57 protein-coding genes and 1 tRNA gene (1 of these 58 running past the window's edge) are annotated in these 57,671 nt (G+C 51.1%); 26 read left to right on the top strand and 32 right to left on the bottom strand.

Annotation, left to right across the window (positions count from 1 at the left end):
- Positions 1-295 carry the 3' end of an endonuclease III gene (gene nth / locus V0288_RS16085; RefSeq protein ID WP_422661995.1) on the top strand. The gene continues 380 nt to the left of window position 1, outside the view, so the window shows 295 of its 675 coding nt (coding positions 381-675); its start codon lies beyond the left edge, outside the window; the stop codon is at positions 293-295.
- A gap of 106 nt (positions 296-401) precedes the next feature.
- Here nth and V0288_RS16080 read toward each other — a convergent pair whose 3' ends face one another.
- The 5 genes from V0288_RS16080 to V0288_RS16060 all read right to left on the bottom strand — a co-directional run bounded on the left by V0288_RS16080 (position 402) and on the right by V0288_RS16060 (position 7,141).
- Positions 402-1,040, bottom strand: a complete 639-nt coding sequence (locus V0288_RS16080) for a HupE/UreJ family protein (protein ID WP_332866153.1) — start codon at positions 1,038-1,040, stop codon at positions 402-404.
- A gap of 41 nt (positions 1,041-1,081) precedes the next feature.
- Entirely contained in the window at positions 1,082-2,740 is a 1,659-nt protein-coding gene (locus V0288_RS16075) for a DUF2079 domain-containing protein (RefSeq protein ID WP_332866152.1), read from the bottom strand.
- A 65-nt stretch (positions 2,741-2,805) separates the two neighbouring features.
- On the bottom strand, positions 2,806-3,726 hold the full coding sequence (locus V0288_RS16070; protein WP_332866151.1) for a class I SAM-dependent methyltransferase: 921 nt from the start codon (positions 3,724-3,726) through the stop codon (positions 2,806-2,808).
- A 41-nt stretch (positions 3,727-3,767) separates the two neighbouring features.
- The gene (gene gcvP, locus V0288_RS16065; RefSeq protein WP_332866150.1) at positions 3,768-6,713 is read right to left on the bottom strand and encodes an aminomethyl-transferring glycine dehydrogenase; all 2,946 of its coding nucleotides are present in this window, start codon (positions 6,711-6,713) and stop codon (positions 3,768-3,770) included.
- Between the two features lie 227 nt (positions 6,714-6,940).
- Positions 6,941-7,141: a dermokine domain-containing protein gene (locus tag V0288_RS16060; protein ID WP_332866149.1), complete on the bottom strand. Its 201-nt coding sequence runs from the start codon at positions 7,139-7,141 to the stop codon at positions 6,941-6,943.
- A gap of 382 nt (positions 7,142-7,523) precedes the next feature.
- Between V0288_RS16060 and V0288_RS16055 the strand changes: the two genes are divergently transcribed.
- The gene (locus V0288_RS16055) at positions 7,524-7,862 is read left to right on the top strand and encodes an STAS domain-containing protein (RefSeq protein WP_332866148.1); all 339 of its coding nucleotides are present in this window, start codon (positions 7,524-7,526) and stop codon (positions 7,860-7,862) included.
- A gap of 81 nt (positions 7,863-7,943) precedes the next feature.
- Complete coding sequence (locus tag V0288_RS16050) at positions 7,944-10,529, top strand: TIGR03960 family B12-binding radical SAM protein (protein WP_332866147.1); 2,586 nt, start codon at positions 7,944-7,946, stop codon at positions 10,527-10,529.
- Positions 10,530-10,779: 250 nt separating this feature from the next.
- Here the strand turns inward: V0288_RS16050 and V0288_RS16045 are convergent.
- Positions 10,780-10,851 (bottom strand) — tRNA-Val (locus V0288_RS16045).
- Between the two features lie 231 nt (positions 10,852-11,082).
- Here V0288_RS16045 and V0288_RS16040 point away from each other — a divergent pair.
- The 5 genes from V0288_RS16040 to V0288_RS16020 all read left to right on the top strand — a co-directional run bounded on the left by V0288_RS16040 (position 11,083) and on the right by V0288_RS16020 (position 15,956).
- Positions 11,083-12,909, top strand: a complete 1,827-nt coding sequence (locus V0288_RS16040; protein ID WP_332866146.1) for a sensor histidine kinase — start codon at positions 11,083-11,085, stop codon at positions 12,907-12,909.
- A 463-nt stretch (positions 12,910-13,372) separates the two neighbouring features.
- Positions 13,373-13,804: a response regulator gene (locus tag V0288_RS16035; protein WP_332866145.1), complete on the top strand. Its 432-nt coding sequence runs from the start codon at positions 13,373-13,375 to the stop codon at positions 13,802-13,804.
- Between the two features lie 6 nt (positions 13,805-13,810).
- On the top strand, positions 13,811-14,926 hold the full coding sequence (locus V0288_RS16030; RefSeq protein WP_332866144.1) for a hybrid sensor histidine kinase/response regulator: 1,116 nt from the start codon (positions 13,811-13,813) through the stop codon (positions 14,924-14,926).
- Positions 14,927-14,977: 51 nt separating this feature from the next.
- Positions 14,978-15,442, top strand: a complete 465-nt coding sequence (locus V0288_RS16025) for a hypothetical protein (protein ID WP_332866143.1) — start codon at positions 14,978-14,980, stop codon at positions 15,440-15,442.
- Positions 15,443-15,467: 25 nt separating this feature from the next.
- The gene (locus tag V0288_RS16020; RefSeq protein ID WP_332866142.1) at positions 15,468-15,956 is read left to right on the top strand and encodes a hypothetical protein; all 489 of its coding nucleotides are present in this window, start codon (positions 15,468-15,470) and stop codon (positions 15,954-15,956) included.
- Between the two features lie 206 nt (positions 15,957-16,162).
- Here the strand turns inward: V0288_RS16020 and V0288_RS16015 are convergent, their stop codons facing one another.
- A complete protein-coding gene (locus V0288_RS16015) occupies positions 16,163-17,818 on the bottom strand; it encodes an alpha-amylase family glycosyl hydrolase (protein ID WP_332866141.1) in 1,656 nt (551 codons plus the stop codon).
- Between the two features lie 219 nt (positions 17,819-18,037).
- On the opposite strand from V0288_RS16015, the gene V0288_RS16010 reads away from it, so the two are divergent.
- The 6 genes from V0288_RS16010 (at position 18,038) to V0288_RS15985 (ending at position 20,669) form a co-directional block, all read left to right on the top strand.
- A complete protein-coding gene (locus tag V0288_RS16010; RefSeq protein ID WP_332866140.1) occupies positions 18,038-18,229 on the top strand; it encodes a CsbD family protein in 192 nt (63 codons plus the stop codon).
- A gap of 180 nt (positions 18,230-18,409) precedes the next feature.
- On the top strand, positions 18,410-18,763 hold the full coding sequence (locus V0288_RS16005; RefSeq protein ID WP_332866139.1) for a hypothetical protein: 354 nt from the start codon (positions 18,410-18,412) through the stop codon (positions 18,761-18,763).
- Positions 18,764-18,883: 120 nt separating this feature from the next.
- A complete protein-coding gene (locus tag V0288_RS16000; protein ID WP_332866138.1) occupies positions 18,884-19,306 on the top strand; it encodes a hypothetical protein in 423 nt (140 codons plus the stop codon).
- Between the two features lie 34 nt (positions 19,307-19,340).
- Entirely contained in the window at positions 19,341-19,685 is a 345-nt protein-coding gene (locus tag V0288_RS15995; RefSeq protein ID WP_332866137.1) for a low temperature-induced protein, read from the top strand.
- Positions 19,686-19,904: 219 nt separating this feature from the next.
- The gene (gene psb35 / locus V0288_RS15990; RefSeq protein ID WP_332866136.1) at positions 19,905-20,111 is read left to right on the top strand and encodes a photosystem II assembly protein Psb35; all 207 of its coding nucleotides are present in this window, start codon (positions 19,905-19,907) and stop codon (positions 20,109-20,111) included.
- Between the two features lie 36 nt (positions 20,112-20,147).
- A complete protein-coding gene (locus V0288_RS15985) occupies positions 20,148-20,669 on the top strand; it encodes a DUF2231 domain-containing protein (RefSeq protein WP_332866135.1) in 522 nt (173 codons plus the stop codon).
- Positions 20,670-20,737: 68 nt separating this feature from the next.
- On the opposite strand, the gene thiS is transcribed toward V0288_RS15985, so the two are convergent.
- From thiS to V0288_RS15970, 3 genes are all read right to left on the bottom strand, one after another.
- Complete coding sequence (gene thiS, locus V0288_RS15980) at positions 20,738-20,947, bottom strand: sulfur carrier protein ThiS (protein WP_332866134.1); 210 nt, start codon at positions 20,945-20,947, stop codon at positions 20,738-20,740.
- 214 nt (positions 20,948-21,161) lie between these two features.
- Entirely contained in the window at positions 21,162-22,211 is a 1,050-nt protein-coding gene (locus tag V0288_RS15975; protein ID WP_332866133.1) for a thiamine phosphate synthase, read from the bottom strand.
- Positions 22,212-22,665: 454 nt separating this feature from the next.
- Entirely contained in the window at positions 22,666-24,081 is a 1,416-nt protein-coding gene (locus V0288_RS15970) for a transglutaminase domain-containing protein (protein WP_332866132.1), read from the bottom strand.
- A gap of 240 nt (positions 24,082-24,321) precedes the next feature.
- Between V0288_RS15970 and V0288_RS15965 the strand changes: the two genes are divergently transcribed.
- On the top strand, positions 24,322-25,089 hold the full coding sequence (locus tag V0288_RS15965) for a hypothetical protein (protein WP_332866131.1): 768 nt from the start codon (positions 24,322-24,324) through the stop codon (positions 25,087-25,089).
- A gap of 224 nt (positions 25,090-25,313) precedes the next feature.
- Here V0288_RS15965 and V0288_RS15960 read toward each other — a convergent pair whose 3' ends face one another.
- Together V0288_RS15960 and V0288_RS15955 are read right to left on the bottom strand one after the other, a co-directional pair.
- Entirely contained in the window at positions 25,314-26,156 is an 843-nt protein-coding gene (locus V0288_RS15960; RefSeq protein ID WP_332866130.1) for a hypothetical protein, read from the bottom strand.
- Between the two features lie 93 nt (positions 26,157-26,249).
- Positions 26,250-27,374: a TIGR03032 family protein gene (locus V0288_RS15955; RefSeq protein ID WP_332866129.1), complete on the bottom strand. Its 1,125-nt coding sequence runs from the start codon at positions 27,372-27,374 to the stop codon at positions 26,250-26,252.
- A gap of 12 nt (positions 27,375-27,386) precedes the next feature.
- Here V0288_RS15955 and V0288_RS15950 point away from each other — a divergent pair, with 12 nt between their 5' ends.
- A complete protein-coding gene (locus V0288_RS15950) occupies positions 27,387-27,524 on the top strand; it encodes a hypothetical protein (protein WP_332866128.1) in 138 nt (45 codons plus the stop codon).
- 109 nt (positions 27,525-27,633) lie between these two features.
- Complete coding sequence (locus tag V0288_RS15945; protein ID WP_332866126.1) at positions 27,634-29,178, top strand: choice-of-anchor Q domain-containing protein; 1,545 nt, start codon at positions 27,634-27,636, stop codon at positions 29,176-29,178.
- Between the two features lie 104 nt (positions 29,179-29,282).
- Here V0288_RS15945 and V0288_RS15940 read toward each other — a convergent pair whose 3' ends face one another.
- Positions 29,283-29,945 carry a Uma2 family endonuclease gene (locus V0288_RS15940; protein WP_332866125.1) on the bottom strand — a complete coding sequence of 221 codons (663 nt, stop codon included), beginning with the start codon at positions 29,943-29,945 and terminating at the stop codon, positions 29,283-29,285.
- A gap of 519 nt (positions 29,946-30,464) precedes the next feature.
- Between V0288_RS15940 and V0288_RS15935 the strand changes: the two genes are divergently transcribed.
- Positions 30,465-31,145: a PHP domain-containing protein gene (locus V0288_RS15935; protein WP_332866123.1), complete on the top strand. Its 681-nt coding sequence runs from the start codon at positions 30,465-30,467 to the stop codon at positions 31,143-31,145.
- A gap of 1 nt (position 31,146) precedes the next feature.
- Here the strand turns inward: V0288_RS15935 and V0288_RS15930 are convergent, their stop codons facing one another.
- Positions 31,147-31,434, bottom strand: a complete 288-nt coding sequence (locus V0288_RS15930) for a Nif11-like leader peptide family RiPP precursor (RefSeq protein WP_332866122.1) — start codon at positions 31,432-31,434, stop codon at positions 31,147-31,149.
- Positions 31,435-31,522: 88 nt separating this feature from the next.
- Positions 31,523-31,720 (bottom strand): hypothetical protein, encoded by a 198-nt coding sequence (locus V0288_RS15925; protein ID WP_332866121.1) that lies wholly within the window; start codon positions 31,718-31,720, stop codon positions 31,523-31,525.
- Positions 31,721-31,818: 98 nt separating this feature from the next.
- Between V0288_RS15925 and V0288_RS15920 the strand changes: the two genes are divergently transcribed.
- Both V0288_RS15920 and V0288_RS15915 read left to right on the top strand, forming a co-directional pair.
- Positions 31,819-32,007 (top strand): hypothetical protein, encoded by a 189-nt coding sequence (locus V0288_RS15920; RefSeq protein WP_332866120.1) that lies wholly within the window; start codon positions 31,819-31,821, stop codon positions 32,005-32,007.
- Positions 32,008-32,179: 172 nt separating this feature from the next.
- Positions 32,180-32,932 (top strand): DUF3891 family protein, encoded by a 753-nt coding sequence (locus V0288_RS15915; RefSeq protein WP_332866119.1) that lies wholly within the window; start codon positions 32,180-32,182, stop codon positions 32,930-32,932.
- A 61-nt stretch (positions 32,933-32,993) separates the two neighbouring features.
- On the opposite strand, the gene recA is transcribed toward V0288_RS15915, so the two are convergent.
- Both recA and V0288_RS15905 read right to left on the bottom strand, forming a co-directional pair.
- A complete protein-coding gene (recA, locus tag V0288_RS15910; RefSeq protein ID WP_332866118.1) occupies positions 32,994-34,058 on the bottom strand; it encodes a recombinase RecA in 1,065 nt (354 codons plus the stop codon).
- 114 nt (positions 34,059-34,172) lie between these two features.
- Positions 34,173-35,126, bottom strand: coding sequence for an aldo/keto reductase (locus V0288_RS15905; protein WP_332866117.1), 954 nt, complete (start codon positions 35,124-35,126; stop codon positions 34,173-34,175).
- A gap of 63 nt (positions 35,127-35,189) precedes the next feature.
- Here V0288_RS15905 and V0288_RS15900 point away from each other — a divergent pair, with 63 nt between their 5' ends.
- Together V0288_RS15900 and ftsH3 are read left to right on the top strand one after the other, a co-directional pair.
- Positions 35,190-35,363, top strand: coding sequence for a hypothetical protein (locus V0288_RS15900; RefSeq protein WP_332866116.1), 174 nt, complete (start codon positions 35,190-35,192; stop codon positions 35,361-35,363).
- Positions 35,364-35,459: 96 nt separating this feature from the next.
- Entirely contained in the window at positions 35,460-37,313 is a 1,854-nt protein-coding gene (ftsH3, locus tag V0288_RS15895) for an ATP-dependent zinc metalloprotease FtsH3 (protein ID WP_332866115.1), read from the top strand.
- 709 nt (positions 37,314-38,022) lie between these two features.
- Here the strand turns inward: ftsH3 and V0288_RS15890 are convergent.
- The 7 genes from V0288_RS15890 to V0288_RS15860 all read right to left on the bottom strand — a co-directional run bounded on the left by V0288_RS15890 (position 38,023) and on the right by V0288_RS15860 (position 43,336).
- The gene (locus V0288_RS15890) at positions 38,023-38,469 is read right to left on the bottom strand and encodes a transposase (protein ID WP_332866157.1); all 447 of its coding nucleotides are present in this window, start codon (positions 38,467-38,469) and stop codon (positions 38,023-38,025) included.
- Between the two features lie 23 nt (positions 38,470-38,492).
- Entirely contained in the window at positions 38,493-38,663 is a 171-nt protein-coding gene (locus V0288_RS15885) for a hypothetical protein (RefSeq protein ID WP_332866114.1), read from the bottom strand.
- Positions 38,660-38,983: a hypothetical protein gene (locus tag V0288_RS15880; RefSeq protein WP_332866113.1), complete on the bottom strand. Its 324-nt coding sequence runs from the start codon at positions 38,981-38,983 to the stop codon at positions 38,660-38,662. The genes V0288_RS15885 and V0288_RS15880 overlap by 4 nt, the downstream gene beginning before the upstream one ends.
- A 248-nt stretch (positions 38,984-39,231) precedes the next feature.
- Positions 39,232-40,125, bottom strand: coding sequence for a methylenetetrahydrofolate reductase (locus V0288_RS15875; protein ID WP_332866112.1), 894 nt, complete (start codon positions 40,123-40,125; stop codon positions 39,232-39,234).
- A 131-nt stretch (positions 40,126-40,256) separates the two neighbouring features.
- Positions 40,257-41,267, bottom strand: a complete 1,011-nt coding sequence (trpS, locus tag V0288_RS15870; protein ID WP_332866111.1) for a tryptophan--tRNA ligase — start codon at positions 41,265-41,267, stop codon at positions 40,257-40,259.
- Between the two features lie 84 nt (positions 41,268-41,351).
- Positions 41,352-42,689 (bottom strand): dolichyl-phosphate-mannose--protein mannosyltransferase, encoded by a 1,338-nt coding sequence (locus V0288_RS15865; RefSeq protein WP_422661994.1) that lies wholly within the window; start codon positions 42,687-42,689, stop codon positions 41,352-41,354.
- 11 nt (positions 42,690-42,700) lie between these two features.
- The gene (locus V0288_RS15860; protein WP_332866109.1) at positions 42,701-43,336 is read right to left on the bottom strand and encodes a Uma2 family endonuclease; all 636 of its coding nucleotides are present in this window, start codon (positions 43,334-43,336) and stop codon (positions 42,701-42,703) included.
- A 237-nt stretch (positions 43,337-43,573) separates the two neighbouring features.
- Between V0288_RS15860 and V0288_RS15855 the strand changes: the two genes are divergently transcribed.
- Positions 43,574-44,515 (top strand): serine hydrolase, encoded by a 942-nt coding sequence (locus V0288_RS15855; protein ID WP_332866108.1) that lies wholly within the window; start codon positions 43,574-43,576, stop codon positions 44,513-44,515.
- Between the two features lie 26 nt (positions 44,516-44,541).
- Here V0288_RS15855 and V0288_RS15850 read toward each other — a convergent pair whose 3' ends face one another.
- The 7 genes from V0288_RS15850 to V0288_RS15820 form a co-directional block, all read right to left on the bottom strand.
- The gene (locus tag V0288_RS15850; RefSeq protein WP_332866107.1) at positions 44,542-45,606 is read right to left on the bottom strand and encodes a glycosyltransferase family 4 protein; all 1,065 of its coding nucleotides are present in this window, start codon (positions 45,604-45,606) and stop codon (positions 44,542-44,544) included.
- Positions 45,607-45,616: 10 nt separating this feature from the next.
- Positions 45,617-46,753: a glycosyltransferase family 4 protein gene (locus V0288_RS15845; protein ID WP_332866106.1), complete on the bottom strand. Its 1,137-nt coding sequence runs from the start codon at positions 46,751-46,753 to the stop codon at positions 45,617-45,619.
- Entirely contained in the window at positions 46,734-47,618 is an 885-nt protein-coding gene (locus V0288_RS15840) for a glycosyltransferase (protein WP_422661992.1), read from the bottom strand. Before V0288_RS15840 ends, V0288_RS15845 begins: the two co-directional genes overlap by 20 nt.
- 103 nt (positions 47,619-47,721) lie before the next feature.
- Positions 47,722-49,344 carry a hypothetical protein gene (locus V0288_RS15835; protein WP_332866104.1) on the bottom strand — a complete coding sequence of 541 codons (1,623 nt, stop codon included), beginning with the start codon at positions 49,342-49,344 and terminating at the stop codon, positions 47,722-47,724.
- Positions 49,345-49,672: 328 nt separating this feature from the next.
- A complete protein-coding gene (locus V0288_RS15830; protein ID WP_422661993.1) occupies positions 49,673-51,274 on the bottom strand; it encodes a hypothetical protein in 1,602 nt (533 codons plus the stop codon).
- A 106-nt stretch (positions 51,275-51,380) separates the two neighbouring features.
- Positions 51,381-52,748 (bottom strand): ArnT family glycosyltransferase, encoded by a 1,368-nt coding sequence (locus V0288_RS15825; protein WP_332866102.1) that lies wholly within the window; start codon positions 52,746-52,748, stop codon positions 51,381-51,383.
- Between the two features lie 60 nt (positions 52,749-52,808).
- Positions 52,809-53,108 carry a hypothetical protein gene (locus V0288_RS15820; RefSeq protein ID WP_332866101.1) on the bottom strand — a complete coding sequence of 100 codons (300 nt, stop codon included), beginning with the start codon at positions 53,106-53,108 and terminating at the stop codon, positions 52,809-52,811.
- Positions 53,109-53,354: 246 nt separating this feature from the next.
- On the opposite strand from V0288_RS15820, the gene V0288_RS15815 reads away from it, so the two are divergent.
- From V0288_RS15815 to V0288_RS15805, 3 genes are all read left to right on the top strand, one after another.
- Entirely contained in the window at positions 53,355-54,794 is a 1,440-nt protein-coding gene (locus tag V0288_RS15815; protein WP_332866100.1) for a glycosyltransferase family protein, read from the top strand.
- 26 nt (positions 54,795-54,820) lie between these two features.
- Positions 54,821-56,407, top strand: coding sequence for a hypothetical protein (locus V0288_RS15810; protein WP_332866099.1), 1,587 nt, complete (start codon positions 54,821-54,823; stop codon positions 56,405-56,407).
- A gap of 144 nt (positions 56,408-56,551) precedes the next feature.
- Positions 56,552-57,526 (top strand): class I SAM-dependent methyltransferase, encoded by a 975-nt coding sequence (locus tag V0288_RS15805; protein WP_332866098.1) that lies wholly within the window; start codon positions 56,552-56,554, stop codon positions 57,524-57,526.
- On the opposite strand, the gene V0288_RS15800 is transcribed toward V0288_RS15805, so the two are convergent.
- Positions 57,490-57,671, bottom strand: a 182-nt coding sequence (locus tag V0288_RS15800; protein ID WP_332866096.1) for a hypothetical protein, incomplete at its 5' end; no start/stop codon positions are given. The two genes, V0288_RS15805 and V0288_RS15800, sit on opposite strands and share 37 nt — an antisense overlap.

Below are 57,671 nucleotides of genomic sequence, written 5' to 3'. Positions count from 1 at the left end.
AACCGCGAACGTGGTACTCGCTCACGCGTTCGGCATTATTCAAGGGGTGACGGTGGATACCCACGTCAAGCGTCTCAGTAACCGCCTCGGTTTAACGAAAAATTCCGATCCCGTCAAGATCGAGCGGGATCTGATGGCGTTATTTCCCCAGCCCGATTGGGAAAATCTCTCGATTAGCCTCATCTATCACGGTCGCGCCGTCTGTAAAGCCAGAAATCCCGATTGCGCTTCCTGTCAGTTGGCCCATCTCTGTCCGTCTATCGGCGGGGTCGATCGCCAAGAATCCACTACCTAGCCAAGCTTTACATCGATCGGGAAAAGATCGCGAACCCCGGAAAGATATCGACGCGGTAGCGTATATTCGGAACGAACGAAAATCTAATCGCGACGATACTTTCCGACTATTTAAGCCCGATCAGGAAGGCACCGCCGATCGCCACGATCCCCAGTCCTAATCCTTTCATCAGGGATACTTTTTCTTTGATGAGATTTCCGATCTGGAAAGCGCCGATGGCGATCGCCAGTTGAATCGTCGTGAATCCCAGTAAATACGCGCCTAACGTCACCGCGCGCGCGCCGACGATCGATTCCCCGTAAGCGTAGCCGTGAAAAACGCCCGCGATCATGGCGAGAGTTGCGAGGGCGATCGTGTAGAGGTGAGAGTTACCGGAAAATCTCGATTTCAGGGTTAACAGAATCCCGAAAACGATCACGGAAACCGCGACGATCGCCTCGGGGAAAATCAGGTTAATCGATTGTAAATGAATGCCCGTACCGATGAGTGTGGCGACGACGAAAGCGATCGGGATCGATAATCCCTGTTCCAATCCCACCGCGAGCAAACCACTCGCCACGACAAACGCGAAGTGATCGAACCCGATGATCGGGTGCGCTAATCCGGAGATAAATCCTTCTAAGAAATTATTCGGGGTTCGTCCCCCCAGCGCGTGGTGGGCGAGAGCGTTCGGGGCGATAGCGAGCGATAGAAGAGCGGCGATCGAGAGAGTTCGCGACCAACCAGAGCGGAAGACAATCTTCATGAAAACCTCGTAAACTGTTGAGCTTTTAAAAGCCTAGTCAATTATAGAGTAAATTTTCGCTTGATTTGGTTCCAATCCTCCAGGCGATCGGGCGGGGTGGATAGTCCTTTTTTCAGCAAAACCACCCCATCCTCGATCGATTGAATTCCGTATCGTTGTTCCGCGACGACTCGATCGATCAGTTCGATGAATTTTTGCAAAAGCTCTCGATCGGATTTAAAAGCCGGCGCGTACTCGTGTAAATGCCATAGATCCGCCAGAATATACTCCACGTCTACCACTTCCCCCCGATCGTCCCGCACCTGAAGGAACGGCATCCGCAAAGCTTGCCGACGGCTGGAAACGTGGGGAACGATATAGGTTGTCGCGGAGACACTGGCAGACGGCGGTACTTGTTGGATGATCGATCGAAGATGGCCGCTATGTTCCCACTGTCGGTTTAAAGACACATGAACCCACGGCCGGTAAGAGTCCGGTAGCGCGAAATAAAAGACCCGATGGGGATTGTGGAGAACCGCGATAATAATCGAGAGAATAATACACCCGATCCAGAATTTCCGAAGTCGGGGACGAAAAAGTTGTTGACGGTTCGACCACCACAAGATCGCGCCGTAGAAAAAGCCCGGAACCACCGTGATCGCGTAACGGATATGGATGGAAAGGGGAGTGTCCCCCTGTTGTAAAAAGAGTTGCAGTAAGGGAAAACCGGCGATCGTCCAAGACCAGGGAGCGATTAGGGGAACGAGCAGGAGCGGTAAAGCTTGTATTAATAAATAACCGATTTTGGTCAGAGTTTCGGTGAAAAATAACTGAACGAATAACTTCCCCGGATTGCCGAGAATGTTTCCCAAAATTTCCAGCGTCGAAGCTTCCTCCCCGCTGGCGAACTGGCCGAAACGCTCGATCATAAAACGTTGGGAAATATCCCGAGAAAACATCGGCATGAACACGTTCGTGGCCAGAATCACGTAACCGAAAGCGGCGAAACAGATCGCGATCCCGATTTTCGGATAGCGACGACTGGCGATTAGATACACCCCCACCCCGAATAAAACGATCCCCGCGTCCTGTCGCACCAACAGGATAAAGAGGGACATTACCGCCACCACCCACCACCAGCGCCGCTCGATCGCCAATAGTAATGTGAATAAAAATAGCGGAATTTGAAATAAATCGTGGAAATTAGAAAAAGTCGGCCCGATAACGGCGTTCGCTCCGTAGTAACCCGCGAGAAACATCAGGGCGATCGCCGGCCGTAAATATTGACGGGCTAATAAATATAGCACCAACCCCCCCGCGGTGATCACCGTGACGTGCAGTACCACTAGGGTCGCGGCCGATGGGGCGAGCGCGTAGAAAGGGAGCCACAGCAGTAAAATCGGGTCGAAATGCTGTCCCAAACGGTGATAGAAAACCGTGGGAATTTGCCCGTCGTGAACGACCGCGCCCGACAGCACCGAAGAGAGGGAACTTTGAAACGGTTTTCCCCCTAACGCGTTCCAGAGAATTTGATTGAAAATGCCCTGATCATAAGACGTGTAAAAAGTCAAGTACCGATGTAGGGAAAATACTAGGGCGATGATAAAGAAAGGCGCGGCTAGAGCGATCGCCCGTTTCCATTCTTCCCGAATTAGCTTGGAAATCGGTATTTCTCGACTATCAGCCCCCTGGCTTTCCCCGAGTTGGTGAGAATCCTTCATCGATCGAGTTTAACCCATCGCCGAGTGAGTGACATAATTCAGGGTGCGCCATCCCTACCGCGACATTAGCGAACCCGCGCCACGATCGCCCGGTGACGGGGACTGATCGGGGTGATCGTCGGCGACTCGAAACCGGCCTCGATTAGCGCCGTCTCGATGTCTAGCGTGAAATACTCGTCGAGATAGGGTTCCGTACTCTTGAGCAGGGTGAGGATGTACGGGGGCATTTTCCGATAGATTTCCGATCGGGGGTTCATATCCATCATCGCGAAAACCCCGTTCGATCGCAGTAAACGCCGGGCTTCCGCGAAAATTTCCCGCGACGCTTTCTGCGGCAGTTCGTGAAACATCAAGAACGACGACACCAGATCGAACGATCCCGCCGCTAATCCCGTATTTTCCGCCGCCGCGTGTTTCCAGGTGATTTTATCGCCCTTTTCCCGTCCCCGGTAGTTCGCGACCGCCAGATAGTAGGGCGAGAGGTCTACCCCCGTAATCTTCGCGTCCGGGTACGCTTCCTGTAGCGCGCGGCTACTCATGCCCACGCTACAGCCAAGATCGACAATATCGGTAAAATTCGCGGGGATCTGTTCTTTTAAAACTTTATGAAACTCTCGCCGTAGACGGGGATCGCCATCGCGTCCCGCGCCCGGCCAGATGGTCGAGTGAACCGCGTAGGCGGCGGACTCGACCTCGAAAGCCGGTAGCCAGTCGAGATTTCCTTTCTCGTAAGCGTGGAAGGAACAGACGTAATAATCGGGATACACCAGATCGCGAGCTTCTACCGCCCGTAATTCCTCCGTCCAATCCAGTTTTTCAAGCTGTTTCACCGTTTCCCGCCAGGGAACCCCCAATCTCTCGGCCCGATCGATCATCATCTTCCGCGCCCGATAGCGCGCGATGTCGAATAGGGGCTTGATCGAGAGAAGTCCGTTGACGAGACGGACGAGGGGATTAAAATCGGGGGAAACGGGGGTAACTGTCATGGCGAAGGGTTCGATCGAGTAAAAATCAGGTCAATCCCATTTTATCGATACGCGTCCATACCCTCGCAGGAACAAACGAGATTTCTGTCCCCGTAAGCGTTATCGATACGTCCCACCACCGGCCAGAATTTGAACTCTTTCAGCCACGGCGCGGGATAGGCCGCCGTCTCGCGGGAGTAGGGACGATCCCACTCGCTACAGAGAAGCGTTTCCGCGGTGTGGGGGGCGTTTTTCAAGGGATTGTTCCGCGGATCGATCGTACCCTGTTCGATCGCCTCCGCTTCCTTGTAGATCGCGATCATCGCCTCGCAGAAACGGTCTAACTCTTCTAGAGACTCGCTTTCCGTCGGTTCGACCATCATCGTCCCCGCGACCGGCCAGGAAACCGTCGGCGCGTGGAACCCGAAATCCATCAAGCGTTTCGCCACGTCCTCCACCTCGATCGCGGCCCGTTTTTTCAGGGGACGCAGATCGATAACGCACTCGTGGGCGACGGTTCCCGCGCTTCCTTTAAAAAGCACCGGATAATAGGGTTCCAGACGCGAGGCGATATAGTTCGCGTTCAAAATCGCCACTTTCGTCGCTTCCGTCAAGCCTTCCGCGCCCATCATGGCGATATACATCCAGGAAATCACCAGAATACTGGCACTTCCCCAAGGAGCCGCCGAAATTGCCCCGATCGAATCACTTTTCTTCCCGTTCCCCGTTTCCGGCGCTAACTGACGCGTCACCAGGGTAACATCCGGCAAAAACGGCACGAGATGCGCTTTCACGCCGATCGGCCCCATGCCCGGGCCGCCTCCCCCGTGGGGGATACAGAAGGTTTTATGTAAGTTCAAATGACAGACATCGGCCCCGAAATCCGCGGGACGGCATAAACCCACCTGCGCGTTCATGTTCGCGCCGTCCATATACACCTGTCCGCCTTTCTCGTGGATCAGATCGCAGATTTCGCGGATACCTTCCTCGAATACGCCGTGTGTCGAGGGATACGTCACCATCAAAGCGGCGAGATTATCCTTATATTGTTCGGCTTTGGCGGTTAAATCGGCGATATCGATATTTCCCTCTTTATCACAGTTCACGGCGACCACTTTCATCCCGCACATGACCGCGCTGGCGGGATTGGTTCCGTGGGCGGATTCGGGAATCAAACAGATATTCCGGTGACTTTCGCCACGGTTCTCGTGATATTTGCGGATCACCTGTAACCCCGCGTATTCCCCTTGCGAACCCGCGTTCGGCTGTAGGGAAACGCCGTCGAATCCGGTGATTTCCGCCAGCCAGTTTTCTAGCTGTTGGAAGAGCATCTGATAGCCTTCCGCTTGAGCGACGGGCGCGAAGGGATGCAGTTTGCCGAATTCGGGCCAGGTGACGGGGATCATCTCGGCGGTCGCGTTCAGTTTCATCGTGCAGGAACCGAGCGGGATCATCGAGGTGTTCAGCGCGAGATCTTTACTCTCTAGTTTATGCAGGTAGCGCAGTAATTCCGTTTCCGAGTGATAGCGGTTGAAAACGGGTTCGGTAAGGTAGGAAGTTGTCCGCGTTAGGGTTTCCGGTAACTCGATCGGCGTGTTTTCGAGCAATTCCGTCACGGAGAAGGGAAGTTCATCGGTTCCGGCGAAAATCTGCCAGAGATCGATCGCGTCCCGTAGGGTGGTCGTCTCGTCGAAACTAATCGCCACGCTATTTTCATCGAGATAGCGGAGGTTGATTTTCCGCTGACGCGCCGCTTCGAGAATACCTTTCACGCCGGTTTTGACCGTAACTTTCACGGTATCGAAACGGGGTTCCCCGCTCACCTCGAATCCGAGTTTTTTCAATCCCTCGGCTAGAATCGCCGTTAATTTCTGCACCCGGCGGGCGATTTTTTGAATGCCTTCCGGCCCGTGATAGACGGCGTACATGGACGCGATGACGGCGAGGAGGACTTGAGCGGTACAGATATTACTGGTGGCTTTATCCCGGCGGATGTGTTGTTCTCTCGTCTGTAGCGCGAGACGGAGCGCGGGTTTCCCGGAGGAGTCTTTCGATACGCCGACGATACGACCGGGGATACTGCGTTTATACGCGTCCTTGGTGGCGAAATACGCGGCGTGGGGGCCGCCGTATCCCATCGGCACCCCGAAACGCTGGGTACTACCGACGGCGATATCCGCCCCGAATTCGCCGGGGGGAGTCAATAGGGCGAGGCTTAAAATATCGGCGGCCACGGTGACGAGCGCGCCGGCCTCGTGGGCTTTGGCGATAAATTCCCGATAGTCGTAAATCGCGCCGTCGGTGGCGGGATATTGCAGTAACGCGCCGAAGATGGGGGTTTGGAAGTCAAAGAGACGGTGATCGCCGAGAATAATCTCTATCCCTAGGGGGATGGCGCGGGTTTTCACCACCTCGATCGTCTGGGGATGACAGGCGTTAGAAATAAAGAAGGCGTTGGCTTTCGTCTTGCAGAGGCCGTAGCTCATGCCCATCGCTTCCGCGGCCGCGGTTCCTTCATCGAGGAGGGAGGCGTTGGCGATTTCCAGACCAGTTAAGCCGGTGATTAAAGTTTGATAGTTGAGTAAAGCTTCTAGCCGTCCCTGGGCGATTTCGGCTTGATAGGGGGTGTAGGCGGTATACCAGCCCGGATTTTCGAGAATGTTGCGGAGAATGACCGGGGGCGTGATGCAGTCGTGGTAGCCGGTGCCGATAAACGAGCGGAATACTTGGTTTTTGGAGGCGATCGACTTTAATTGGGCGAGGGCGGCGTGTTCGCTCCGGGCGGCCGGCAGATCGAGGCTTTTCCCTAATCGGATACTCGCGGGAACGGTCCGATCGATCAACTCCTCCACACTAGAAAATCCCGTTACTTTCAGCATTCGCTCGATGTCCTTCCCGTCGGGCCCGAGATGACGGGTAACGAACGCGTCGGTCGAGTCGAGCGGGTCTTGAAAGTCGGAAGGGACAAAGGTTCGCGCCTTATCTGCCGTTGGTAAGCCGTTGATCATAGTCTTTAATATTTCGATCGCTACAAAAAAACACGCGGGTCATCACTACGGGTGATTTTAACGCGGTTTTAAACTTTTGTAATATTTCTTTTCAGAAAAAGCGGCGGGAGGTGGTTGACAGAAGGTGAGGGAGATGGGGAAATGACGGAGATCGAGAGTTCTTACTTTTCGCTATACAATCCAAGATTTCTAGGACTTCCCTATCCCCCTATCCCCCCATCCCCTCTCTAACGGGAACGACGGGGAACCAGACTGATTCTCCCCTCGTCCATCTCGCTCATTAACAATTCCAGAGCCTCGTAATCCACGTCGGAAACGTAGCCCATGCGAGTCAGCGCCTCGTTGATCCCGTTCTCGATCTCCGGGGTAAGCGCTCGATAGTATAGGGCTTTTTCGACAAAATGACGGATAGTGGGCTGGGTTTCCACGATATTTTCTTAAACCCCTTGACAAAAATTAATTTTTCGCTAAATTAGTTTTCGTATCCTACTTTACGGTTTTTGGTTCGCGGACGGCTAAAATGCTATGGTAACGTTGTGTTAAGCAACCGCCTCCTCTGTTTCCGATATCCCGTCTTGTCTCTCCCGAACCCTGTAGCCATCGGATCTTCGACCTTCGTACTAAAGCTTACCCCGAATCCAGCGTCGCTTTTAGCTGGAAAACCTTAAGAAAAGCTTAATCCTGTCGGGTAGAAAAAAGATTCTCGGGAGGGAGTTACAAAACCGAAAGTCCGGGACATAATATCCTACATTGATTTTCCCCTTAAAAAATTCTGATTAAAGTGTAGAGGAGCCATCCATGAGACATAGAATGTTAGATTCGCGTTTAGCCCTGTTCGAGCCTGCCGGTTATATTACCGCCGCGAACTCCCTGGATTTTCAAGAACAGTTAACCGAACTCGTAAATAAAGGCGAACACTCGATCTTTCTAGTGGATATGAGCGCGGTAGAGTTTCTCGATAGCGCCGGCTTGATGGTTCTCGTGACCGCTTTCCGTCTCGCGGGAAATCTAGGTAAATCGTTTAATATCTGCTCGATTCCCCCCTCGGTCAAAATTATCTTCGAGTTAACCCAACTCGATCGAGTTCTCTCGATTTACCGCGATCGCGAGGAATTTGAAGCCTCCTTACAGCCGAGCCTTGCCGCCTAGACCCGGATCGATCGATACTTCGATATAGTAGAACAGCACCGAGACATCGCGGGTGCCGGATCGCCAACGGAGGTATCGAACGTGACTATCGCTCTAGATCGACTTCTCACTCCCGAAATTTTTCGACCCGCTCGTTATCTAGGAAACGAGATGGGGGCTAAACATAAAGATTGGGAAAGCGCGATCGCGCGTTGGGTTTTGACCTATCCCGAAGTTTACGAGGTAGGGGCCTCGAATCTGGGGCATATCCTTCTCTATAACATTCTCAACGCCCAACCCCGTCAACTGTGCGATCGAACTTACCTACCCGCTCCCGATCTGGCCGCTAAATTACGAGAAACCGAAACCCCTTTATTCGCCTTAGAGTCGCGTCGCGCTCTGAGGGAGTTCGATATTTTGGGCTTTAGTCTCGGTTACGAGCTAGGAGCCACCAATATTTTAGAAATGCTCGATCTAGCGGGTATCCCTCTCACATGGCAAGAAAGAGAGTCGGGGGAATACCCGTTAATTTTCGCGGGGGGACAGACCGCCACCTCGAACCCGGAACCCTACGCGGACTTTTTCGACTTTATCGCGCTCGGGGACGGCGAGGAATTATTGCCGGAAATCGGTTTGGTTTTGGAAGAGGGAAAGGTCGCCGGGTTAGAGAAAGAGGCGTTATTGCTCGATCTGGCGCAAATTCCGGGGGTATACGTGCCGCGCTTTTATAGTCCCCGCGCCGATGGTTCGATCGCCCCGAATCGTCCCGATGTCCCCGAACAGATTCTCCGACGGGTGGCGACTCCCATTCCAGCGTACTCGATCGGCCTGGTTCCCTACGTGGAAACCGTTCACGATCGCTTGGTGATGGAGATTCGCCGCGGCTGTACCAGAGGGTGTCGTTTCTGTCAACCGGGGATGTTAACGCGTCCGGCGCGGGACGTGGAACCGGAAACGGTGATCGAATCTATTGAAAAGGGGATGCGGGCGACCGGATATAACGAATTTTCTTTACTCTCTCTCAGTTGCTCCGATTATCTCGCGTTGCCCTCGGTGGGTATGGAGATTAAAAATCGCCTCAAGAACGAAAATATCTCCCTCTCCCTGCCGAGTCAACGGGTCGATCGCTTCGATGAAAATATCGCCAATATCATCGGGGGAAACCGTCAATCCGGGTTAACCTTCGCGCCGGAAGCGGGAACCCAGCGTCTCCGGGACGTGATTAATAAAGGATTAACCAACGAGGAATTATTGCGGGGCATTAAAACCGCCGTCGAGCAGGGCTGGGATAAGGTCAAACTGTACTTTATGATCGGTCTGCCGGGGGAAACGGACGTGGACGTGATCGGTATCGCGGAAACGGTGCGCTGGTTGCGTCGCGAGTGCCGTCTACCGAAACGCAAACCGCTAGACTTTACCCTGACGATCTCCAATTTCACCCCGAAACCGCACACCCCGTTCCAGTGGCATTCCGTATCGACGGCGGAATTTACCCGGAAACAGGAGTTATTGAAAGCGGAGTTCCGCGGTATGCGGGGGGTGAAGGTCAATTATACCGACACGCGGATCTCGGCGATGGAGGATTTTATCGGTCGCGGCGATCGATCCCTGTCCCTTGTCGTCCGTCGCGCGTGGGAGTCCGGCGCGGGGATGGACGCGTGGTGGGACAATACGGAGACGGCGTTTCAAGCCTGGTCGAAAGCGATCGAGGAAACCGGTTTATCGTGGAAGTACCGGCAGATCGAGAACGGCGAGTGGAACGTTTTCGAGGGAACGGAAACGGATATTCTCGATCGACCCCTACCGTGGGATCACCTGAATACCGGTATCGATAAAGAATGGTTGAAAACCGACTTAAAACGGGCGTTAGAGGCGGCCACGGTTCCAGATTGCTCTTTTGAAGGTTGTTCCCATTGCGGGGTCTGTAGCGTCGATTTCGGGCATAACGTGGTGATTCCCGCGCCGCCGATCCCCGCGTTCGAGGGGCATTTTCAACCGGATCAGGAGCGAGCGCGACGGATTCGCGTGTGGTTCGGGAAACGGGGGGAAATGGCGTTAGTGAGCCATCTGGATCTGGTGCGGTTGTTCGATCGGATCGTCCGTCGCGCGGCGCTTCCGATTTCCTTTACCGGGGGATTCCATCCGGGGCCGCGGATCTCGATCGCCAACGCGTTATCCTTGGGGGCGACGAGTAGCGGCGAGATCGTCGATTTTGAATTAACTCGATCGATGGACGTGGAGGAGTTTAGAAGCCGTTTAACGGCACAATTCCCCGCGGATCTGCCGATTTACGACGTTCGCGAGATCCCGGTGAACGCGAACTCGGCCACGCGATTACTGGAGAAGGCGGAGTATTTTCTCACGGTAACGACGGAGGGGGAGAGAGCGATCGGGGAGTGGGAATCCTGGATCGAGGCGATTAACGCTTCCGAGGTGATGGAGTACGAGAAAACCACGAAATCGGGGAAAAAGGTGACGATTAATCTCCGCGAACAGTTATACGAGTTGAATCTAGAGGGATCTGAGTCGGATAACCGGTTTGTCCTGCGGTACGTGGGTAGTTGCCGCAACGACGGGACGCTGTTACAGCCGGATCATCTGGTGTATCTGTTGGAAAAAGTCTCGGGACGGGACATTCAATTACTTCACGTCCACCGGCAACGGATGTTTCTGGCGATCGAGGATTAGCGAGGGGACGGAATAAACCTACCGCTCGATCGATTTTTCGGCTCTCGCCGCGGCGACGTGGCGAGGGATCGAGTCTGTATCGCCGTTCATGCCACGGATAGACCCATTGGGGTGAATCCTTATGAGATGCTGTATCAAGGCTTGTCCTAAGACTTGACTAAAATTTCTTTAGGCAACTTTTAGGCGAGCATAGAAGAGGTCGATTCCGTGAACGAAACTCCGAAACCCTTACTATATATGCTTTTGAGGATGGGCAATACAGGATTTGAACCTGTGACCCCTTCCGTGTGAAGGAAGTGCGCTACCCCTGTGCTAATTGCCCGTGCCTATCTAGTATGCCATGAAACCGCCCCTAGTGAGCGATCGAGTATGGAAAATAGGAGACGCTGAAAACCCGATCGATCTGCCCACCCTAGAGAGGATAGACGGCTTTTTCGCCATCTATTAGCTCTTTTCGACCGATTCACTTTTCTAGCGTAATTATCCCGATCGAGAATTTCCCGTTCGAGCGACGGGCGGGTACAATGAACGATCCTCTCCCGCTTTCGGAGTCATGTCTACGTCCCTATCGTTCTGGAAATGGAATAGCCGATGGTCGAGATTGCCCGTACAGTATCGCGGGGCGATCGTGATCGCCATACCCGCGTTCTGTCTGGCGGGAACGTTGGGAGCGTGGGTCTGGTCCCTACAGGCGAAATTCGAGGCGCGAGCGAGAATCGATCGCTCCGAAAAAGTTCTCATGCAGAGCGAACAACTGCTGAAAACCCTGATCGACGCGGAAACGGGAATCCGCGGCTACGATCTGACGCGAAAAAAAAACTTTCTCGAACCCTATTATCAGGCGATCGGGACTTTACCGGACGCGCTCGCCCGTCTGGAAGAATCGGTCCGGGGAAACGAGGGACAAACACGGGAAATCGAGCTAATAAAACGGAAAATCGAGGGAGAGATCGCGATTCTCCGATCGAGACTGCGGGCGATCGAGGAAAACGCCATCGACGCGAGAAACCACCAACTCCTCGATCGGGGAAAAGAGCGGATGGATAGTATCCGTCGCTCGATCGCCGAACTTCAAGCGAGCGAGCGGGATGTACTGGAAATCCGACAACGGCATTCCCGGACGGTACAGGAGATCATCACCTCCCTACAATGGTTGACGGCCTGGGTGAGTGCGATCGCCTACCTGGGAGCGGTGTATCTCTTCAATCAACTCAATCGGGAACTTCAGGAACGGGAGAAACAGCTATCGGAGAGTACCACCCTGATCGACGCGATCACCACCAACGTCGTCGATGGGGTCGTCACCCTCGATCGGGCCGGCCGGATCGAGACCTTTAACCGCGCGGCCGCGAGAATGTTCGGCTACAAACCGTCGGAAGCGATCGGCGAGAATCTGGCGAAATTGCTAACCGAGCCGGTTCTATCGGGAAAAGAGCGGGAAGAACAGATCTGCTATCTCGGCGAGTACCTGTTACACCTCGATCGGGCCTGGCAGACCGTCGGCTACCATAAATCGGGAAAAGCCTTCCCGATCGAGATCTCCCTGAGCGATATCCGCCTCGATCGCCTGTCGATCGCCATCGTTCGCGACATTTCCGAGACGGAAGCGGCCAGAAATAAACTAGAAGAGCGCGCGCGAGAGTTAACCCGACTGAGTACCACCCTCACCGCGGTCAATATCGCGCTCGAAAAACAGAATCAGGAACTCGATAAATTCGCCTACGTCGTTTCCCACGATCTCAAGGCCCCCCTGCGGGCGATCGCCTCCCTCTCGGAGTGGATCGAGGAAGATCTCGGCGATCGACTGCCCGCGGAAAATCGCCGTCAGATGGATCTCCTCCGGGGACGGGTGAATCGTCTGGAAGCGTTAATTAACGGGCTGTTGGACTATTCGCGGCTGGGAAAAACCCCCACCGAGATCGAGATGATGGACGTGGAGCGATCGCTCCGGGAGATCGTCGGTTTCCTCAACGTTCCCGAAACCTTTACCGTGACGATCGTTCCCCCCATGCCGATCGGTCAAACCAAGAAAATCCCGCTCGAACAGGTTTTCCTACACCTGATCGACAACGCGATCAAACATCACGATCGGAGCGACGGCCACGTTCGGATCGCCGCGGTGGAACGGGAGCGATTCTATCTTTTCTCGGTGAGCGATGACGGGCCGGGCATCTCCGCGGCCTTTCACGAAAAAATTTTCGCCATCTTTCAAACCCTTCTCCCCCGCGATGTCAAAGAAAGTACCGGAATCGGTCTTTCCCTCGCCAAAAAAATCGTCGAACTAGAGGGGGGGAAAATCTGGGTGGACTCCCGCGAAGGAGAGGGAGCGACCTTTTATTTTACCTGGCCGAAAACCGTTTCGGGAATGTCCGCGACTTAGTTACCCTCCAATAGCGGATAACCGGGAACCAAACCCGAAAAACTCCGATCTAGTAATCCGGTCGCGGCGCGCCGTCCGATCGCTCCCGCGAAACAAGCCATTTAGAATACACGCGGACTTTGATTTTTTTTACATCTACCCTAAGATATGCACTATTGTTGAATAAACTTGTAACCGACGGTTGAAAGATATCCTCGAACCTATCCTTTATGATAGAAGGTGGGTAGATCGGCTCGATCCACGCCGAGATTCTCCGAATTCTATCGGAAATCCGCACCGTAAATTCAATCGATCGGTGAGCGCGAGAAAATCGGCGGATAGTTCGAGTGTATCTACGGGGATAATGAGGAAAACTTTCTCCGTTTTTAGACCGGGGGAACAACCGGATCGTCGCGGGGTATCCACTCTCGATCGGGATCGATTCCTCGGTTATCTAGAGATAACACCTATCTGCTAAGGCGAAATGGAGGAAAAAATTATTAACATCTTGTTAGTAGAGGATGATGAAGTTGATGTCATGAATGTTAAGCGAGCGTTTCGGAAAAATAACATCCTTAACCCGCTTCATGTCGCTTCTAACGGATTGGAAGCCCTTACCTTATTACGAGGGGTTGATGGCTCTCCCCCCGAACTATCCGCCCATCAACTTCTGATTCTCTTGGATTTGAATATGCCGAAAATGGGAGGACTCGAATTTTTACAGGAAATTCGTGCCGATAGCCATCTCAAGACGATTCCCGTGGTCATTTTGACGACATCGAACCAAGATCAAGATCGGATGGAAGCCTATCAACTGAATATATCGGGCTATATTCTCAAGCCCGTTACTTTCAGCAATTTTGTCGAGACAATGGCGACTTTAAATAAATACTGGACATTGTGCGAGATGCCCTAATTTACCATGCAAGAAAGATTAAAAATTCTGATCGTCGATGATGATGAAGTAGACCGCATGGCGGTTCGCCGCGCCTTGAAAACGGCCGGAGTGAAGATAGATATCTCGGAAGCGGAAAATTATCGGGAGGCGATCGATCTCCTCCTAGAGAAGGATTTCGATTGCGCCTTTATCGATTACCGCTTGCCCGATAAAGACGGTTTGGCTTTAGTTCGAGAAATCCGCGAACACGGGGTAAAAATCCCTTTAATCGTCTTGACCGGTCAGGGAGACGAACAGATCGCCGTCAATCTAATGCGGGCCGGCGCTTCCGATTATTTAAGTAAATCTCACGTCGATCCCCTGCGTCTCACGAAAGCCCTTCAAGATGCCCTGCGGGTCTATCAATCGCAGAGAGAAGTGGAGATCGCCAACGCGCAGAAAGAGGAATTGGCCCGACAGAGAGAGGATTTCGTATCGAGAATGACCCACGATTTACGAACTCCTTTAGTGGCGGCCAATCGAATGCTGGGACTATTTCAGGAAGGACTGTACGGCGAGATTCCCCAGGACATGAACAAGGCGATTCACGTCATTATCCGCAGTAATCAGAACCTGTTAGAAATGGTCAATAATCTTTTAGAGGTTTACTGTCACGAGTCGGGAGAGAAAACCTTAACGTTTAGCGGTGTCAATCTGTGGGAAATTATCGAGGAAGTGCGACAGGAACTCGCTCCCCTCGCGGAAGATAAAGGCATCGAGTTAAGTCTGAACGGATCGGAAACGGGACGCTTACAAGTGGTCGGCGATCGCTTGGAATTACGCCGGGTCTTTACGAACCTGATCGGGAACGCGATCAAGTTTACCGATTTCGGTTACGTGCGGGTGAATTGTCAACCGGCCACCGATAGCGATCCCATGATCACGATCGACATCGAGGATACCGGTTCGGGCATTCCCGAGGACGAACTCCCGCAATTATTCGAGCGTTTCCGTCACGGAAAACACCGTCGCTCGACCAGCGGTTTAGGACTCTATCTGTCCCGTCGCATTATCGACGCGCACCAGGGTTCGATCTCCGTTACCTCGGAAATCGACAAAGGGAGTGTTTTCCGTATCCGTCTCCCGGCCCGGAGCGCCTGAGTTCCCGTTCTTCCCGCTAGAATTGAAGCGTGTTCCCTCGTCGATCGCTCCATGCAACTAGAAGCGCAATTGCGAATTCTCGGCCGGTCAGCGGCCGAGAACGGCCTGTCCCCCGAAGTGATGCGTCAAGCGGTTAACCCGGTTCTGCTCGCTTTCGCCCGCACCCTCAAGCACCGGCAATATCATCTCCTGCAAAGTTCCCGCGGGGATTGGTTACTGACGACCCTCGCGCGCGCGGACGATCCGACCCGAGAAAAAACCGTGATTTACGCCTTCGCCACGAAAAAGGCGGCGATCGACTGGCAAACTCCCGCGCCCGACCCCCTACCGACTTTAGAAATCCCCGTTACCCATCTTCTCTTTCAATTACTCGCTCTCGACCGAGTAGACAGTATTATTTTTCTCGACAACCCCCGCGATCGCGACCGGGGACGGGAGATCCCCCGATCGGATTTACAAGCTACCATTCAGAAACAACTCCGGAAACTTCGATCGATCCCCCCGGATATCGCCTGAGTCCCCACACCCTACAGCGCGCGCTATGACCGATAAAACCGCTCTCAACTATCAAGACGTGTATCCCTGTCCCGTGTGTCGGCACGGAGAGATCGCGACATTACCGTTGATGGAAGCTTTCGCGTGTAATTTCTGCCAGCATATTTTTACCGCCAACCTCGAACAACAGGTGTTGAAGATGGCGGATAGTCAATTGGCTTTAAGCTGGTATTGGAACGGTCGCGACTGGAAGGGAGCGCGAGCGGAAAACGCGGAAATGGGCCGGGGATATCTGTTCGCGGGAATTTTGTTCGTACTTTTGCCGACCTCGATCGTTTCGGTGGCGGCCTATCTGTTTCCCCCGGTAGCCGGTAGTCCTCTCTCCTGGTTGCCTTTATTCTGGTCTATATTAACTTTTCTCGCCCATTTATTCTGTTTATTGTGGTTAATCTTGGAATATTATCAATTCCCGATTAATATTTACTTGAGAGCGATCCGCCGTCGTTTGCGGGGATCGATCGCCAGAGAACGCTAATTCGGGGGAGTCAGGAGTCAGGAGGCAGGATAATACCGGGCGATCCTAGTAAAATTTGGACAAAAAAGCGGCTATTCTTGTTATCTTGCTGATTTACGAGTTTTTCAATCGCGAGCGATGAATCGATCGAGAGGACTAACCCTCACTTCCGTCTTTCTCGTTGAAAAAAGATCCCGGATGGACGCGACACCCGGAATCTGGATTTTCTAGCCGACGAACACTTTCGCCTCGTACGCGCCTAAATCTGTCACTAATTCGCCTCCATTGACCTCCACGTCGTAATTTCCCGTCCACTCGTGCCACGTACCGTCCTCGGGGAAATCGGGAACCGTGTAACCCGCGAGATACGCGTCCGAGAAATTCGCCACCACCACCACTCGCGAACCCTCGTCATTCCACCGGATATAAGCGATCACCTTGCTATCCGGATTCTCGTGGAAAAACTCGAGATTACTCGTGTAGAGCGCGTGACTCGATTTCCGCAGGCGGATCAATCCCTTGTAATACTCGAATAAACCGCGATTGAGTTCACCGGCGAGCAGAGTCCAGTCAAGTTTAGACTCGTCCGGCGTTTTACGTTTATATTCGCCGAATTCCTCGCCCATCCAGAGCATGGGGATTCCCACCGCGGTCATCACCATCACCGCGCCGAGTTTACGACGACGGAACGCGTCCCCGTCGAAAATCCCCCGATCGCCCAATTCCGTCATCACGTGATTATGATCGTGATTGGTTAGATAATTGACGATATTCGTCGCCGCGTGAAATCCCTGACGCTTACCGTCGAGAGCATCTTTTAAACGCTCGGGATCGAACGTTTCCCCCGAGATATGTTCCAGAACGGTATGATAGAAACTCTCGTGCCAACAGGCATCCATCGGGCCGTCGAGATTGGTGATCGCGGGCGTTTCCGGAATATGCTCGGCGATATTGTAAAAAGGTTTGTTTCCCGCCGTTTTCTTGGTTTCCTCGACGATCCAGCCCATAAAATCGTAATTCGCGATCTGGCGCGCCGCATCGTAGCGAATCCCGTCGATATGGTATTCCTGAATCCAGAATCGTACCGTATCGCCGATAAATTTCCGCGCCGGATAAGTCTCTAGATTCTCGTCATAATGCTCGTAATTAAATTCGGGCCCCCAATTATTATCCGGATCGCGGGGAGAATGATGGTACCAATAATCGTGATCGATCCGCGTTAAGGGCGCGCCGGCTTCCGAATGATTGTACACCCCGTCGATAATTACCCGGATGCCCCGCGCGTGGCATTCATCGATCAGGTGTTTTAATTCATTCGTCTTACCGTAGCTAGTTTCGGTCGCGAAGAAATGACGGGGATTGTAACCCCAACTGTAATCACCGGGATACTCTTTCACCGGCAGGAGTTCGATCGCGTTGATGCCCAACTCGCAGAGGTAATCTAGCTTCTCGATAACGTGTTTGTATTTGCCGCGGGGATTTTTATCGTCCTCTCCCCCGGAAAAGTCGGCGACGTGCATCTCGTAAATTACTAACTCTCGATCGGACGGTAAGGGTTTATCGTCGTGCATCCAGACATAATCATCGACAATTTTCTCCCCGTCCTTAATTCGGACGATCGAATTCTCTTCCTCGTGTTTTCCATCTACATCGGTCGCGTAGGGATCGGTAAGATCTACCCATTGATCCGGCTCGAAAAACCAAGATTTAGATTGAACTCGGAATTTGTAAGCATAGGTGCCGTCTTCTAAGTCTACGGTGACTCGAAAATTTCCCCGATCGTCTTTTTCCATCGGAATCTCTTTCCAATCAGAAAAGCTACCGACCAAAGAAGCTTTTTCGTTATAAGGAGCGAATAAGGTAAATTCAATAGGGCTGGCCATAATAAAGACGGATTGAACATTTTTAGTTCTTCTTTTATAGCAGAGAATCTTTTGACGCTCCATCTAGCTGGAGAAATAATGGATGGGGTAGATCTTGGAAAGAGATCTGTCTATGTCGCGAGATATAGAAATCGAATCTATCCTCGCATAGATGAGGGAGGTGGAAAAAGAATGCTAGTTTAAATGTATTGATAGATCGTTAGAGATAAAGAGGGTGTTATGAGTCTAGAAGAAAGAGCCAAAGCGACCGCCAAGAATATTGAAGGAAAAGCGCAAGAGTTGGGCGGAAAAATAACGGGAGACGTGGGCGAACAAGCGAAAGGTAAAGCCAAGCAAGGAGAGGCTAGTGTTCGTCACGCCGCCGAAGACGTGAAAGATGAACTCAAAGAAGACAAACAACGGGATTATTAATCTAGCGAGAGCTTTTCCTATCGGTTAAAAACGAACTATCCTGAAACGAAAAGTCAGCCGGATCGGCTGATTTTTTTTGTTGGCGAGCGGGAGAAAACAATATCCCTAGGTAGAGGCGAAGAGTTGTTTTTGATACTAAATTGAAAGTAACGATTGAATTTATCGAGGGACAAATCGATTATGACCGATTCTAAAGAAAGAGTGGCGATGGAAAACTACGATCGGGGGATCATCCCCGCGGAAACCGCCGCGCGTCACGAAAGAGAGGGAGAGGATTATAAACACCTTCCCGAACCGGAAGGCGAGGGGCAGATCGACACCACGGCAGGCTATACGGTCGATCGAGAGGGGTTATTAAATAATTACGCCGTCGAACCCGAAATGTACTACGAAACTCCCGGAGACGCGCGGGAGATCGAGGAACAAAGAAGACTCGATCGAGTGGAGGAGTTACACGATATCGAAGATAACGACGAGACGGGAAAACTCACGATGGAACGAGACGATCGAGGACGGGGATCGGGCTTGATTTAAAATCAGTCTCTAGAAAAAAGGGAGAGACGATTCACCCCCCAAAATCTCCTACTCTAGATCGATTCGACTATAACCAAACTCAAGGTAAAAATATCCATAAAGCAAGGGAGAGAGTATCGAATGACCCCAAAAATAACCTTGAAAAAACTTTGGAACAATAGCCGTAAATTATTAACGATCGCCGGTTGTTTACTCGTTCTTACCTTCGGTTGGATCGGGAGCGAAATTCCCGACGCGAACGCGGTTTCTCTCAGCGATTCTCACAATATCAACCGAGGCGGTAGTTACGGTCGCGCGGGGGAAGCCGATCGAGAGGCGAAACGCGTTTATCGCGAGGAGAATTCGATGGCGAAATCGGGGAATACAGCCGAAAAAACACCCCCCGGAATGTCCGCGAGAACCGATAACAGCGCCGACGCGAATTCCCTTCACGGTCGCGAGCGTCTAGAGGTCGGACGGATTCAAAGTGCGATGGATGAGAAGCAAGGGAAAAGCCAGGGCGTTATCCGGGCGATTACCGACACCTTGAATCCCGATAAATAAAAATCTTTAAAACTTGTATTCGGAGGTATTTAGTATGTTAACCCGTTGGTTCGATCGAGCGATCCGCGTTCTTCTCGTGGTTTTCGTGAGTGGCTTATTACTCTTCTCCCAAGCGTTCCCGGCGAGCGCCAGAGAAAATGTCAGAAGCAGTCCCTACGAGGGAGAAGCGAACCTGAACGAGATTCAAGCCAAGACCGATGAAACGGTCTACAATCCCCCCATGTCTCTCCGAGAGATTCAAGAAAGAACCGGTCGCGGTGGCTTGAACGAACTACAGGGAACCGCGGACGCGGACAAGATGAAAAACCCGGAAAACGCCCAAGGAACCTCGATTATCGAGGAGGTTAAAGGCGCTCTAGAAGATATAACCGGTCAGTAAAACGGTAGGCGTTTAGGATGTTCGGGCTACACGGAAAAACACTCGTGTAGCTTTTTCTATCCTGTCTCTAGCGAGATGGAAAATCGATCGCTATTTTATCTCGATCGATAGAGAAATTTCCTCTAAAAATACCGAATCGGTCGGATGTTCGAGTAAGGCTATCCTCGGTACAGTAAAGCGTGAAAAGCGTGAAAATCTTCGCGAGCGAGGTTATAAAAAATGTACTTTTTAGTCGAGAATATCGAGAACGCGATTCCGTCCGGGGTGAACGGGCCCGGATTCTCCCTCCTTCTCGTATTCATTTTAGGATTTATCGCCGCCGCGGGCATCGGTTCGATCGCCTGGTACAACTCCAAACGTCCCCTCGGATGGGAGGACAAAAAACGCCCCGATCTCGTCCCCGACATCGATACCGGCGAAGAATAATCGTTAACCCGCGAAATATCGCGCACTTAGTGAACCATGACTCAAACTCCTAATGTTCCCCCCCTGATCGAGAGTGACGAGAGAGAATATCGCGATAGTGGTGTTCCCAGTACCGTGGCGATCGCCGGCCATCCCCTGCATCCCCTGATCGTCACCTTCCCGATCGCTTTTCTCACCTCCGTCCTACTCACCGACCTGATCTACTGGTTCACGGGGGACGCTTTCTGGCCCCGCGCGTCCTTCTGGCTCTTAATCGGCGGTATTCTGACGGGATTGCTCGCGATGGCGACCGGCTTGATGGATTTCCTCAAAATCAACCGCGTCCGTCAACATAGCGCCGGCTGGTTCCACATGATCGGCAATATCGCCGCGATCGTTCTCTCCGGGATCAGCCTCCTATTACGCTGGAACGATCCCGCGGGGGCCATTTTACCGATCGGTGTAATTCTCTCCCTCATCGTGGCCGCCACTCTCGGTTTAACCGGATGGTACGGCGCCGAATTAGTCTACCGCCACAAGATCGCCGTGATCGGTTACGGGCCGAACGATCGACCCTAGCGCGGTTAAAAACTTCTTGCAGTCATAGCTTACCGGCCCCGGAAAGTTCGCGGGGCTATTTTTTCGCGCTATCCCCCGCCCACGATCGTCACCACCTCTAAAATATCCCCGTCTTTCATCTCCGTCGTCTCCCAGAACTGACGGTGCAGGATCTCCCCGTTATACTCCACCGCCACCAGTCGCGGGTTCATTCCCAACCCCTCCAACAGTTTCGGTAAAGTCGTCCCCGGAGAACAATCCCGCGGTTTCCCGTTCACCTGTACGGTAATTTCAGTCATAAAGTCGCCGATTTATTGTTGATTTTCACGAGATTTTTGTAATTTAACGTCAGTTCTGGATAAGTCAGAATCGAGATCTTCTCATTCGAGTCATCCCAAAATCTTATCAACTCGCAGTGATGTCGCGCGTGGCCTTGTGCGGGGGGTCCGGGGGAGGCACCCCTCCCCCGGTGGGGGGTTCGGGGGGCTAGTCCCCCGAATAAGACTCGGCTTCTCACCGAAAAATCGTCAAATTCTTATCCCGAACTGACGTTAATTTATCCAATAATTGACCGGTTACAACGCCCGGTTCGCTCGATCGGGAGATCGCCCGCACCACCGCCACCCGACTCGCGCCGGCCGCGATCACCTCGTCCACGTTTCCCGCGTCGATCCCGCCGATCGCGAACCAGGGGATCGGGCAGTTCGAGAGCGCGTAACGCACGTATTCCAATCCCGCCGCGGATTTCCCCGGTTTCGTGGGAGTCTCGTACACCGGGCCCACCCCGACATAATCCGCGCCCTCTTGAATCGCCTTTTCCATTTCCGTCGGATTGGTGGTCGATCGACCGATAATCGCCCCAGACCCCAGAAATTCCCGCGCCAGGGCGATCGGGATATCCTGTTGGCCGAGATGCACCCCGTCCGCGTTCACCGCGCTCGCGATATCCACCCGATCGTTCAGGATAAATAACGCCCCGTACCGATGGCATAATTCCCGTAATCTCGCCGCTTTTTCCAAACGTACCGTATCATCGGCGGTTTTATCCCGGTATTGTACCAAACTCAATCCCGCTCGTAACGCCTCTTCCACGATCGCCTCTAAATTCTCTTCCGGCGAGGTCACGAAATAGAGCGGCGAATCCTTCAGTTTTTGCAGGAGAGTCCGGCCGGATAGTGTACTTTCCAGACTATACACCCGATACCGTAACGCTTTAAACGCCGTTCCCATCCGGCTATCGTACAGCTTGCCGTATTCCTCGATCGCCCTCAGCGCCTCCTGTACCCGCGCCAGATTCGCCTGTAGCAGTCCCTCGATCGATTCCCGCGTCTCCTCCCCCTCGTGGGTGATTTCCGTCCCGATGTCGTTGGGAGTGTCCCGGCTACTTTTGAGATCGATCGAGTGCCAAGCGGCCAACTCGTGCCGCATTTCCTTACACGAGAGTGCCAACTCCCGATCGTCCAAACCGAAACGACACCATTCCTCGATAATCCGTAAACCCTCCCTCGCGCGGTCTAAATTCGCGTCTAGAATCCGTTTTATCGCGTTTTTCTGCCCTTTCATATCACGCTTTACTTTCCAATCTCTTTCTTCATTATCTCCCGTGTCGCTCCCCCCGCGCCCCGAAGAGCGGGAATCCCGATCGAAGGAAGCGGTCGGTAGGAGGCAGAAGGAATGATCAATCGCGAGATTTCAATAAATTTCAGAAAGCTCGTTTTTTTTGATAAATTGTCAGTTTTTAAAGCTTTTAGGTAGTTGACAAAAAACAAATATCGTGTTATGGAAAATTGCAGATCAAATTTAACGGACAAAGTTTGTAATTTAAGGGATATTTAGCAAAAAATAGATATTTTAATCTTTTTATACTTTATTTACTTCTCCTCAACCCTCCAGACTCCCGACTTTAGAAGTAAGGTCACGGCAAAAGGTATCGGGAAGAAAGAAATTCCCCTGACGATTACGAATCGAAATATTTTGACGTTTTCAGGAAAAAAAGCGGTGTTTCTCGCGTTTTGAATCAGTTATTGTACTCCAGGAGCGTCGTGTAGTCATCGTTTCCGGGGAATTTAGCGGCGAGGGCGACTTTTCCCGTACCGATCGACACGTTACCGACGAAAGCGCTACCCGATCGAGTCAGCGGGGTCCACTTCCCGGACGCTCCATCGATCACCGCGACCTCTAGCGCGTTCGGAACCTCGATCCCAAAGGGGACGATTTGACCGGCCGGTAACTGTCCCGCGGTGGGATTGTAAAGATAGGCGTTATTGTCGCTGAAACCGGCAAAGATTTTCGGGAAAGCCGCGCCGCTCGCTCCGGCCGTGACGCGATAGGCGAGCGATCGCTGTAAAAGACTCTCATCCGAGCGCCGTTTCGAGAAAATTTGTAGCTCGTAGGTTCCGGGAGCGGGAAAAGCGGCTTGAATAGTCGCCTCGCCATTTTTCTGCTGGATCAGGAGGTATTTATCGTTTAGAGGCGTGGAATTCTGCTGGATTCGCGCGGAAATCAGGGTATCGACGGGAACTCTCAACCGGATTTCCGCGCTACCGTTCGTCGCGAGATCGCGGTCGCGAGGACTGACTAATTCCAGTCCATCGGCGAAGAAATTCGAGGACACGCTCGGTAAAGAATCGAACTGTTCTTTCGTGTAAGCTTGCGAGAGCAATTGCCAGGGCGATCGAACGGGAAAATGGCTATAAATCAACTGTTCCGGCGGCGTGGCGAAATAGTACGGGTTGAAACTCGCCTGAAAGTTCTCCCCGTTTACCGTTCCCGCGCCCCAGGTCGGATCGACGAGATACCACGCGTTCTCGATTTTCACCGCGTTCCAAACGTGGTTGATCGCGTCCGGGTTGCCGACGAGATAATCCGATCCCCGCGCGTATCCCGCGATCGAGGCCGTGTCTAGACCCATTTCCTTCGCTAGAGCCTGATAAAGATTGGCGTAACCGGCAGAGATGGTCGATCGGGAGGATAGTACCGCGCTCGGGCTAGTATCCCCGTAATTTCCCCGCAAAAAACCGGATACGTCGTAGTTGATGTGATAGGCGATCCAGGTGTAGATCGCGCGGGCTTTCTCGGCCGGGGTGATGGCGAACCGGGATAAAAGGGCGGCCAGTTCCGCTACCGAGTTGCCCTGATAATCGAGAGAGCGGGCTAGTTCGTCGATCGAGCGATAATTCGCGCCCCGGACCCGATCGCCGCTTCCCGCGACGAGATCGCTCGGTGGGGGCGTGTCTTTCCCGGCGGACAGAAGTACATTCGCTCGCGAGGAAAATTGATTCGGAAATAAGAGGTTCGGAAGTGTCCTAGCGAGTCCGAAGAGCGCGGCCCCGACAAATATCCCGATCGTCAGCGACAACGGGGAAATTATCTGTTTTTTTCGGGAAGGGATACGACGGACAGGTAAATCGCGAGGGGAATATTGGGGGGCCATGATCGATCTCTCGGGTGATTCCTATCAATAATAAGAATTCCCGAAAATTCGGTTCGAGTATACAATCGATCGGGGAATGGAAAAAAATTTTTTTCCCCCTCGACAGAGGAAACGCGAGAGAATAGGGGAATTAATGCCAGCGTTTCGCGAAAATCCGCCCTAAACGACCCTATTTCTGCCAACGCGGAAACTCGGAACTCATCTATCTAAAAAAGTTGGTATTTTACCGAAAAAATCGGCGTGAACGATTCTTTTTCCGCGGTTCACCCCTCGATCGAGCGGTTACTGCGACAATCTTTCCCCCTCGCGAATAACGGCGAGCCGCCGCGCTTGCCGGTGTACCGTTCGCTCCTCGCGGGGGATATCGTCTATCGCTGTCCCCTCCAGTACGCTTTCTCGATCGAGCGTCGTGCCGAAATCGTCCGGCGGTTTGTCGCGATCTCCGGGATGAACGTCACGCTCGCGGACGACGGTTGGTTAGAGATCCGACTCGACGATCGCGCGCTCTGGCTCTGGTTACGGGGACTGGTGGAATCGCTCGATCGATTTTTCCCCTACCATCCCCCCCGCGAACCGAACCCGCGTTTTTTCTTCCTCTTTCAATACACTCACGCTCGCTGTTGTTCGCGGTTACGTCTAGCCGAACGCGAGGGAATTGTCGATCCGCCCTCTTCCGTACCTTCCTATAATCCCGTCGAGCGCGCCCTATTCTTACAACTGTTAACCGTGGTCGATCGCCCGGAAACGGCGAGAAAGGAAAGGCTCGCCGGCGATTTCTGTCGATCGCTCCTCGATCTCGATCGCTTTTGTCGGCTCGTCGGCGAACCGGTCGAGATCGCCCGCTCCCGAGTCCAACTGCTCTCGATCGGTCAACGACTCCTACGCTCTTTCCTCGCGCGCGAGTTCGCGATCGCGGCGATCGAGGGATTAGACCTCTCGCGGAATGCAACAACTTTCGCGTGGTCGGGGAGTCAGGAGCCAGGAGAAGGAATAAAGAATATTTTTTAGAAATCTCGAAAAAATTCTATTTATCTCGTATTTATTCTAGCTTTTGAAGTTTTTAGACCCTCGAAAACGCATCGCGCTTCGAGGTCTCCTTGCCGTTTGCCCAAAAGCAGGAGAGACTCGCTTGTAAAGGGTCAAGGGTCAAGGTGGACGGATAAGCCTTTTCCCCTTTCCCCTTGCCCTTTTCCCCGCGCCCGTATCCCTACTAGACCTATAGAAAATTGATATTATTCGGATTTCTCGGGGCGATTTTTCAAGAAAGTGGGCAGATCGACGCGGGTGGACGTGTATTTCGGCGTGTAGGGAGAGATAATCGGGGACGGCCAATCGGCGGTTTTGCGGTAGGACGGTGCTAAAGATTCGATCCGCTCGAATTCGGCGAGCAGTTCATCGATATCGTCGCCGTCCGCTCCCTCGTCCCCCGCGGCCGGGGTAAGGTTTTCCGCTTCCGGGTCTTTCCAGGGTTCGATCGAGGTATTTTTCGGCACGATCGCCAGATCCGTCGGGGAAACTCGCTCGGCCGCTTTCCCCAGACACTGATCTAGGGCCGCTTTATACTGTAGGGCGTAGCGTTGTTGACGTTGCAGGCGCGAGAGTAATTCCTCGATCTCTTTTTCCGCGACGATCGCGCGTTGGGTTTTCTCGTTACTCTCTTCCTGTAATAAGGTGCATTCTCGTTCCAGACGGGCGAATTGTTCCCGCGTCGCCGCCAGTTCCTCGGAAAGCGCGAGAAGCGAGCGTTTTTGCAGGCGTTCCACTTCCCGATAACTCTCCACCTCGGCGAGCGCTCGCTGTAACTGTTGACGCTCGCGATTTAACTCCTCCGTCTGTCGCGCGAGAAGGGTTTCGTAGCTTCGTAAACGACGGTCGCGGGTTTCTACCTGTGCTTTCATCGCGGATAACTCTCGTTCGAGTCGGGCGATCGTGGCGCGTAATGCCCGATTAAGGTCATCTGACCGCTCGATTCCGGCAGTATCCGTCGTCGAACTCTCGCGCTCGATAACTTCGGCGGTAATCACCGTTTCCTCGATCGCGGAATCGTCAAAAAACGGGGGTAAATTATCGTTCATAAAAAACGGCTCGATCTGGCGGGGATAGTACCTGATAGGCCATTGACGAACGGGAGCGCCGGACGTTCCCCGCGATCGATCGCCGCCGTAAATTTACCCGAATCCCTCGCGCGCTCGCGCCGGTCGCGACACGATCTGTTTACGCTCGGCCGGAACCTCGGCCAGCGCCGAATCGGGGAGCGCGTAGGAGGTTCCCAATAACGTCTCGTCCCCGTCGATAATTTCCGGGAATCGTAACCCCGGCAGTACCTGTACGGCGAAAATCTCCTGCACCGCGTCCTCGAAACGCAGGAACGCGATCGTCTGTCCGGTCTCGATATGCACCACCCATACACCACAGGTGCGTTCTGTCAAGCGTTCGGTAAGGGGAATCCCGCTAAAAACCGCCGTTTCCCGCACTTGAGACAAGCCGATAAAGGCGACATCTCCCCAAAAGTCGAATCCTCTCGTGAAGCCGGGTAATAGGGCGATCGTCTCTAGTTTTCCCGTCGTTCGATCGACCCGCGCGAGGCTACCGTTTCCCGATTCCAGCACCCAGAGGCGATCGCGATACCAGCGCGGGGAGTGGGGCATCGATAACCCGGTGGCGATCGATTCTCCCGTGTCCACGTCCAGTAAAACGCCGCCGTTCGCTTTCTTCTCGCGCCAACCGTTGAGGGTGTCGGTTTTCCCGAGCGCGGTGACGTATTTCGGTCGATCGTTCACCATCGCTAACCCGTTGAGGTGACAGCGATCCTCCGGGGTTAACGCGCTGATAAATTTCGGTCGCCAGCGGGGGATAAAACTATGTTCGTCATCGAGGGTACAGAGACAGGAAAAGCGGGTATTGACGAACCAGAGTTCCTTGCCGGACCAGGCCATCTCGTGAATATCGATGTCCCCGGTGATGTGCGATCGCCGGGGAAGGTAACAGCCGTCGTGTTTGTCGATCGGTTCGAGTTTCCGAGCGACCGCGGGCATATTTCGCAGTTCCCAGATCCCGTACGCGCACCCGATCGCCATCCGTCCGTAGTCCACGGCCAGACCCATCGGTTTTTGAAACACGCGAAAATGGGTGTTTAAGGTATTCCCGTCCGCGCGGGCGACGATCACTTTACCCGCTTGGTAGGTGGAGATAACCAGAGAAATTCCTAGTTGTTGCAGAATGGCGGGAAAATTCGTCGTGTGGACACTGCGTAAGGGCGCGTTTTCTGGGTTTTGATAGATGGGTTCGGCCATGATCGAGAGAGGATGACAGACCGATTCATTCTAGCCGGGATCGTTCCGGCGCGACGCGGGAAAACGGGAGAGAGATCGATCGAACCCGGCGATCGGGCGGACTTTCCTGAAGAGGGGTCTCGAAATCGATCGAAAAATAACAATTCTTGAAGAATTTTGAACGATAGTGCAAGATTTATTCATTAATCTCTCAAAATTCCCGTGTTTCAATAAAATTAGCCCGTTTACATTCACTACACGAACGGAGCCACGGGAATTCATGTCAACTTTTAGCGTTACGAATCTCTTCGATACCGGCGCGGGCAGTTTACGCCAGGCCGTCCTGGACGCGAACGCTCTCGGGGGAGCCGATACCATCGAGTTCAGTTCGGTATCGGGAACGATTTCTCTCACCTCCGGACATCTAGAAATCACCGACTCCCTGACGATTAACGGGCCGGGAGCGGGATTATTATCGATCTCGGGAAGCGATCAGTCGCGGGTATTTTATCTCAACCAAGCGGGAGATGTATCGATCGACGGATTGACGCTCACGGGAGGGAACGCCAAGTTCGGGGGCGGGATCTCGAACGTGCGTAGTAATCTCACGATTAGTAATAGTGTGATCTCCGGAAATACCACCACTACCACCGGGGGCGGGATCGAAAATTACAACGGAACCGTAAAGATCCTCAACAGCACCATCTCCGGGAACTCGTCCCTCATCGGGGGAGGCATTTACAACGTCGGAACGCTCGATCTCCGCGATAGCACCGTATCGGGTAATAGCGCGGATTCCGGTGGCGGTATCTATACCGATGGAACGGCGACCATTACGAACAGCACCGTATCGGGAAATAGCGCGGCTTCCGGTGGCGGTATCTACAACGAGGGAACGGCGACCATTACGAACAGCACCGTATCGGGTAATAGTTCTTCCAATTACGGCGGGGGTATCGCTAACCTCAATACGCTGACGATTACCGGGAGTACCGTATCGGGAAATACTTCCGTGTCCGGTGGGGGGGTTTACAACGATGGAACGATGACGATTACCGGTAGTACCCTCTCCGGCAATACTTCAGCCTTCGGTGGGGGAGGTTTTAACAATCCAGGTTCGACACTGACGATTACCGATAGTACCCTTGCGGGAAATATCGCTTTCCAATACGCCGGGGGTTTGTTCAACTTCGCGGAGGTGACGATTACCGGTAGTACCCTCTCCGGCAATACGGCCACGCGGGGGGCCGGGGGCGTGTTTAACTACGGAAGCGCCACGATTATCAATAGCACGATCTCCGGAAATACCGCGACCGCTGTAAATAGTGTCGGCGGGGGTGTTTTCAATCTTCTGGGCGTGTCACTCGATCTGGCTAACAGTACGTTATCCGATAACGCGGCGGCCTTTGGTGGCGGGATTTTTAATTACAACGGAACTTTCAATTTCGCGAACACGATTATCGCTAATAGTGTGAGTGGTGGTGATTGTATCAGTGTGGGGCCGATCGACACGAATATCAACAATCTCGTCGAGGATGGAAGCTGTAATCCCCTACTATCCGGCGATCCGAATCTCGGCCCCCTCCAGGATAACGGCGGCCCCACCTTCACCCACGCGCTTCCCGCCACCAGTATCGCCGTCAACGCGGGAAATAACGCCGCGATTCCCCCCGGAATCACGACCGATCAACGCGGAGTCATCCGGATCGCCAACGGGACGGTGGATATAGGTGCGGTCGAATCCGTTCCCGAACCCTCCGCGATGATGGGGGTAATCGTGCTGGGCATCGCGGGAATCTGTAGTTGGTGGCGACGACGGAAATAGCGATCGCTCCGAACGGGGTGGACGCGATCCGCCCCGTATTTGATCGACCAATAAAAATAAGGGTCTTTTTGAGAGTTTAAATCCAAATATTCCCGATAAAGGGGCTAAATTTCTTCTGGATCGATTCCCAGGGATCTTAATCGTTCGGCTAATCGATCGGCCCGCTCTTTTTCCCGCTCCGCCCGTTCTTTTTCCCGCTCGGCCTGTCGCGCTAATTCTACCGTCGTGAGAAATCGCCGTCCGTCGGGGTAATACACTTCTAGGGTTTCCGGGGTGACGACGAACCGAATCCCCAATCTCGGACTCGTCCAATCGTCTCTGTCCTCGATCACCCGTAATTCGCCATCTTGACGTTGCAGAACCGTTAGATCGTTATTTTCCGGGTCGTACAGGTAATATTCTTCTACCCCGTAATGTTCGTAGAATTTCAGCTTACGGATCATATCCTTCGATCGATTGCCGGGGGACAAGATCTCGAAGACGACTTGCGGCGCGATATTGTCCTCTTGCCACTGACGGTAGGAACCCCGATAGCCTTTCGATCGACCGATGGCGACGAACACATCCGGCGCGACGCGAATATCCGGCCGTCCCTCCACGGGATACCACAGTAAATCCCCGGCCACGAAAACGTCGGGATCGTCCGCGAACAGACATTCGAGATTTTCCTTGAACAACACGATCCACCGGAACTGTTCGGTATTGTCGGCCATCGGCTGTCCGTCACTGTCGGGGTAGATAATCTCGCGGTTGAGAGAGAGGGTCATGGTCGATCGCCTCGCGGGGGATGTGGTTCGATTTTAGCGTATCGATCGCTTTTCTCGGTCTCGCGAAAACTGAGCGATCTTTAGGGACTTTCCGGCGATTTTTTGTCGATCGAAAAGGGAGGGAGTTAACCCGATCTCTAGCATCGGTCTCGGCTAGAAAAACATTCCTCGATCGACTTCCGGTATTTCTAAGCGCTCGCTCGTTTACATTATTCTTCGACTTTCTCGCTATCCTCGTCCGGAATTTTAAGGCTTATCCCTCGATCGAGAATCAACAAAGTTCTACCCTAAGACAGTTGCGAATCTATCCGGGATCGACAGTCGATCGCCGCGGGAAAATTCCAGGATTCGTCGATGACAGGACTTTCCGGGGACGAGCGCGCGCGGGATCTCTCTCGATCGTCGATCGGGGCGGGTCAAGCTCGTGTATTTCCGATCGAAAATGTTCGCCGATCTTGCCGATAATTTGTTAGATTGCGAAGTAACAATTCGTAATCTTCGGGAACTCCTCGATCTGCTATGGCTGTTATTTCCGCGATCCGTCCTTTCTCCCGAGATATTTCGCGGCTGAAAGCGGTTTGGTCTACTATCACCGCCGATAGTTGCCCCCGTGACTACAATTTCCATCTCCACACCCGTTGTTCCGACGGTCAACTCACTCCCGAGGAGGTAATCCAACAGGCCGTTCGCATCGGCTTACAAGGATTGGCGATCACCGACCACCACTCGATCGAGGGCTACCGACGGGCGCGACAATGGCTCGATCGATACCCGGAAGGTTCTTCCCCGCACCTCTGGACGGGCATCGAGATCACCTCGCAACTGCTCGATACGAGGGTGCATATCCTCGGTTACGGTTTCGATCCGGAACACCCTGTACTAGAACCCTACCTACAGGGAACGCGGCCGGAGGGAGAAAACGCCCTGGCCGGAACCGTGATCGAGTGTTTACACCGGGCCGGGGGTCTGGTGATCCTCGCCCATCCCTTCCGTTACCGTCTCCCTGCGAAAGACGCGATCGCCGCGACGGTGAACGAGGGAATCGACGGGATCGAGGCTTTTTACGCCTACGACAATCCGAAACCCTGGCGGACGAGTCAACCCGAAAGCGATCGAGCCTTAGAATTCGCTCGAAAATACGAACTATTCACCACCTGTGGCACGGATAGTCACGGGGTATCGATTTTACTGCGAGTTTAAGTTAAGAGCGTTTAATCTCGCCCTCGTAGGGTTGAACGCCGATCGAGGGGGGAACTTCCGGGTTGGGGCTGAAAACGTCCAGAACCGCGTGGGCTAATTTCTGGAAAAAGTTCGGGCGATCGTGTAACTCCCGCAGGGCCTCGTCGAGTTCCTGGCGGGAAAACTGGAACCCTTCCGCTTCGGCGATTCTCAGTAATCGTTCCGGATCGTTGGTAGCGCGCACCTTCTGACCTAACCCGTCATTTTTGGCGGCTTCGGCAAAAAAGTCAAAAACCTGATTTTTAGACATAAAACTTTAGCCCGGTGAATGGTTAACCTGGTTTTTCAAGATAGAGAATCCGCGTGTCCTCCGGCTTCTATCGGGACGCGGAAAATGCCTACCGATCGAACTGACCGTCGATCAGGATTATCTCGCCGAAATCGGGAATCCACGCCACCCATCGTCCCTCGTCCTGTTCGCAGAGTAACAGGGCTTCCTCGAAACTATAGAGAGAGGGCGGGGTTTTCAGCTTTACCCACGTTCCGGCCGACAGGGAAACCGGAACCGTAGCCACACTCGATCGCCGTACAGACATACACGTATCTCCCTCGATATTCTGTATCTAAATTTACGGAATAACGGGAGCGAAGTGCGGAGTTCGTGGTAAATCTTTACGTTCGGCGATCGCTTTTCTTGTCGAAAACGAGTTTTTTCGTCGGGGCGGGAGTCAGGAGTCAGGAGGCAGGAGTCAGGAGGCAGAAGGCAGGAGGCAGGAGGCAGGAGGCAAGAGTTAGGAGGAGAAAGGAGTATTCAAGAGAATCTAAGGGTAGATTACGTGGATTTTTCGCTCAATATTTTCTACATAGTCCGTTTATAGTTTAATTCGATTTTTGATTCTTACTTAGGCGGGAGACGGGCGGGAACTTACACTGACAAAGGAGGATGGAAATCGAGTTTCCGAACAGATATAACGAAAGATGGAGTTCGATCGGGAAAATATCGTCAATAATCAAGCCAAAGCCTATTTTTAGACGAAATTTACCCGAAAATCTCCATGATAGTCTATCAAACCCCCACCGGTTGGTCGGTCATTTACCATCGCGCCCACGCGTTACTCGCGGCGAAACTCGCGGGCCACTGGGATCGGCGAAACGCTCCCGTTCGTCTGTACGAGACGATCGCCGCCATCTCCCACCACGACGATCTCGAAAAGGAATGGGAGGGCGATCACCTCACGCCGGCGGGCGCGCCGATGGATTTTACCCTGAGCGCGACTCCCGATGAAGTATCTCTACAGATGTGGCGGAAACACATCGAAAACGCTCGCTATCGCGGTCGTTGGGTCACGTTTCTCACGTCCAAGCATTGCTGTTTTCTCAATGACAAGAAACGATCCGTGTCCGGCGAGTGGAAAGACTTTCTCGATGAACAGGCGGAAATCCAGCGACGTTTTCCGAAAGAATTGGACATCGACGAGGAAGAGGCCGAACGCGCCTATCAATTTATGCGTTGGTGCGATCGACTCTCCTTAATTCTCACGCGGCGACAGATTCCCGAGGCGGGACGGGCGTTAGAAATCACGAGCGGCATCGACGGCATCCGTTACGATGTCCGACAGATCGAGGACGGACGTTTAACGATCGAACCCTGGTGTTTCGAGGAAACAGAATTCACCGTCAGCGTGGAATCGATCGAACTATCGCGACTCCAATTTAACGATAACGAGGATCTGGTCAACGCGCTAAAAACCGCCCCGATCGAGACCCTCGAATGGACATTCACAAAAACGAACCCGGCAAATATTTAATCGCCGGGGATAGTTCATCCGGGCGAGGACTTCCCACCCGGTAACGCGCGGGAGAAAAAATCTATTCTTCCCCGTCCATGTCCTCGTCGTCTCCCTCTTCGGTGGAAACCGGGAAAGGAACCGAACCGATATCCATTTTGTCGCGTAGTTGTTGTTCGATCGTCGCCGCCACTTCGGGATTCTCTTCGAGGTATTTCACCGCGTTATCCCGTCCCTGGGCGATATTCTCGCCGTTATAGCTGTACCACGCGCCCTTACGGGTGACGATATTGGTTTGCTCCGCCATATCGAGCATACAGCCCACTTGCGAGATACCCTTGCCGAAAATAATATCGAATTCCGCGATCCGGAACGGGGGCGCGACTTTATTTTTCGCCACCTTCACCTTGGCGCGGATACCGTATTCCCCTTCCGTCCCTTTTTTCAAAGTTTGAATCCGACGGATATCGAGACGCACCGACGCGTAAAACTTCAGCGCAGTCCCCCCGGTAGTGACTTCCGGGTTGCCGTAAGTTACGCCGATTTTCTGGCGTAATTGGTTGAGGAAAATGACCAGACAACCGGATTTCCCGATATTTCCCGCGATTTTCCGGAGGGCTTTACTCATCAGCCGCGCCTGGAGACCGACCTGGGTATCGCCCATCTCGCCCTCGATTTCCGCGCGCGGGACTAGCGCCGCCACCGAGTCTACCACCACGATATCGACCGCGGACGATCGCACCAACTGATCGACGATCTCTAGCGCCGCTTCTCCCGTGTCCGGTTGGGCGACCAGGAGATTATTGATATCAACCCCCAAAACCCCGGAATAACTGGGATCTAGGGCGTGTTCCGCGTCCACGAAGGCGGCCACTCCCCCGGCTTTCTGTACCTCGGCGATCGCGTGAAGCGCGAGGGTGGTTTTCCCCGAACTTTCCGGCCCGTAAATCTCGATAATTCTTCCCTTGGGTAAACCTCCTCCCAGGGCCATATCTAGGGTGAGCGCGCCGCTAGAAACGGTCTCTACCCGCATCCGGGTCGCGTCTCCCAGGCGCATGATCGAGCCTTTCCCGAAATTTCGCTCGATTTGATTTAAAACTAATCCTAATGCTTTATCTCTATCCGGATTGTTGGTAAGTGTCGCCATTACTATTCACCCAGTCGCCTTACTTAGTACATAAGTATCTGACATTGTAGCTTCTTTTTGCCGATCTGACACGAACTTTACAGAGTTGTAATCGATCGCCCCGCGCGCTCCCCGTCACAGCCAGGGACGGCTTACCTGTTCGAGTCGCGTGACCTCTCCGGGTTCCAAACTCCAGCCTAGCGCGCCCGCGTTCTCGAGTGCCTGACGCGCCGTTTTCGCGCCCGGAATGGGAATCACTCCCCCGAGCGCGGTCAACCAGTTTAACGCCACTTGCGCCGGGGTTTTGCCGTATTTTTCCGCGAACTCGTCTAGGAGAGCTAACACCGGTTCGATTTTCCGCAATCCCTCGGCGCTGAAACGAGAATCCGTTTTTCTCGCCCCGTCGGGAATCTGCGCCTCTCCCGGCCGGTATTTCCCCGTCAGTAACCCCTGCGCGAGCGGACTGTAAGCGAGAAGCGTCACCCCTAACTCGCGGGCCGTATCGAAAATCCCTTTCGTCTCGATCTGTCGCGAGAGTAGGGAATAGCGAACCTGATTTACCGCTAGAGGAACGCCTTTTTTCGCCAGAATCTCTACTGCTTGACGGGTTTGCTCGGCGGAATAGTTACTCACGCCCACGGCGGCGATACGACCGCGTTTTACTTCTTCGGCGAGCGCGTTGAGAAGGGTTTCCTGGCTTAAAAAGAAGGTGAAAGGCCAGTGGACTTGGTAGAGGGTGAGGCGATCGATCTCCAGCCGTTTCAAGCTCTCGGTAACGGAATTATGCACCGCGTCGGCCCCGAAACGCCAGGGTACGGGCGCGAATTTCGTGGCGATATCGACGGGAACCTCGGTTCGTTTGAGAAACCGCCCCAGCAGTCTCTCCGATTCCCCCAGACCGTACACTTCCGCCGTATCGAAAAAGGTAATTCCCGATTCGATCGAGGCGAAAAAAGCCTCTTCAACCTGTTTTTCCCCGTATTCTTGCCCGTAATTCCAAAATAATTTATCCCCCCACGCCCAAGTCCCGATTCCCAGGGCCGTGACGGGGATTTCTGTTTTTCCGAGAGTGGCGGTTCGGTTCGTCATGGATTTTCCCTTCCAGAAGTGGTTTTCCGTGAAAACTATTTCTAGGGTAAGCGAATCGATCGAGTGGCGACCACTTCTATCCGCGCGGGATTAGTATTGAAAAGAGGGGTGATCCGGGCGATCGACCGAGAGGGAAGGACGCGGGAATCGGGGATCGATCGAGACTTTACCACCGGGGAGAATGCGCGCGTCGGTTGGTGGGTCGCCGCGATCGCCGAGAAAATGAAGAGACGGTGACGGAACCTTGTCCATCAATCCTGAGAAACGTTAACATAAGTTAACAACCCTCGAAAAGCATAGATTACATCATCCTCAACGCTAGGAGGCCAGAGCGTGAATAAAAACGGTAATAACAAGAAATGGCGCAACGCGGGACTATACGCCCTGCTTTTGATAGTGGTACTTGCGTTAGCGTCAGCTTTCTTCGAGCGACAGCCCGCCGTCCAGAAAACTTGGAAGTATAGTGAATTTTTACAGGAAGTCAGAAGCAATCACGTCGAGGCCGTCCGTTTGAGCGCCGATCGAACCCGCGCGATCGTTCCCGATCAGGACGGTACACAGGTATTGGTGAACCTTCCCAACGACCCGCAATTAATCAATATTCTGGCGGAAAATAACGTCGATATTTCCGTTCTACCGCAAAAAGAAGACGGGGTATTGCTGAGAGCCTTAAGTAGTCTCTTCTTCCCCATCCTCCTGCTCGTGGGTCTCTTTTTCCTCCTGCGTCGGGCGCAAAACGGGCCGGGTTCCCAGGCGATGAACTTCGGGAAATCGCGGGCGCGAGTGCAGATGGAACCCCAGACGCAAGTAACCTTCGGGGATGTCGCGGGGATCGAGGGCGCGAAATTGGAACTCGCGGAAGTGGTGGATTTCTTGAAAAACGCCGATCGATTCACGGCGATCGGCGCGAAAATTCCCAAGGGGGTGCTGTTAGTCGGCCCTCCGGGGACGGGTAAAACCCTTCTCGCGCGCGCGGTGGCCGGGGAAGCCGGGGTTCCTTTCTTCAGTATCTCGGGTTCGGAATTCGTGGAAATGTTCGTCGGGGTGGGCGCTTCCCGTGTCCGCGACCTGTTCGAGCAGGCGAAAGCGAACGCTCCCTGTATCGTATTTATCGACGAGATCGACGCGGTAGGCCGGCAACGGGGCGCGGGATTAGGCGGTGGTAACGATGAACGCGAACAGACCCTGAACCAGTTATTAACGGAAATGGACGGTTTCGAGGGAAATACGGGGATTATTATCATCGCCGCTACCAACCGTCCCGACGTGCTAGACGCGGCGTTACTGCGTCCCGGACGTTTCGATCGCCAGGTGGTGGTCGATCGCCCGGATTACGCCGGACGGAAGGAAATTCTCAACGTCCACGCGCGCGGCAAAACCCTGGCGCGGGACGTGGATCTCGATAAAATCGCCCGTCGTACCCCCGGTTTCACCGGCGCGGATCTGGCGAATTTGCTGAACGAGGCGGCGATTCTGGCGGCGCGGCGCAATTTAACCGAGATCTCGATGGACGAGGTGAACGACGCGATCGATCGGGTTCTCGCGGGACCGGAGAAGAAAAATCGCGTGATGAGCGAGAAACGCAAAACGTTGGTCGCCTATCACGAGGCCGGTCACGCGTTAGTCGGCGCGCTCATGCCCGATTACGATCCGGTGCAGAAAATTAGCATTATTCCCCGCGGTCGCGCCGGTGGGTTAACCTGGTTCACGCCGAGCGAGGATCGCATGGAATCCGGTCTCTATTCGCGTTCCTACCTGCAAAATCAGATGGCGGTGGCGTTGGGTGGCCGTTTAGCCGAGGAAATTATTTTCGGCGAAGAGGAAGTGACGACCGGCGCGTCTAATGACTTGCAACAGGTGGCGCGGGTGGCGCGTCAGATGGTGACTCGTTTCGGGATGAGCGATCGACTGGGACCCGTCGCGCTCGGCCGTCAGAACGGGAACGTGTTTCTAGGTCGCGATATCGCGTCCGATCGGGATTTTTCCGATGAAACCGCGGCGGCGATCGACGAGGAAGTTCGCGATCTGGTCGAACAGGCTTACCGTCGCGCGAAAGAGGTTCTCGTGAATAATCGCGGTATTCTCGATCGACTCGCGCAGATGCTAGTGGAAAAAGAAACCGTGGACGCGGAAGAGTTACAGAATCTCCTCGCCGAAAACGACGTGAAAATGGCGGCGTTAACCTAGCTTTCGCAAGATTTACTCGACAACAGCACCCCGATGGGTGCTTTTTTTTTGACTGGATTTCGGGTTTTCAGGCGCGGGAAAAGGAGCGGGAAAGGGTTCGATCGAACGAGAGAAATGGCTCTTCAAACTATCCGGTTTCTAGTACCGTCCTGCCAACGTCAATCAGTAAGGTCTTTTTAACAAAACCTGCAACCTAGCGGGAGCAAAATCCGAAACAAAGAAAGCTTCCCAACCTTGCGAGCCTAGTTGATTGAGAACTTCTACGAGGTCATCTCCTAGGGGTGAGGTGTTAATGTTATTCAAATACCAGTTACCATTTTGACCGATCAGAGTTTGATATTCAAAACGCATCTTGTAATCTCCTGTGGTATGATTGATTTTATAGGGACAGCGATAAATTATTTATATATCTAAGAATATCGCTTTAGGAAATTTATCCACAAAACTTGAGTTTATTTAAAAGAGCTTAACAAAAGAGTTGAGAGTCAAAAAGATTTGATAAACTTTTTCCGGTAGATGAGGGATAAGTTTCTAGGGTGTAGACGGTCAGCGGGAGGAGTGTATACCTCGTTTTTTCGAGAAACCCTGCACGCGAGATCCGAATAGAATATCGATACAGCCCTTTGCATAACTAAAAGGTACAATAGCGACCATGAGTAAAATAGCTCTTTAAATATTTTTCGCTAACCAGCAGTAAGGCAAGTTTTAATCATTTTCTTAACGCTCCTTCCGTTTTCGGAGCGAATCTTCGTGCGAAAGATTTTAGCTCCGACCAAAGATGCTCGATCGGGTTAAACTCCAGAGAGTAGAGAGATAAATAGATTACTTTTACTCCAACCTCCCGGAGCGTTTCTTCGACACCCTCGACTTTGCGCGCGCTTAAGGTATCCATGATTAACGCGGCTCCTTTCCATAACTCGGGGATTAATCTCTCTCGGAGAAATTTCTTGAACTCTTCCCCGTTCATGGCTTTGGTTAGGGTCTCGAAAGCGAGAACTCTTTTCAAGCTTATTGCCCCGATAGCGGTCAGATTTTTTCCTCGATATATCGCTTCTAAATCGTATAATCTTTGACCTTTCAATCTTCTACCGTACAATCGTGCCAAACCCACGTCAGTTCCCATTTCATCGAAAAATACTAGGTTTTCCGGGTCGATCTCTCGAACTTTTTCCCAATACTCTACTCGTTGGCACTGATTTTCTTCTGTCCCGCCCGACTCGCTTCTTCTAATTTTTTTTTCACGGAGGGAGTGTAAGTCGGGTCGGCAAAACTTCGGTTTTGTTGGACGCTATTCCCCGTGAAGTTGGAAGCCCACACCGTACCGCGTAGCGGCCGGTGTAGGTAGTTCACGGATGATGATGTTCGTGGGGGGCTTCTGTCGAGGCGGGCTGTACGTTGGAAAAATGACCTTTATTCAAGCTCATCGACACGTTACCGACAGTAAACAAACCCATCGACACCAGACCGGCCGCGAGCGCTCCCATCGCCACCGAACCGATCGAAATCACTCCCATCGGCACGATCCCGATCGAAACCACTCCCATCGGTACGACACCGACCGCGACCACTCCTGTCGGCACGATCCCGAAAGAAAACCACCTAATTTTCGATGAACCGCAACTTTCGGCGGAATTTTTAATAATCTCGTCTTTTTCTACTTTGGATTCCATATCACCCTTACCGATACCGCGAGCCTATCGATCGTATAAGGATGATCGCGTTCCTGTCAAAAGACGGGCGGTAAAAATCGGAGGCAGACCGTGGGGTGGGTTAGCGAAGCGTAACCGACTAAAAAACAAGAGGAATGAGAGTTCTATCTTGTAAAGCGTTTGAATTGCCAGATTTTGAATCGATAACAATCAATTTTGCTAGAATTTTAATCCAATAATAAATTTTGCTAAATACTTGACTTTTTTTGCTAGTCGTGTATAGGTGCGATTCCCGCCGCATCGAGGATTTTCGGGACGAGATCCTCGCGTTTGATGGCCATGATATGGACTCCCTGACAGAGTTGCCGGGCGATCTGGATCTGTTCGGCGGCGATCTGGATGCCTTCCTGTAAGGGATCGGGCGCTTCGGCGAGGCGTTGCACGATCGAGTCGGGAATATAGACCCCCGGCACGTTTTTATTTAAAAACATCGCGTTCTTCGCCGATTTCAACAGGAAAATTCCCGCGAGGATCGGTTTATCGGAGATAGAGGCGACCTGATCCATGAATTTGTGCAGGCGATCGAAATCCGTGACAAGCTGACTCTGGAAAAACTGCGCCCCGGCCTCGATTTTGCGCTCGAAACGACGTTGTAATCCCGACCAACTTTTTAACTGCACGTCCACGGCCGCCCCCGCGAACAGGTCTAGCGCGCCGTCTGGAAGCGATTTCCCGTTAAAATCCGTACCGTTATTCAATTTATCGATTAATTTCAGCAGACGCACCGATTCTAGCTCGAATACCGGTCTCGCGTCCGGGTGATCGCCGGCTTTCACGGGGTCGCCGGTGAGCGCCAGAACATTCCGCAAACCCAGCGCGTGAGCGCCCATAAGATCCGCCTGTAGACCGATGACATTACGATCGCGACAGGCTACCTGATAGACGGGTTCGATGTCGTGTTGGGAGAGAATCACCGAGGCCGCTAAAGAGGACATCCGCACCACCGCGCGACTCCCATCGGTAATATTGACCGCGTGAACCCGATTTTTCAGCCATAGCGCCATTTCTAGCATATGGGAGGGGTTGCCGCCTTTCGGGGGCGTGATCTCGGCCGTGATGAGAAATTCTTGATCTTGAACGGCGCGTCGGAAGCGAGTGGTCATTGTTCTCTCTCGTTTTTAACCATAGATTCTAACGGATCGGGTCAAGAGTCCAGAGGTCAATCTAAAAAAAATCTTAAAACGCGTTCGGCGCGGAAATTTTCCGAACGCGCGCGACGGATTTCAAACGGGATTTATAACGGGGGGAGGAAACCCATCGCGTTTTTCACCCGTTCTAGGGTCCGATTGGCTACCGTTTCGGCTTTGGCGCGACCCTCGCGTAAAACCGACTCTAGATAGCCTTTTTCCTCCCGAATTCGGTGATATTTCTCCTGAATCGGACGCAGGGATTCGATCGCTACTTCCGTCAACATCGGTTTAAACTGTCCCCATCCGAGATCGCGACATTCTTCGGCGACGCTTTCCTTGGTTTTTCCGGACAGGATCGTGTAGAGGGTAAGTAGATTATTGCATTCGGGGCGATCGGGATCGTCGAAGGTTAGGCCCTTGACGGGATCGGTTTTACAGCGTTTGATCTTTTTGGCGATCTCGTCGGGAGTGTCGAGGAGATTGATCCGGCTGAGTTCCGAGGGATCGGATTTGGACATTTTACTGCGGCCGTCGGTTAAACTCATCACCCGCGCGCCTTCTTTGCGGATCATCGGATCGGGCAATTTTAGAACCGGTTCGTCCGGTTGGCCGAAAAGATGGTTAATTCTCACGGCGATGTCGCGGGTTAATTCTAAATGCTGTTTCTGATCTTCTCCCACGGGGACTTTATCCGCGTCATAGAGGAGGATATCCGCGGCCATCAGGACGGGATAATCGAGTAAACCGGTTCCCACGTTCTCCCCCTGTTTGACGGCTTTTTCCTTGAACTGGATCATATCGGTGAGCCAGTTGAGCGGGGTGATACAGTTGAGTAGCCAGGTTAATTCGGTATGCGCTTTGACGTGAGATTGGACGAAAATGGTCGAATATTCTAGATCGATGCCGCAGGCGAGGTATAAAGCGGCGATCGCTAGGGTATCCGAGGCGAGGGTGGCCCGATTGTGGGGAACGGTGATCGCGTGTAAATCGACCACGCAGAAGAAGTTATCGTATTCTTTCTGTCCGTCAACCCAGTTGCGAATCGCGCCTAGATAGTTCCCTAAATGTAAATTTCCCGTCGGTTGAACTCCGGATAGGACTCGTTGTTTACCCATAACTCGATCGAACGCTTTTCTGTACTCATCCAGTGTAGGTGATCGGGGGACGGGAGGAGAGAGAGACGGGGGGGATTTTATTCTTTAAATCCAACTCGGGAAAATCATTCGGCGATGGAAATCATCGCTCGATAGCGGCCATCCTAAATAAACCGGTAGCCAGTAGAAAAAGGCGAGAAGGATGAGAACGATCGATACCCTCGCGGCCATTCGATCGATCGCGCTCGAACTTCGCCAACTCTCGGATAGAACCCACGCGAGCGAGAGAATGGCGAACGAGTAGGAGGCCATGTAATGATAGAAAAAGGTACAGCGGCTAATCTTGAGCCACGGCAGGAGATTGGCGAGATAGTTACCGAGAAAATAGACGGCGAGAAAGGAATTAAAATGATCCCGATATCGCCAAACTCTCGCGAATAGCGATCGAAGAAGGAAGAAAGCGATCGATCCCGTGGACAGTATCAATAAAATCGGGTTTGCCATCGCGTGAACATCGTAAGTGATCCGACTGTTTCCCGCGTAATAATACGCCACGGGTCGCCACATGATCAACCAGCTATACCACGGGGAACAATAGGGGTGAACGTCCGGGGTATTTCCCTTGATTCTCTGGTGAAACGACCAAATTTCCCGGTGTACTTGGATAAAATTATATTGCGGGATCAGGATCAGATGGGGAATCCAGAGAAGGCTATACACGAGCGCGGGGACAAAAACTAAGGCGAGGGGAATATAGACGATATTAATGTTCGCGGTCTTCGTCCAAAGTTCATCGGTAAAGTATCGGGGGAAAAACCGTTTTCCTAGCCGAGCGATCCCGATTAGCAAAAAGATTCCCAATAAAAACCCCAATCCGTTCCATTTAATCGAGGCGGAGAGTCCGAGAAAGACACCCGCTAATAGTAACCAGTTTAGTTTTCGAGTTTTTCGGAGAGAGATGAGAAAAAATAATTGCCCTAATAATCCGAAAAGAATGAGATAAATATTATTGAGCGCGTAACGGGATTCCACGAGAAATAAACCGTCTAAAGCCGCTAGTAAAGAGGCGATGATACAGGTACTTCTTCGCAAGGTTAATTGATAGGCGATCGCCCCGAAAACGAGCGGGATAAAAGACCCGGTGAGCGCGTTCAACCAACGGTAACTCAAGGTCGATCGAGCCGATCCGGTGAGCGTGTTGATCGTGTCGGGAGAAGCGGGAAAATGGGAACCGATCCAGATACCAAAGGCGATTAAATATTGACTTAATGGGGGATGGGATTGAAAGAACTCTTTCCCGATTAAATAGTCATTGGCGTATTTCGCATAATAAACTTCATCGAATACGAGGGTGTTAAATTGACTTAGATCCCAGAATCTCAATAGAACAGAAAAAATAAAGATTCCGATCAGAGATAATTGAAATTTACGATCTGAATTTATTTCGAGGAAATTCATGGTGATTCTTTTCTCTTTAAAACGTGTTGTGAGCGGGAACGGAATTCTTTCAGCGCGAGTAGGGGATTCGTGTGGTTGACGTATGCCGATAGAAGTTCTACATCTAAATCGGGTAAGATAACGCTCTTAGGAACGAGCGCGTATTCTCCATTCTCCTGTAAATAATAAATTTTCAATCTTCCGTTTTCCCAGAACCAAACTTCCGGGACTCCCAAGCCTTTATATATTTCCAGAGCATCGATTCCACCGCTAGTTAAAACGATCTCGATCGCCAGATCGGGAAATTCTTTATCCGTGCCGATACAGAAACACTCATCGGGTTCTTTTCCCGTCGATCGTTCCTCTTTCCGTAAGGTAGTAGAACCTAATGCCCAAAAATTAATTTCCGCCTCTTCTAAATAAACCTCTACTAATCGAGCGATATTTTTTTTGTCCAGTTCATGACGGCGACTCGGTGACATAATCTCTAACACTCCCTCTAAATAGGCGATACGATAGGGGGCATCATCTCCCCAATACGCCAGTAAAGCTTCGTACTGTTGCCAACTTACACCCGAAATCAAGAGCCGTTCTTCCGGATCTTCAGCCTTGAAGACGATTTCCGATAATTCTTTAAACGCGATAGAGGTCATAAAAAATTACTCGATCGAGGGTTTATCGACAATTCTAGCAAAATTCACCACGACGATTAAAAACGGAGATTTCGTAAGCAATTAAAATCCATCAAAGCATCTATAAAGATTAATTTCCCGAAATTTCCCCGTCTCTCCATCTCCCCGCGGACCGCGCCGGTTCTACCGTACAATAGCAAGGGAGACTCGATCGATTCCCCGCGAAACCCCCTCATTCTCACCTCGTTCCCCGACTCCATGACCTTTTTCCGTTTCGACGACCAACTGCAAGCTATCGGTACATCCGTTCTAGACGCGACCTATCAAGCGTTTCCCCAACTCGGCCGCGAACAGATCGCGCTAACCTGGATCGTCTACGATCCGCCGGTCATGGTCAATACCGGGGGCGCGATCTCTCACGAGGAATTCTGGAAACACGCGCCGCGGGGTTTCAACTATCGCGGGAACGATCGAATTTATCCGGCGAGTATCGTCAAATTATTCTATCTGGTCGCGCTCCAGGAATGGCTAGAAAGCGGCATGATTCCCGAAAACGAGGAATTAAACCGCGCCGCGCGCGATATGATCGTCGATTCGAGTAACGACGCGACCGGTTTAGTCGTCGATGTCCTCTCCGGAACCACCAGCGGCCCGGACATTCCCCCGGGCCCCTTCGAGACGTGGAAACAGCAACGCAACATCGTTAACCGCTATTTTAAATCCCTCGGATGGGAAGAACTGGAAGCGATTAACGTCAATCAGAAAACGTGGTGCGATGGACCCTACGGAAGAGAGCGGGCGTTTCTCGGAGAATTACGGGAAAATCGCAATATGTTGACGACGGATGCCGTGGCGCGTCTGATTCACACGATTATCGGCGGGATCGCGGTTTCCTCCCAGCGTTCTCAAGCGATGATGTCCCTGATGAAACGGAGTTTAAACCCGTCGGATTGGACGAGTCAGGGGGACGAAACTCAAGTATCGGGATTTATCGGCGAGGGATTGCCCGCGAGCGCTCAATTATGGTCGAAAGCGGGGTGGACGAGTCAAGTACGCCACGATTCCGCCTATATCGAGATTCCCGATCGCTCCCCGTATCTACTCGTCGTTTTCACCGAGGGGAAAGAGATCAGCCAGGATCGATCGCTGATCCCCTTCATTTCCCGTCAGATCGTCGAGAAAATCGAGACATTACCGTGAATTGGACGGTTAATTTCCTATAAAATCTACAAAAACCGCTGTAAAACCTCGATCACTTCCTCTCCCGCTTTCTCGCGACCAAACTGACTCGCTCGCTGTAAGCCGAGATCCCGGAGGTTCGATCGAACGGCCGAATTGCCCGCGATCTGACGCATCGCCTCGCTAATCTCCGAAACCTTGTAGGGATCTACATAAATCGCCGCTTCTCCCGCCACTTCGGGTAAAGAGGACAGATTCGAGGTGATTACGGGAGTCCCGCAGGCGATCGCTTCCAGTACCGGCAATCCGAAACCCTCCCAGAGAGAGGGATACACTAAAGCTAGAGCTTGATTGAGGAGAATCGGTAACTCTTCGTAGGGGACGTAATCGACAAATTTCACCCGCGGGGAGATTCCTAATTCTTCGGCTTGCTGTTGTAAGGACGGGGTAAAGCGGGGATCGAACTTGCCGACAAGATAAAGTTGATAATCGTCGGGAATCGCCGCGAACGCCTGTAAAAGACGGGAAAGATTCTTGTGAGGGTCGTAACGACCGATATAGAGAAAATACGGTGAAACGGGAAGGTTTAGGGGACGGAAGTTCGCTCGATCGTACCCGCAGTAGACAACCGTAATTTTGTCAAGATAAATTTGAAAAAATTCATGAACATCCCGCGCCGTTGCCTCGGAATTCGCGATAATATGCTCGGCTCGCTGAAGCGCGAGCGGTATATAATAGCGATTATAGAGGGTTAATGGCGATAATTTGGGGAATCGTAGGGGAATTAAATCGTGAACCGTCACCACGGAACGACAATCGCGAAAAATCGGCGCTTCGGGGATTGGCGAGAAAATCAGGGAAGAATTTTGCTCTCGATACAGCCGAGGTAGTTCGGTTTGTGTCCACAGCAGGCGCCGGAGATTTCCCCGCGTTCCGTTTTCCTGGGTAAGATTCGCGGGGGTGGGATGAACTCTCGCGTTTGCCACGGAATTCGAGGTTAATAGCAGGGGATCTAAACTTTGTAGCGACGGGACGAGGTTTTTCGCGTAGGTGGTAAGTCCCGTGTCTTTCGTTCCGAGAAAAGAGAGATTGATGAGTAAGGGAGAATTCATAGACGTTATTTTAGAGGATCGATCGATAGGCTACCAGTGTTTCCCTCGCGGTTTTCTCCCAGGAAAATTCTCGCGCTTGTTGTTTGCCTTTGGCGATGAGATCTTGCCGGTTTTCGGGATCGGAAATTACCTTCCAGATTCCCCCGGCAATGTCTAAACTATCGCGGGGGTTGACGAAAATCGCCGCGTCTCCCGCGACTTCGGGAAGGGAGGAAGTACGAGAGGTAACGACGGGACAACCGAGAGTCATCGCTTCGAGGACGGGTAAACCGAATCCCTCGTAAAAGGAAGGATAGACAAAAACATCGGCTTTTTGATAATAATACGGGATTAGCTCATCTTGAATATAATCGAGATGATGGATACTGTCTCGAAAAGGAGATCGATCGATCTTCTCGAAGACGGGTTCGTATTGCCACCCTTTTTTACCGATCAGCAGTAATCGGTGATCGAGTTTATATTCGTTTTTGAGATAGTCGAAAGCCTCGATGAGATTGACTAAATTCTTCCTCGGTTCCAGGGTACTGACGAAGAGAATATAGGGGGTGTCGAAAGGGAGAACGGGAGAGGCAATCGAATCGGGTAAACTCGAATAGCGACTCGCGAGGTAGGTAACGTGAATCGATTCTTCTTTCACCCCGAAATACTCGATAATATCGCGCTTGGTACTTTCCGAGTTGGCGATGATTAAATCCGTCCATTTTAAACAGCGTTGAATTCGTTCCGTGTAGGTTTTCACGATCGAGGTGACGAATTCCGGGTATTTGATAAAAGTGACATCGTGAACCGTCATCACTTTCCGACTACCGCGACAGGGGAAAACGACGTGATCGAGTCCGTGGAGAATATCGGGGGAATCGAGAAAAGAGTCTAGATAGGAGAGGAAAGGATTCGGGTATCGCGTCAGGAGATCGGTGATACTGACGGGGAAGGGTAGACATTTTACGTCGGGATAACGGGTTAGTTTCTCCGGGGTAGATAGGTTTCTTTTTAGCCAGTTTTTAACCGAGGGTTGGAAAGCGATCGAGAGTTGAAAGTTTTCCGATTCCTGTAAGCGGTACAGTTCCTCGATCAATTGGTAAGCGTACAGGCCGATCCCGCTAGGGTTCGGACGGATCGGGGTTCCATCAACTAAAATTTTTAACATTTTCGGGATCGATCGGGGAACGTAATTTATCGAGAATTCGCGAACTATACATTTTCAATCCTTCCAGTTTTGCCAGCGAGAATTTCGGACGGAATGGAAGAATCAATACAGCCATCAAAATCATCCGAAAGAATCGATAGTAGAGGATTCGGGAATTCGTATGTTTTTCCAAACTGAGAAGGTAACTATAAATATTGTGGGTGAGACGGAGATAACCGTAGCGCAGGGTGATCGACGAGGGTTCGTGAATAATTTTGATCCGATTCGTTACCACGACGAGATGACCTTGATTCGCGTATCTTCTCGATAGATCGAAATCCTCGTAGTAGAGAAAATAATCGTCATCGAAAGCGGGACAGGAGGAGAAACGCGCGAGATTAATCAATAAACTACATCCCGTCACCCAATCGGGAACTCGATAGGGTTTATCCCCGTAATCTAGGGACTCTTCCACCACGTTAATCGTGCCGATTTTCGGGTTGAATTTTCCCCACCCGAACCAGATTTTTCCGTCGGGTTCGTAGATTTCCGTCCCGGCGATCGATACCTCCGGACAATCGGCAAAAAATCGCTCGGCATTGACTACCGAATCGGGGAGTAAATAGGCATCGGGATTAATTAACCAAACGATCGCGGTCGGATCGTTTCGATACACCCACTGTAACCCTAAATTACAGGCTTTTCCGAATCCTAGATTCGCTTTCGACTCGATTAACTTCACTCGATCGCCCTGTAATTGTTGAATTTGTTTGTCTTCGGGCGAATTATTGACAATAATCAAACAGGAGTTTTCTGCCGGCAGTGAAGCGAGTAAACGCTCGATCAACGATGCAGAATTGTAGTTAACTGTCAAGAAGTATCTCATAAAAATTATTGTATTTTTTTCAGAGAACAGAGATTACATTGGTCTTCGCGAGAGCGATGGTGATTATTCGGTGTTATTTCGCTAGATAAGGGAAAGCGATCGCTTACCTCCCGTCTCTCACGAGAGGACAGAGGGAGTATTTCTCGATCGCCGTTATAAACGGTTCGCATCGAGAGCGATCGATCTTCAGATTATGGACGGCCAGATCCGTTTTTTTCGCGCTCTCCTTCTCCCGCGACTCTCGTTCAAAGTTGACCTCTAATAAATACAACGATTTTTCAGGGGTCTTTTTCAGGATCTCGCTCGCTCTTTTGCTCATCAGAGTATGGGGACTCAATCCGAAATTTCCCGTGATACGAACGAAACGAGTGGTAGCGGGAAAGTAGGGGACAACGTAGGCCGTCGGTTCACCTCCCCAGAAAACTATCACGTCATTCTCGTACTTAACTAGGGCTTGTTTATCGATATGAAAATAGTTTTCCGACCAATCGATCCGCCACCAATCTAGAGGTCTGACGGTTACGGCAACGAGGGAAAAGATCGCCACGGTTACTATGAATACCGATTTGCGATGAGGGCAGAGATAAGCGATGATGAGAAAGAATAAAACGGGAGTGATTAACTCTAATACCAGTAGGTAGCGATAGATGGAAAAGTTTTTTACCCAGATCCCGTAAGCGGCGAGATAAAAGGGAAGTAGAAAAAACAAGATCGGTACATGAATAACCTCGTTCGTCGAAGAAGGCGATCGACCGTTAACTTGACGATAAACGAGCGCCCCGATCGTAATACAGATTAAAATATAGGCGATGGCAAAGCGGGTCTCTCTAAACGAAAGCTCGGCCGTTAAAGGTGGTTCGTGCCAGAAATAAAAAGGATAAAATAAAAACTGCCAGATGTCTTTCGGTAAAAAGCGTAAATCTTGAAAATTGAAATCGGTTTCAATATAGGGAGATCGAAATATTTTATTAAAGAAAGGAAAAACGGGATTGGAAAAATTCGACCACATGAGAACGATCCAGTATCCCATCGTCAGAGAAAACCCTGCCATCATCGAGGGAATTATAATCGCTAGATTCCGAATTTTCTCCCGAAAAGAATTCGGCAAGAAGTTAATCGCCACGAGTAGAGAGATACTATAGAGAGCGGTCGTTAATTTTAAGCCCGTCGCCAATCCGAAAATCACTCCCGTTAACATGATTATTTTCGGCGACACCGTACTGGATTGCGAGAGAGAGTAAATAATGAGAAATAGCCCCGCGAGAATGAAAACACTGCTGGTACTGTCCCCGATACTCGTGCCTAACTCCGATAGATAGGCCGCCCCGATAATACTGGTGATAGCGGCGAGAATACTGAGCGTCAATCGATAAATTTCTGAAACTTTATAAAGGGAATGATAGGCGATCAGATGAACGAACCATTGATTGAGTCCGTGAAATCCTCCGAGGAGAAAACCCACGACCACCGGCGGGAATTTGAGATAATAAATCGCGACGAAAAAGGGAGTATCGAGTAAAGGATTAAAGAAGGTTTGAATCTGGGCGGGCAATATATCATAGTTCACGCGCCCGGTCAACAGCATATAGGGGTTATAAAAATGATAGTTCCGTAAATCCCAACTGACATCTTGCCCCAAGATAACGGATAAACTACCCAACCCGATAAAATAAACGATCGCCCAAAATAGGGGATGAGAGAGCGGCCAACGCTTGAGAAATGCCATGATCCGACCCTAGAAACTTGTTAAATTTTCTATCATGTCCCGCGGGAAAACACAAGAACCTTCTCGCGGACGAGATATCGGGAAAGGGAATCGAGCGATCGAAGTGCTCCTCGATCGACTACCGACGATAAGCCCGCTCGATCGTTCCGAGAAAATCGACCGCGGGCTAACTTTCAACGCGTCGCTCCCGTCTCAAAGCGAATAACCCGCGAGTCGGGTCAAAATTTTTCCCGAGCTAGGTTTTCGGTAAATTTTTTTCAAACGGGCGATCGCTAAGACTTTGGTTCGATGAAAAAGGCTGGAATTGTCCGGAAGTATCTCGTAAAAATTATTGTGTTTTTTTCAGCGAGCAGATATTAAACTTGTCGATTTTTGTCGGGAACGGTCGGCAGTTCGCGAGATCGATCGCTAGGTTTTCCTTGGCGAGATCTTCATGAATGTCGGGAGCTTTTTTATTAAAATCGGTCTGAAGGATATACAGAGAATTTTCCGGGGTGTTCCCGATAAAAGTTCTCGCGTTTTTTCTCATCAAAGTTCCCTCGCTCACTCCCGTATTTCCCTTGAGTCGGACGAAACGAGCGGACGCGGGAAAGTGAGGAACGATATAAGATGTCGGTTCATCCCCCCAGAGAATGATCGTGGAATTTTCATACCCTTGTAATGCCTGACGATCGATGTCAAAATAATTAAGCGACCACCCCGATCGCCACCAATCCATCGGTTTAACCGTAACCAGAATTAATGCGAATAGAGCGACAGTCACGATGAGCGCGGGTTGCCGACGCGGGTATAGATACGCGACGCATAAAAGGATGAGAACTGGAGTGAGCAGTTCTACAACCATTAGATAGCGATAGATGCCGAATTGAGCCATCCAGAGGAGATAAGCGGTAACTGAAAAGGGTAGTAAAAATTGGAGAACCGGAACGCGAACGAGATCGTTATCCGTCGGTCGCTTGGTGATGTACCGATAGAGCATCACCCCGATAACGATAACGCTCAACAGATAGGCGATCGCTAATCGGCTATCCTGAAAGGGAACCTCGGAAACTAACGTCTGTCTCCGCACGAAATAGAGAGGATAAAAGAGCCACTGCCAGAGGTCTTTCGGAAGATATTTAATCCCGCTAAAACTATAATCCGTTTCAATATAAGGCGATTTAAAAAATTTATTATAAAACGGAAAAAGTGGACTGGCGAATTGTGTCCACATCAAGAAAATCCAATAACCCGCGGTCACGCTCACCCCGATCGCCATCGCGGGAATTACCAGGATTAGGTTTCGGAATTTATCTTTCCAAGAGTTCGGGAGGAACATCATCGCCACCAGTAGGCTAATACTATACAGCGCGTTCGTGAGTTTAAATCCCGCTCCTAATCCTAGTAATAATCCGGCGAGCATTACGGTTCGCTCGGGAATTCGTCCCTCTCGCGATAGTCGATCGACGATCAAAAATAATCCCGCTAGAATGAATACACTGGTCGTATTATCGCCGATACTGGTTCCTAGTTCCGAGAGATAAGCGGCACCGAAAACGCTCGTGATAGCCGCCAGTACACTTAAATTTATCTTAACGTTTTCCGAGAGTTTTCCCAGCGATCGATAGGTTAAAAGATGGACGAACAACTGATTTAATCCGTGAAATCCTCCTAGTAAGAAACCCACGGCGATCGGCGGAAGTTTTAGATAGTAAATCGCCACAAAAAAAGGCACATCAAGGAGGGGATTGAAAAACGTTTGAATCTGCGCGGGTAGGATATCGTATTTAAATCGTCCCGTCAACAGCATATAGGGATTATAAAAATGGTAGTTTCGGAGATCCCAACTCACATCCTGTCCTAAGATGATCGAAAGAATTCCTAACCCGATAAAATAAAAGATCGCCCAGAAGAAAGGATTCTCGATCGGTATTCGTTTGTATAGCTTCATCATACATTTATCTAGGGGAAACCGTTAATTTTCAGAGGTTCGATTTCGACGATCGATTAGCATCCGAATCCGCGCGCCGTTGTTTATCTCGCCGAAGCGAAGCGAACTACATCGGCTTGTAAGTAAGGATAAGATTCACGTTACCCGCCAACAAACCCGCGAAAACGAGGATCGGCATGACTCGGGAGAAGTTCGTTAAAAACTTAATTTTTCGAGCGGTTAAATCATTGAAGAAAAATCCTCCTAAAAGAATCGAGGTTCCTAGAATAAAGTATGGTTTCCCGTAAGGAGAGCTAAAAATCCAATCCTTAAGATTGAGATTAATCGACCAGACAACTAAAAATACAAAAATCGTGCAAGCGGCAATAAAATCGGGATCTTCACGAAACCTATCGAAAAAGATCGCTAGAACGAGAAAAAGAAAAGGATAGTAAGGAATCGTGTACCAAGCGTAATAGTGGCTTTGCGCTCCCGAAAAAATGAGTAACACCGTGTAAATAAGTATCGGAAAAAGAAGGATCTGTAGAAAGAACGGTTTTAACGGCGATCGCGCGACGAGTAATAGGGTTAACCAGCTAAAAATTAACCAACCGTCCTCGAAAAATACGGTCGGTAAAACGAGATTTTTTAACATGGCGAAATCGGTAAATCGATTTTTATGCTCTTGTAGGGTTGTCAGAAACCATTGAAAATCGTATATCCAACCGTATAGGTAATAGAGAGCGAAAGAAGCGATCGCCCCACCCACCGCGAACAAACTTTCTTTCCATTTATGCTGGAATAGTAACCAGGCGACGAGGGAAGCGATGATATAGATCCCGGTTACTTTCGCTAGAATCGCCATACCAGCCAGGACGATCGCTATATATAAATATTTAGTTCGATCGCTTTCCCGATAGTGAAGGAATAACAGGACGACCGCTAAACTAATACAGGCTAAAAAATTCTCGCTAACCGTTAAACGAGAGAGGAAAACCGTATTCGGGTTCGTGGCGAAAATTAGCGAGGCGATCGAGGCGGTTCCCGCGTTCGTCAACCGTAACGCCACGAGATAGAGCAGGAAAATCGAGAGCGTACCGAAAAAGAGGGAAGGGATACGGATCACCGATAGGGTACAATCGAAAAATTCTCTCGCCCCCCCTAAAATCGCCGTCATTCCCACGATCAATCCGAACAAGGGGGGATGATCGAACCAAGGGGTGACCAAACGATAACGAACCGCGGTCTTCTCCCAAACCGTGACGATAAAATCGTCGGTGGGACTGAGAAAAGACCAACTGGTAGGAACGCCTTCTTGAATCAAGCTCATGCCACTCCAGGCGAAGGCGAATTCATCCTGCGTCCAGTTATAGGGAGGCAGGGAATCATAGTGATAGAACCGTAAGAGAAAACCGATCAAAGTAATAACGATACCGAACCCGATTTTTCGATCGAATCTCGATAAAATTTTTAACGGGATATTTTTTTCTATCATTTACGCTTATTGTAAAAACAGTATCCGATCGGGATTTATTCTAACGAGCGTTTCCCGGTATTAGAATGGATTTTCAGACATTACCTCCCGTTGACCCGCGAGAAAATCGTCGATCGGACCGTGACTATTCTTTCGGTTGTACCATACATCGCGCCCGAAAGTAGGAATCTCCTTCCCTAGAGGTTCATTCGCTATTTCGGGACGGATCGCTTCTTTCCGGGCGAGATCGATCGACTTTTTCCCCTCCTGAAAAACCGCATAGTCCGGCTCGGGCGATCGGCTCCGTTCGATGAGACCCGATCGAACCGCGAGAGTTCCCGCGTCCTGTCGATCGATAGCGAAAACCGAAAAGATTGACACCAACCTCTTAAATATGCTAGAACACAGTTTAATTTATCCGGGGGTACGAATATAAATTTATCTTATAAACACATATATCTAAGATTAGCCCCGCGGATTCATTCCGAGGAGAACCGGATTCATTGTCGTTAGAAAATCCCGATTTCTCGGAAAATTGACTCTATATTAAACCTTAATTGCAAAATTACCCCTAATATGACCCGCCTGTTAACGCTTCCTCGCGCCTGCTTGGCTTTTCTATTGGTTGTGGCTCTATCATTACGCCTGTTCGCCGCTTTCTCCTATCCGAACATTTTCTGGCCGGATGAAATCTTTCAAACCTTGGAACAGGGACATAGACTAGCTTTCGGTAACGGGATGATTCCCTGGGATTTTCGAGACGGTATCCGTTCTTGGTTATTTCCGGGGATTCTCGGCGGGATTATGAAAGTAACCTCGTTTTTTTCCGATGGATCGAGCGGTTATCTCGCGGGAGTGACCGTTTTTCTCTGTTTATTATCGTTAATTCCTGTCTGGATCGGCTTCTCGATCGGCTATGCAACGAGCGGTTTAGCGAGCGCTATCATAACGGGCGGTGTTTGCGCGATCTGGTTTGAATTAATCTATTTCGCGCCCAAAGCTTTCACCGAAGTGATCGCCGCTTATTCCCTGCTGGTGGCGATTTATTTCGGATGCTACGGGCCGTCCCATCCCTCGCGCGGCCGCCTGTATTGGACGGGTTTTCTCTACGGATTCACGGCCTATCTCCGATTTCATTTATTACCCGCGATTTTCCTGGCGATCGTCTATCAGTTTAGAAAAAGAAATTTTAAAGAGTTACCCCCCGTAATTCTCGGCTTTATCGGCCCGGTTTTACTCGGGGGAATCTTAGACACGTTTACCTTGTCTTCCCCCTTCCAATCCATCTGGAAACTGATCTGGATTAATCTTTTCGCGGGAAAATTTAATAGCTTTGGCGTATCTCCCTGGCATCAATATTTCGCGTGGTTAGCGATGAATTGGTCGTGGTGGATCGTTCCCGTAGTCGTATTCTGCGCGCTCGGCGCCCGCCGCCATTGGATTCTAGCCGCTCTCGCCCTCGTTATTATCGTCTCTCACAGCTTTTTAGGCCACAAAGAATATCGGTACATCTTTCCCGCGTTGCCGCTCATCCTAATTTTAGCCGGCTTGGGAACCGCGGATCTCGTGTCGCGGATCTCGTTGACGCGGCGTTTTACCAGGGGGAAAAGTATTTCGATCGTGAGCGGTTTGCTCGTTTGGATGCTTCTATCCTGGATGCTCTCCGGCCGTTTTTATACCGATCGAGCTTTTAGCTTCGATCCACCCTGGCAGAAACTCGGCTTCACTCACTGGCAAACGCACGGCGGACAATTACAAGCCTATCAGTATTTAAGTACCGAGAAAGACCTGTGTGGCGTGGGAGTAAGAGGGATCGCCTGGCAATATACCGGGGGATACGCTCACTTACATCAAGATGTCCCGATTTATTTCGTGAAAGATGACCGGGAAATCGGGGAACTAAAATCGCACTTTAATTATCTAGTCTTTAATCAAGAAACCCCGGATCTAGAAGGGTATCGGCTCGAAAAGTGTTTCGGGGGCGCTTGCGTGTACAAACGCCCGTCTCCCTGTACGGTTAACCCCGATTATCATATCAATAAATACTTACAAGAAAAAGGTGAATAAAACTATCTTTCTTATCACGATCGATCATGAAAAAAGTTACGTTATTCCCTCTACTCTTCGCGATCGCTCTCTCGGGATACCTACTTTTGGTAATGACCGTTAACCTCTCCTCCTTCCCCGGATTACACGCGGATGAAGCTTGGGTCGGTTTGAACGCTAACAGCATTATTTATAACGGAACTCGCACGATTCACGGGGTAAATACTTATACTAGCTCTTTCTATAGTTGGTTAGTCTCTCTCGGATTTCGAGGGGCAGGAGTTCATCTTTTTACCTTACGCTTCGTCGGGGTTTTTTTGAATTTTTTAGGTTTTTTAATTGTTCTCGGGAGTTTCTATAAATATATCGACAAAAAATCGATTTTTATCTATTTAGCCTTGCTGATTTCTGGTTCTTCTCTTTTACTTTTCCCCCGGATCGCTTGGGAAGTCTGCGCCTTACAAGGATTTTTTCTATCGATAAAATTTTCAATATTACTGAAGCATTTAAAAGGTTACAGGCTCGAATTTATCGATGTATTCTTGTTTTTAACGATCACATCGATCGGGACAATCAATCATTTCATTTTTATTTTTGAATCTCTGGGATTAGCGTTAGCCGCACTGCTTCTCCACCTTCGCTATTGTAACAAAAACACGATCGAGCTTTTATACTTATCCGTTTTATCGTCAGGATGGGTGGCGATAATTTACCTGGTAAAGCCCTCGATCGCTGATGAATTTTTTCAAGAGTATCGATACGCTTTATTAATAACTACCCTTGTAATCCTCGTGACGATCGACCTGTTTTTCCTAAAGACAAGATTTCAAATCGTTCACGGGCTAGATAGTATAAACTCTAAGTATTTGAAACTATTGTACGGGATCGCTTGCCTTTTCTCTCTCGGCGTTCTAGGGTTTCTCGGGGGAAAATTTTTCGCCGGGCATTCCTGGAGCTTTTTCGGAACGATTTCGGGAATAGTAGTCATCGAGAGATTATCTTCTTATCTATTAACCGCGGTCGAGTCACGCTGGTTAGAAATAGTGTGGGGAGGGCTTATCGCTATTTTTATCATCCGAGGATTTCAAAAATTAGCGAACAAACTCGATGCCGACAAATTACAGATGGACGTATTTTGTTACCTGTACACTCTATCCTGCTTATTGTTTATTTCCCTATCCCCCGGAAACTCCGATCGCTATTACATTATCCCCATTTACCTTTTCGTCGCGTCCTTTCCTCTCGTGGTGAGAAACCACCGAGTTAATTCTCGCTCTCGTTATTGCTGGGGAGCGCTCATCCTTTGGTTAGGGTTGACTCTGAGCGTCGAACAGTCTTTACTATGGAGAAATATTTTATCGACGGATAATAGACCTCCCGTACTGGTGACGTATCACAACTATCGGGATTATTCCTCTCATTTTCTAAAACACCATGAGCTTTTACAATTTTTACGAAAGAGAAAGATCTGCCATATCGATCGAAACACGTCTTATTTTATTTATTTCCCCCTAGACTTTCATTTTCTAACCGATAGATTTCCTTGCGATCCCGCCCCGACCGTCCGGATCGAACACTGTCCGCATTGTTGGGGCGAACCGAAATACTTTAAAGTTATCAAATCGCCAGGATAAGCGAAGGAATTACCAGCCTAAATTCTTTCGATTTCTTGACGTTCGATCGACCGAGCGGTATAATAAAATCCGAACGGGAGATCCGAATTAAAAAATCGTTTCTTTCCTAAATTTACTCTTATTGCTATCAAATAGTATCGATCGATGAACCTAAGAAAGTATGTTAAATTCTGGAAATATCCCCGGCTAGTGCGCGAGCGGGAGATCCTGATCGAGGAACGCGATTCCCTAAAAGACTACGTGGCGAGCTTGAAACACGAGAAAGAACAGCTAATTCAAGAGCGAGGCGCGATTCACGAGAAATTAGAGAGTCTTTCGTCACAATATCCCGAACTGAAAGAGGTGGGACCGCGAATGCTCGATATTAGTTCGATGAAATCCCGAGCGCGGGAATTTCGATCGAAGCTCGACGATCTTCGCGAACAACTCGCACCCGCCGATTTCGAGTGGTATCGATATAACACCTTAACCGCATTCGATATTCTCGAACTTTTATTACACGGTAAAAATCGTTTTCCGCTCGATCTGATCGACGGGAAACCCGTCCTCGATATCGGTTGCGCCGACGGGGATATGGCGTTTTTCCTCGAATCCCTCGGGTGTAACGTCCGGGCGATCGACTTCCCGCCCACGAACCTGAATTTTATGCGGGGAATCCGACTCCTAAAAGAATCCCTATCCTCTTCCGTGGAAATCGAGGAAATGGATCTCGACTCTCAATTCGTCCTCCCCGAAAAAAAATACGGACTGATCATTTTTTTGGGTATTTTATATCACCTGAAAAATCCCTATTACGTCCTCGAAACCCTAGCGAAATCCACCCGATACTGCTTGATCAGTACCCGAGTGACCAAGTTTAGCGCGCGAGAAAATCGCCCCGATCGGGTCGATCTTTCCCCGCTTCCCGTGGCGTATTTACTCGACCCTCTAGAGGCGAATAACGACTCGACAAATTACTGGATCTTTTCCAACACGGGACTACAGCGAATTCTCCGGCGAACCGGCTGGGAGATCTGCGATTACATCACGGTAGGGAATACGGAAAATTCCGATCCCGCCAGTCAGGAAGGCGACGAAAGAGCCTACTGTTTGGTCAGAAGTCTTTGGAGTCTTTCCTGACCGGAAACCAGCGGGTTACAAGCCAGACGAGAGGGAAAAATTTTGGGGTGGGAAGATAGGGAGATGGGGAGATCGTAATGGTATTTTTCCCTCCTGACTCCTGACTCCTGACTCCTGCCTCCTGACTCCTGACTCCTGACTCCTG

Source organism: Pannus brasiliensis CCIBt3594, assembly GCF_036688125.1.
Classification (GTDB): Bacteria; Cyanobacteriota; Cyanobacteriia; order Cyanobacteriales; family Microcystaceae; genus Pannus; species Pannus brasiliensis.
Note: the sequence above shows the minus strand (reverse complement) of the source record. Positions and strands in the feature narration are given on the sequence as shown.

Bases quoted from the DNA above. Each gene is read 5' to 3' on its own strand.
- V0288_RS16020 (WP_332866142.1), top strand. From the start codon at position 15,468: ATGACCGATAAAACCGCTCTCAACTATCAAGACGTGTATCCCTGTCCC.
- V0288_RS15935 (WP_332866123.1), top strand. From the start codon at position 30,465: ATGGCTGTTATTTCCGCGATCCGTCCTTTCTCCCGAGATATTTCGCGG.
- V0288_RS16005 (WP_332866139.1), top strand. From the start codon at position 18,410: ATGACCGATTCTAAAGAAAGAGTGGCGATGGAAAACTACGATCGGGGG.
- V0288_RS15805 (WP_332866098.1), top strand. From the start codon at position 56,552: ATGAACCTAAGAAAGTATGTTAAATTCTGGAAATATCCCCGGCTAGTG.
- V0288_RS15875 (WP_332866112.1), bottom strand. From the start codon at position 40,125: ATGACCACTCGCTTCCGACGCGCCGTTCAAGATCAAGAATTTCTCATC.
- V0288_RS16070 (WP_332866151.1), bottom strand. From the start codon at position 3,726: ATGACAGTTACCCCCGTTTCCCCCGATTTTAATCCCCTCGTCCGTCTC.
- V0288_RS15810 (WP_332866099.1), top strand. From the start codon at position 54,821: ATGAAAAAAGTTACGTTATTCCCTCTACTCTTCGCGATCGCTCTCTCG.
- V0288_RS15905 (WP_332866117.1), bottom strand. From the start codon at position 35,126: ATGACGAACCGAACCGCCACTCTCGGAAAAACAGAAATCCCCGTCACG.
- V0288_RS15855 (WP_332866108.1), top strand. From the start codon at position 43,574: ATGACCTTTTTCCGTTTCGACGACCAACTGCAAGCTATCGGTACATCC.
- V0288_RS15850 (WP_332866107.1), bottom strand. From the start codon at position 45,606: ATGAATTCTCCCTTACTCATCAATCTCTCTTTTCTCGGAACGAAAGAC.
- V0288_RS16035 (WP_332866145.1), top strand. From the start codon at position 13,373: ATGGAGGAAAAAATTATTAACATCTTGTTAGTAGAGGATGATGAAGTT.
- V0288_RS16000 (WP_332866138.1), top strand. From the start codon at position 18,884: ATGACCCCAAAAATAACCTTGAAAAAACTTTGGAACAATAGCCGTAAA.
- V0288_RS15945 (WP_332866126.1), top strand. From the start codon at position 27,634: ATGTCAACTTTTAGCGTTACGAATCTCTTCGATACCGGCGCGGGCAGT.
- recA (WP_332866118.1), bottom strand. From the start codon at position 34,058: ATGGCGACACTTACCAACAATCCGGATAGAGATAAAGCATTAGGATTA.
- V0288_RS15960 (WP_332866130.1), bottom strand. From the start codon at position 26,156: ATGAACGATAATTTACCCCCGTTTTTTGACGATTCCGCGATCGAGGAA.
- V0288_RS16040 (WP_332866146.1), top strand. From the start codon at position 11,083: ATGTCTACGTCCCTATCGTTCTGGAAATGGAATAGCCGATGGTCGAGA.
- V0288_RS15950 (WP_332866128.1), top strand. From the start codon at position 27,387: ATGACAGACCGATTCATTCTAGCCGGGATCGTTCCGGCGCGACGCGGG.
- V0288_RS16055 (WP_332866148.1), top strand. From the start codon at position 7,524: ATGTTAGATTCGCGTTTAGCCCTGTTCGAGCCTGCCGGTTATATTACC.
- thiS (WP_332866134.1), bottom strand. From the start codon at position 20,947: ATGACTGAAATTACCGTACAGGTGAACGGGAAACCGCGGGATTGTTCT.
- V0288_RS15955 (WP_332866129.1), bottom strand. From the start codon at position 27,374: ATGGCCGAACCCATCTATCAAAACCCAGAAAACGCGCCCTTACGCAGT.
- psb35 (WP_332866136.1), top strand. From the start codon at position 19,905: ATGTACTTTTTAGTCGAGAATATCGAGAACGCGATTCCGTCCGGGGTG.
- V0288_RS15880 (WP_332866113.1), bottom strand. From the start codon at position 38,983: ATGGAATCCAAAGTAGAAAAAGACGAGATTATTAAAAATTCCGCCGAA.
- V0288_RS16080 (WP_332866153.1), bottom strand. From the start codon at position 1,040: ATGAAGATTGTCTTCCGCTCTGGTTGGTCGCGAACTCTCTCGATCGCC.
- V0288_RS15975 (WP_332866133.1), bottom strand. From the start codon at position 22,211: ATGAAAGGGCAGAAAAACGCGATAAAACGGATTCTAGACGCGAATTTA.
- V0288_RS15835 (WP_332866104.1), bottom strand. From the start codon at position 49,344: ATGGCATTTCTCAAGCGTTGGCCGCTCTCTCATCCCCTATTTTGGGCG.
- V0288_RS15845 (WP_332866106.1), bottom strand. From the start codon at position 46,753: ATGTTAAAAATTTTAGTTGATGGAACCCCGATCCGTCCGAACCCTAGC.
- V0288_RS16075 (WP_332866152.1), bottom strand. From the start codon at position 2,740: ATGAAGGATTCTCACCAACTCGGGGAAAGCCAGGGGGCTGATAGTCGA.
- V0288_RS16030 (WP_332866144.1), top strand. From the start codon at position 13,811: ATGCAAGAAAGATTAAAAATTCTGATCGTCGATGATGATGAAGTAGAC.
- V0288_RS15970 (WP_332866132.1), bottom strand. From the start codon at position 24,081: ATGGCCCCCCAATATTCCCCTCGCGATTTACCTGTCCGTCGTATCCCT.
- V0288_RS15915 (WP_332866119.1), top strand. From the start codon at position 32,180: ATGATAGTCTATCAAACCCCCACCGGTTGGTCGGTCATTTACCATCGC.
- trpS (WP_332866111.1), bottom strand. From the start codon at position 41,267: ATGGGTAAACAACGAGTCCTATCCGGAGTTCAACCGACGGGAAATTTA.
- V0288_RS16015 (WP_332866141.1), bottom strand. From the start codon at position 17,818: ATGGCCAGCCCTATTGAATTTACCTTATTCGCTCCTTATAACGAAAAA.
- V0288_RS15830 (WP_422661993.1), bottom strand. From the start codon at position 51,274: ATGAAGCTATACAAACGAATACCGATCGAGAATCCTTTCTTCTGGGCG.
- V0288_RS15840 (WP_422661992.1), bottom strand. From the start codon at position 47,618: ATGAGATACTTCTTGACAGTTAACTACAATTCTGCATCGTTGATCGAG.
- V0288_RS15925 (WP_332866121.1), bottom strand. From the start codon at position 31,720: ATGTCTGTACGGCGATCGAGTGTGGCTACGGTTCCGGTTTCCCTGTCG.
- V0288_RS16025 (WP_332866143.1), top strand. From the start codon at position 14,978: ATGCAACTAGAAGCGCAATTGCGAATTCTCGGCCGGTCAGCGGCCGAG.
- V0288_RS15825 (WP_332866102.1), bottom strand. From the start codon at position 52,748: ATGATAGAAAAAAATATCCCGTTAAAAATTTTATCGAGATTCGATCGA.
- V0288_RS15995 (WP_332866137.1), top strand. From the start codon at position 19,341: ATGTTAACCCGTTGGTTCGATCGAGCGATCCGCGTTCTTCTCGTGGTT.
- V0288_RS15985 (WP_332866135.1), top strand. From the start codon at position 20,148: ATGACTCAAACTCCTAATGTTCCCCCCCTGATCGAGAGTGACGAGAGA.
- V0288_RS15860 (WP_332866109.1), bottom strand. From the start codon at position 43,336: ATGACCTCTATCGCGTTTAAAGAATTATCGGAAATCGTCTTCAAGGCT.
- gcvP (WP_332866150.1), bottom strand. From the start codon at position 6,713: ATGATCAACGGCTTACCAACGGCAGATAAGGCGCGAACCTTTGTCCCT.
- V0288_RS15940 (WP_332866125.1), bottom strand. From the start codon at position 29,945: ATGACCCTCTCTCTCAACCGCGAGATTATCTACCCCGACAGTGACGGA.
- V0288_RS15930 (WP_332866122.1), bottom strand. From the start codon at position 31,434: ATGTCTAAAAATCAGGTTTTTGACTTTTTTGCCGAAGCCGCCAAAAAT.
- V0288_RS16010 (WP_332866140.1), top strand. From the start codon at position 18,038: ATGAGTCTAGAAGAAAGAGCCAAAGCGACCGCCAAGAATATTGAAGGA.